This is a genomic window from Lysobacter sp. ISL-50, from assembly GCF_018612875.1.
GTDB lineage: Bacteria > Pseudomonadota > Gammaproteobacteria > Xanthomonadales > Xanthomonadaceae > Lysobacter.
Window position 1 is genome coordinate 57672 of sequence record NZ_JAGGRI010000035.1, and the last position, 57425, is coordinate 115096.

The following is a 57425-nucleotide window of genomic DNA, read 5'->3' on the forward strand; positions in this document are numbered from 1 at the left end:
GCTCGGCGGTTCGATCGCGACCTTCATGACCGCGACCATCGCCGGCGTACTCACTCACTTCGCCGGATAAGTTCGCATGAGCGACCTGCATTGCGGCCGCGTCGTCGTCGTCGGCTCGTTCAACGTCGACCACGTCTGGGCGCTGACCGCGTTGCCGCGCCCGGGCGAAACCCTGGCCGGCCGCTATCACACCGGGCCCGGCGGCAAGGGCTTCAATCAGGCCACCGCGGCGGCGCGCGCGGGCGCGGCGGTCAGTTTCGTCTGCGCGCTCGGCGAGGACGCCGGCGGACAGCTGGCGCACGCGCTCGCCGCCGGCGACGGCATCGACCTGCGCGATCTGCGCAGCGACGAACCCACCGGCACCGCCGGCATCTACGTCGATGCCGAGGGCCGCAACACCATCGTGATCGGCCCGGGCGCCAATGCCGAACTCTCGCCGGCCTTCGTCGGCGAACACGGGCAGGCGCTGGCGCGGGCGCGGGTCGTGCTGACCCAACTGGAAACCCCGGTCGAATCGGCCGAAGCCGCATTCGCGCTGGCGCGCGCCGCGGGCGCGTTGACCCTGCTCAATCCGGCGCCGGCCGACGCCGTCGCCAGCGCCGCGCTGTGGGCGCTGGCCGATGTGATCACGCCGAACGAAACCGAGTTCTGTGCGCAGTTGCAGCGCCATGCGGATACGCGGCTGGACCCGGATACGTTGGCGGGTTTGGCCGACGCCGAATTGCATGCGCATTGCCGGCGGTTGCTGCCGGACGGCAGCGTCGTCATCACCCTGGGCCAGTCCGGCTGCTTCGTTTCGCATGCCGACGGCGCACTGCGCGGCGATGCGCAGGCCTGCTATCGGGTCGCGGCGGCGGCGGTGCGCGCCGTCGATACCACCGGCGCGGGCGATGCCTTCAACGGCGCGCTGGCCGCGTCGCTGGCACGCGGCGGCGATGCCGCGTTCGCGGAGCATGTCGCCTATGCCAATCGCTATGCGGGCCTGTCCACCGAACGCGCGGGCGCGGCGGCGGCGATGCCGCGCGATGCCGAGTTGAAGGCGCGGTTCGGCTGAGTTTGGTGTCCGGTGGGCTGCTGGTTCGCGGGCTGCTTTCACCGCGTCTGAGACAAAAGCATCGGGCCTGAAGGCCCTCCCACAAAAGACCTCGCCAGCTTCGAAGCCTCTTGTGGGAGGGGCTTCAGCCCCCCGAAGTCTTTTGTGGGAGGGGCTTCAGCCCCGATGCCTTTCGCTCAGATCGCGCCGCCCACCCGCCCGCCCCTTTAAATTGAGAATGGTTCGCATTAGCATGCCAACCCTGTCGCAGTTTTCAGGCCCGCCTCCCCATGCCCCGCCCCCAGCTTCTCGCCAGCGCCCTGCTGGCCGCCCTCGCCGCGCCCATCGCCCATGCCGATGAGGCCAAGGACATCGATCGCGTCACCGTCTCGGCCAGCACCAGCCGCACGCCCAATTCGGAGGCGGCGCTGGCCAATACGATCACCGTGATCGACCAGGAGCAGCTCAAGCAGCAGCTGTCGGTCACGCAGGACATCTCGCAGGTGCTGGCCAACCTGATCCCGTCGTTCTCGCCCTCGCGGCAGAAGCTCACCAACGGCGGCGAAACCCTGCGCGGGCGCAAGCCGCTGTACCTAGTGGACGGCGTGCCGCAATCCACGCCGCTGCGCGAAGGCGGCCGCGACGGCCATACCGTCGATCCGGCGATGATCGAACGCATCGAAGTCATCCACGGCGCCAACGCGCTGCAAGGCCTGGGCGCGTCGGGCGGCATCATCAACATCATCACCAAGCGCGCGCCGCGCAAAGACGGCGAAACCTTCCAGGACGTCAGCATCGGCGCCAGCACCGCGCTGCCGAACCGCGGCGACAGCGTCGGCTATCGCGCGTCGTATCTGTTCGGCACCCGCAAGGGCGCGTTCGATTTCGTCGGCGGCGTCTCCTACGCCAGCGAAGGCCTGTACTACGACGGCCGCGGCCATGCCATCGCGGTCAACGATATCCAGGGCGACCTGATGGACGCGCGCAGCAACAACCTGTTCGCCAAGGCCGGTTGGGACATCGACGATCGCCGCCGCCTGCAGCTCACCGCCAACCGCTACGAGCTCAAGGGCAACAACGACTACATCACCGTCAACGGCGATATTCGCACCGGCTTGCTGGCGACGTCGGCGCGCGGCAGCCGCGAAGGCCAGGGCGCGCGCAACCGCTCGACCTCGCTGGTGCTGGACTACACCGACAAGGCGCTGGGCGGCGGTTTCTTCAACGCGCAGTTGTTCTGGGTCGATTTCAAGGGCCTGTACGGCGCCACCGATTGGGAAGATTTCTGGCGCGACGGCCGCGACCTGCACTGGTGGGACCAGTCGCAGAACGTCTCGGAAAAAACCGGCGGCAAGTTCAGCTGGTCGCGCGACAATCTGTTCGACCAGCGCCTGCGCGTGACCCTGGGCCTGGACTGGAACCGCGACAAGACCTATCAGGAACTGGTCGTCGCCAAGCTCAAGTGGGTGCCGCAGACGCAGTACGAATCCTGGTCGCCGTTCGTGCAGGCCGAATGGTGGATCAGCGACAAAGTCATGCTGACCGGCGGCGTGCGGCATGAGCGCGGCACGCTGGAAGTCGGCGATTTCACCACCATTCCGGCCAACGCCGGCGGCAGCCGCTTCGTCCGCGGCGGCTCGCCCAAGACCCGCGAAACCCTGCCCAATTACGGCATCGTGTTCGAAGCCACCGATGCGTTGAAGTTCTACGCCTCGTACTCGGAAGGCTATACGGTGGCCGACATCGGCCGCGTGCTGCGCGGCATCACCACGCCGAACCAGAGCGTGGACAAGCTGGTGGATCTGTCGCCGGTGGTGTCGGACAACCGCGAAATCGGCGTGGACTTCGACAACGGCCGCTGGCTCGCGCATCTGGCCGGGTACTGGTCGGATTCCGACCTGGGCTCGCGCCTGGCCTTCGACCGCAACACCCAGAGCTATTTCGTCGTACGCGAACGCACCGAAATCCGCGGCATCGAAGGCAACATCGCCTTCCAGTTCTCCGATGCCGGCCGTATCGGCGTGGGTTACGCGCAAGCCAACGGCCGCTACGACAGCGACGGCGACGACCGCGTCGACAGCGACCTGCCGGGCATCAACATCAGCCCCGACCGCATCACCGCGTTCTGGGACCAGACCTGGAGCGACACCGTCTCCACCCGCCTGCAAGGCAGCCGCGCGCTCGATCGCGATTTCGATCTCAAGGGCGTGCGCGTGGCCAGCACCGACGGCTACACCACCGTGGACCTGCAGGCGCGTTTCAAGCTGCCGCTGGGCCAGTTGAGCGTCGGCGTGGAGAATCTGTTCGACGAGCAGTACGTGACCTATTACTCGCAGAGCACGCCGCGCAACGACACCTTTGTTGCCGGCCGCGGCCGGGTGTTGAGCGCGAGCTGGTCGCATCGCTTCTAAACCGCCCACACGAATCCATCGCCCAGCATGAGCACGAGCCAGGCATCGCAACGACCCAAGCCGCGCCTGCGCTCGGCCTTGAAATGGCTGCATCTGTGGCTGGGGCTCAGTGCCGGCACGGTGTTCGCGATCGTCGCGCTGGCCGGCACCGTGCTCGCGTTCCAGCGCGAGCTGGCGCTGTGGGCGTACCCGCAATTGCAGCGCGACGCCGCGACCACGCCGGAGCAACGCAGCCGCGCGCTGGCCCGCATCGTCGGCCAGTGGCAAACGCAGGGCATGAGTTCGCTGGATCTGCCCTCGCCGCAGTTTCCGGTTTGGCAAGGTTATTTTCCGGATAACGAACGCCGCTATTTCGATCCGGCCAGCGGCGAGTTGCTGCTGACGCGCAACACCGACAACGATCTGGTCCTGTGGCTGCGCGATCTGCACATCCATCTGCTGTCGGGCAAGACCGGCGAACAGGTGCTCGGCGTGGTCGGCATCCTCGCTTTGTTCATGCTGCTCAGCGGCCTGTATCTGTGGTGGCCGCGCTGGTCGGCGCTGGCGGCGAGCCTGAAGTGGTATCGCGGGCCGCCGACGCGGCGCTGGTTCAGCTGGCATCGCGGCATCGGCCTGTGGCTGCTGCCGTTGACCTTGCTCGCGGTGTTGACCGGCGTGTCGATGGTCTACGACGATGTCGCCCGCGGCGCGCTCAGCACTGCGTTCGGCGACCGCGAACCGCCGCCCAAGCCGCCGAAACTCGCCGCGCGCGACGCGCCGATCGATTGGGGCGGGGTGCTGCGCGCGGCTGAAGCTGCGACCGCGCCGCACGCCGGCCTGCCCGGCGCGCAGCTGCGCCGCATCAGCCTGCCCAAACCCGGCAGCGGCCTGATCGCGCTGCGTGCGCGCGCGGTCGGCGAATGGCACCCGGTCGGACGCAGCATGGTCTGGATCGACCCGTATCGCGGCGATGTGATCGGCACGCTGGACGCCACCGCGCAGGAGCGCGGCGTGCGCACCTTCGATGCGATCTATCCGTTGCATGGCGGTTTCGTCGGCGGCCGCGCGTGGCAGACGCTGATCGCGCTGACCGGGCTGCTGCCTGGGTTCTTGCTGATTACCGGGTTCTTGTTCTGGCGGCGCCGCCGGAACCGTTGACACCTGAGCGCAACGCACCGCAACCTGCCCCTCGACCGGTTCGGCTTCACAACCGCGTTTTAAGAACGTGTAACTCGGAAGTCATACCCGTCCGCCCCAAGGCGGCCACAGCGAGGGATCGAACATGGCAGGCAAGTACGTCATCAGTAAGCAGAGCAACGGTGAATTCCACTTCGTTCTCAAGGCCGGCAACGGTCAAGTCATCCTCAGCAGCGAGAGCTACAAGGCCAAGGCCTCCTGCATCGAAGGTATTGATTCGGTACGCAAGAACAGCCAGATCGACGGGCGCTATCAAAGCAAGACCGCGTCTGACGGCCGTGAATATTTCGTCCTGATCGCAAGCAATGGCCAGGTGATCGGCACCAGTCAGCTGTACAAGGCTGGTGACAGCCGCGAAAACGGTATCGCCTCGGTCAAGGAAAACGGTCCGTCACAGACTCTGGAAGACAATACGGTCTGAATTGCTCCGTTTCCGCGCGCAACGCGGAAACGCAGACCAGGAGGCGGCAGGCTATGCTTGCCGCCTTAACCGGCCCTACGATCATTAGCGTGGCTGCTCCGTCGGCTCCGATTGCACCGGCCCGGCGCCATGCCACCGGGACCCACCGAGCCTTCAACTGGTCTGGCTTACAATGCCGCCATGCGCATCGGCCCCTATTCCCTCGCCCCGCGCGTGATCCTCGCGCCCATGGCCGGGGTCACCGACAAGCCGTTCCGGGTGCTGTGCAAGCGCCTGGGCGCCGGGCTGTGCGTGTCGGAGATGACCACCAGCGATCCGCGCTTCTGGAGCACGGCCAAGTCGCGCCACCGCATGGACCACGACGGCGAGCCGGACCCGGTCAGCGTGCAGATCGCCGGCACGGTGCCGCGGATCATGGCCGACGCGGCGCGCTACAACGTCGATCACGGCGCGCAGATCATCGACATCAACATGGGCTGCCCGGCCAAGAAGGTCTGCAACGCCTGGGCCGGTTCGGCGCTGATGCGCGACGAAGGCCTGGTCGCGCGCATCCTGGAAGCGGTGGTCAAGGCGGTCGAGGTTCCGGTCACGCTGAAGATCCGCACTGGCTGGGATCACGACCAGCGCAACGCGCCCCTCATTGCCCGCATCGCCCAGGACGCCGGCATCCAGGCGCTGGCGGTGCATGGCCGCACCCGCGATCAGCAATACACCGGCACCGCCGAATACGACACCATCGCCGCGATCAAGGCGCGGCTGTCGATTCCGGTGATCGCCAACGGCGACGTGGACGGCCCGCGCAAGGCCGCCTTCGTGCTCGCCCAGACCGGTTGCGATGCGGTCATGGTCGGGCGCGCGGCGCAGGGCCGGCCATGGATTTTCCGCGAGATCGCGCATTTCCTGGCGCATGGCGAAGAACTGCCGCCGCCGTCGCTGAGCGAGGTGCGCGACATCCTGCTAGGCCATCTGCAGCATCTGCACGCGTTCTACGGCGAGCTGTCGGGCGTGCGCATCGCGCGCAAGCACCTGGGCTGGTACGCGAAGGACCGCCCCGAAAACGCGGCGTTCCGCGCGGTGGTCAATCGCGCCGATTCGGCGGAATTGCAGTTGCGGTTGACGCGCGATTACTTCGACGCGCTGGTCGCCGGGGTGACGCCGGAGCTGTCGGCCGCGGCCTGAATCGCGAGCGGCGGCCTCGGCGCGCCTTCGCTTATTTCTTGTGCTTGTTCTTTTGTTTGGCGTACTCGTCCGGCGTCTGCCCGTGCTGGGGCACGGCCGGGAACTGCGGCACCCTGCAGCCGGGCGCTTCTTCGAGCAACAGCACGGCGACCACGTTGGGATTCAGATCCTTGGTCGCGCCGGTGGCCGCGTCCACGCCGGCGCCGACCAATCCGCCGATCAGCAGATTGCCGGCCAGCCCGGCCGCGCCGCCGCTGCCCACTTCGCTGCGCACCTGCGCCGTCGCCTGACGGTAACCGGACTTGCACAGCTCCACCGCCACCGGATGCTTGCGCTTGAGTTTGAGCGTGCACGGCGTGGTGCAGCGCTCGCCGTTGGACAGCGACACGGTCGCCCCGCCCGGCAGGCTGTCGATGGTCAGGGCCTGGGTGGAGCCGCGCGCGAAGGTCGCGCAGCCGCTGCCGGCCAGCGCCGGCAAGATCGCGATCGCCGGCGCGAGCCGGCGCAGAAGGGGGTGCATGGGGGACAGACCTCGGAGGAATCGGCGCGCTTTCGCGACGGCTCGCCGTCGCGCAGGCATCAGGCCATAGCCGCCGCACCGGCGCAATGCCGCCGCGGCCGGACCAGGCGATTTCGCCGTGCATCATTCCGCCCCCGCCGCGCCTTCGGCCAGCAGCCAATCGACGAAGGCGCGCAGGTGCGCGGGCTTGTCGCCATCGCGCGGCCGCAGCAGGTAATAGCGGCTTCCCGGCGCGCGGATGTCCGCGAACGGCGTGGCGATGCGTCCGGCCGCGCGGTCCACCTCCAGGGTCGGAAACGTGCCGATGGCGAATCCCAGCCCGTCCACCACCGCTTGCAGGGTGACGAAGAAATGATCGAAACGCTGCATCCGCAGCGGCCGCAGCGAATCGTGGCCGGCCTGGCGCAACCACGCTTCCCAGGTTCCCGGGCGCGTCTCGGTGTACAGCAGCACGCCGTCGAGCAGGTCTTGCGGATCGCGCAGCGGCGCGCGCGCCAGCAACGATGGGCTGGCGATGACGGTCTGGGTCTCGCTGAAGATCGGTTCGACCTCGAACTGCCCGTCGCGCTCGACGGTGCGGCGGATCGCCAGATCGAAATTGCCGTGCAATGCCGCCTCGTTGCTGAAGGCGGTCGATACGCGCACATCGACCTCGGGCTGCCGCCGCTGGAAGCCGTCGAGCCGCGGAATCAGCCAACGCATGGCGAAGGTCGCCGGCGCGTTCACCCGGATGACCTTGCGCGTGGCGATCCGGCCATACAGTTCGGAGGCGGCGCCGATGTGGTCGAAGGCCTCGCTGATCTCGCGCCCGAACGCCTGCGCGTGCACGGTCGGCACCATGCGCCGGCCCTCGCGCCGGAACAGCGGCTGGCCCAGCCACGACTCCAGGATTTCGATCTGCCGGCTCACCGCGCCGTGGGTCAGGTTCAGCTCGCGCGCGGCCAGCGAGTAGCTCCCGGCGCGCACGGCGACCTCGAAGATGCGCAAGGCGTTGAGCGGGGGCAGCTTATGCGGCATATGTGAGCTTTTCTGACGAAATCTGCGAATTAAACTCGTTTGTGGCAGTTTAATTCATAAATTAGGATCGTGGCCACCTCACCCTCCGCCCCGTTCCAGCCACTTACAAGGGTTCCCATGCGTTCCGAGATTCAGGTCAACGGCCACCGTTATCGCCTGCCCGCCCAGCCGACGGTCATCGTCTGCGTCGACGGCTGCGAGCAGGAGTACATCAATCTGGCCGTGCAGGCGGGCGTGGCGCCGTTCTTCGCCAGTCTGGCCCAGCGCGGCAGCGTCCTCGCGGGCGATTGCGTGGTGCCCTCGTTCACCAATCCCAACAATCTGTCGATCGTCACCGGCGCGCCGCCCTCGGTGCACGGCATCTGCGGCAATTTCTTCTACGACGCCGACGCCGGCGCCGAGGTGCTGATGAACGACCCGCGCTATCTGCGCGCGCCGACGGTGCTGGCCGCCGCGGCGAACGCCGGCGCCTCGGTGGCCGTGGTCACCGCCAAGGACAAGCTGCGTTCGCTGCTCGGCCATGAGCTCAAGGGCATTTGCTTCTCGGCCGAGAAAGCCGATCAGGCCACCGTGCAGGACAACGGCATCGACGATGTGCTGGCCAAGGTCGGCCAGCCGCTGCCGTCGGTGTACAGCGCGGACCTGTCCGAGTTCGTGTTCGCCGCCGGGGTGATGCTGATGGAAACCGTGCGCCCGGACCTGATGTACCTGTCCACCACCGACTACATCCAGCACAAGCACGCGCCCGGCACGCCCGGCGCCAACGAGTTCTACGCGATGATGGACCGTTACCTGCAGCGCCTGGACGAACTCGGCGCGGTGATCGGCGTCACCGCCGACCACGGCATGAACGCCAAGACCGACGCCGCGGGCAAGGCCAATATCGTGTTCCTGCAGCAAGTGCTCGACCAGCGTTTCGGCACCGGCGCGGTGCGCGTGCTGCTGCCGATCACCGATCCGTATGTGGTCCATCACGGCGCGCTGGGTTCCTACGCCACGGTGTACGTGCCGGGCGGCATGGACCGGCGCGCGGTGCACGAGGCGATCGCCGGCTTGCCCGGCATCGAGGTGGTGCTGGACAAGCAAACCGCGGCCGACCGCTTCGAACTGCCGCCCGATCGCATCGGCGACCTGGTCGTGGTCAGCGAGCGCTTGACGGTGATCGGCACCACGCCGGACCGCCACGATCTGAGCGGCCTGGACGTGCCGCTGCGCTCGCACGGCGGCCTGTCCGAGCAGGCGGTGCCGCTGTTGTTCAACCGCAAGCTGCAGGCGCTGCCGGAACGGCGCCTGCGCAATTTCGACATCCTGCGCTTGGCGTTGAACCACGCGGCGTAAGGACCACGAGGAGCCTGCCGCGCAGGCTCCTAGCCGCCGCGGTCCAGCGCCGCATCGAACAGCGCCTTGATCAGCGGACGCTCGCGCCGGACTTGAAGGCAACACAGCGCATAGTCGATCGACAGCAGCGGCTCATCGATGGCCACCATCGCCAGGCCCGGCAGCGGAATGCACTCGATCTGGGCGACGAAACTCACGCCCATGCCGCTGGCGACCGCGTGCAGGATCGCCTCGCGGCTGTTGATCTCCATCGTGCAGTTCAGCGGAACCGCGTTGTGCCGGCAGGCCAGCTCCAGCCGGTCGCGGGTTTTCGAGCCGATCTCGCGCAGGATGATGTTCTGGCCTTCCAGGTCGCGGATCGAAACCGACTTCCTGCCGACCCAGGGATGTCCCTCGGGCACCACCGCGATGATCCGTTCGCGGCAATACGGCGCGATATGCATGCCGTCGATCGATCCGGTTTCCGCCAGCAGGCCGACATCGATATCGAAATCCAGCAGCCGCTCCAACACCAGGGCCTCGGTGCCGACGGTCACCGCGATGTCCAGCGATGGATGCGCGCGCTTGAACCTGCGCGCGAGTTCGAGCGAGATCGGCGGCGAGACCGCGCCCACCCGGACCTGTCCGGCCTTGAGCTTGTGCGCGTCCTGCAAAAACGCGATCGCCTCTTCCTCCAACCCGAACAGGCCGCGGGTGATCGCATACAAGCGTTCGCCGGCATCGGTGAGTTGCACGCTGCGGCTGCCGCGCAAGAACAGCTCCACGCCGAAACGCTGCTCCAGCGCCTTGACCTGGTCGGTCACGGTCGGCTGGCCGATGTGCAGATAGTGTGCCGCGGCGGTGAATCCGCCGGTTTTCGCGACGGCCTGGAAACAACGAATCCACTTGTAATACTGATGGAACATCGCGCGTTCGCTGTGTGGCGCTGCATGCCAGCGATGAATGCCTGAGTCTCCCACACTTGCCGAATACCGCGCCATGCGCGCCGGAATCCACGCCCCGCGCCGATATTCGTTCTGCAATGCAGCACCGGCGGCGAACACTTCGCCGTGACATCCGCAACCTCGCATCCATCGGTTTTGCCGCATACGCGCGTCGAAATTGCGATTGGACGCAGCGTTCTTCCATCCACCAATCTCGGCGCCGGCATGCAACCGCACGCGGCCCGCCCGATACGACCGGGGATGGCGAGCAACGAGGCAATCGATGCGTGTCAGCGAACTCGCCAGACAGCCGCGCCGCTCGACGCGGACGCGCGCCATCCACCGGAGTACCCAGATGATCCATGCCTATCGCAATCCCGTCGCCATCGAGTGCGGCCGTGGCAGCCTCGAGCGCCTGCCCGCCGTGTTGGCGCAGCGGCGCGCGGTGGTGGTGACCTTTCCCGAAGCGCGCGCGCTCGGCCTGGTCTCGCGTCTGCAGGAGTTGCTGGGCGATCGCCTGGCGGCGGTGATCGAGGACGTGCAGCCCAATCCCGACGTGGCCCGGTTGAAAGACACCTACAACCGCTTCTGGTCCGCGCCCGACCATTGCGACGCGATCGTCGCGGTCGGCGGCGGCAGCGCGATCGACACCGCCAAGGCGCTGATGGTCGGCACCGACAGCGGCCAGTTCGACGAACTCATCGCATTGCTCGCACAAGGGCGAAGCTTCACCCCGGCCAAGGTCAAATCGCTGATCGCGGTGCCGACCACCGCCGGCACCGGCAGCGAAGTCACTCCGTGGGCGACGATCTGGGACGCCGCCCAGCAGAAGAAGTATTCGCTGCACCTGGAAGCGACCTGGCCGCAGACCGCGATCGTCGATCCGGAAGTGATGCTCTCGGTTCCGGCCGGCGTCACTGTGTCGACCGGCCTGGACGCGCTGTCGCACGCGCTGGAATCGATCTGGAACGTCAACGGCAATCCGGTGTCCGACGCGCTGGCGGTGTCCGCGGTCGAGGACATCCTCGATTGCCTGCCCAAGCTGATGCTCGAGCTGGGCGATCTCGACCTGCGCGAGCGCATGGCGCTGGCCGCGCTCAAGGCCGGGCTCGCGTTCTCCAACACCAAGACCGCGCTGGCCCATTCGATCTCCTACGAGATGACTCTGCGCCACGGCCTGCCGCACGGCATTGCCTGCTCGTTCACCCTGCCGCTGGTGCTGGAAAAGGCCTGGTCCAAGCGCGCCGACCGCGATCGCACGCTGCAGCGCCTGTTCGGCCCTTCGCTGGATTCGGCCACGCGGCGCCTGCGCGATTTTCTGCGCTCGCTCGGCGTCAAGACCGAGTTCGCCGATTACGGCGTGGACGCGGCGGAAGCCGACGCGATGATCGCGCGCGCGATGGAAGGCGCGCGCGGCAGGAACTTCATCGGCGCGGTCGCACCGGCCTGACGCCGCCGCGCTTTCCGGCGCGGCGATCCCGCCGCGCTCGTCAGTCCAACCCCTTGGCCGGCCGCCCGCCGAGCAGGAGATCACGATGGAATCCGCCGAACGCTTGTCGGGGGCTCATGCAGCGCCCGTCGCACAGTCTTTCCGCCGCGCGCAATGGCGGATGTTGTTCGCCGCCATGTTCTGCTACCTGTTCTTCTACACCGGACGGCAGACCTTCGGCTTCGCCATTCCCGGCCTGCAACGCGAATTCGGCCTGAGCAAGGAAACCCTGGGCTGGGCATCGACCGCATTGCTGTGGTCGTACGCGGTCGGCCAGGCGATCAACGGCAACCTGGCCGACAAGTTCGGCGGACGCCGGGTGATGACCGCCGGCGCGATCTTGTCGTGCATCGCCAACTGGGTGGTGAGCTTCGCGGTGGGCTTCAAGAGCCTGGTGGTTCCGTGGGGCGTGAACGGTTATTTCCAGGCGCTCGGCTGGGCGCCCGGCAGCCGCCTGCTGTCGAACTGGTGGGGCCTGAGCGAGCGCGGCAAGGTCTACGGTTTCTACACCTTCGCCGCAGGCTGCGCGTCGGTGCTGTCCTTCGTCACCTCGATGATCGTCGTCGATACCCTGCAACTCGATTGGCGCTGGATCTTCCGCATGCCGGTGCTGCTGATGCTGCTGGGCGGCATCACGTTCTATCTGGTGGTGCGCGAGCGTCCGCAGGACCTGGGCTTCGCCTCGCCCGACACCGGCATCGCCCATGCCTCCGACGCGGCCCAGGCCGGGGATGCGGCGAAGGCCGACGATGCGGTCGAGCGCTCGTGGGATCGCTACAAGGCCGTGCTGCGCAATCCGCGATTGCTGATCGCCGGCTTGTCCATCGGCTTCCAGAACGCCGCGCGCTACGGCCTGTTGGTATGGGTGCCGGTGCACTACCTGGGCCCGGCCGCCAAGCACACCCCGCTGGGCACCTGGATCGCCGTCGCGCTGCCGGTGGGCATGGCCCTGGGCGCGTTGACCAACGGCTGGATCTCCGACCGGCTGTTCGGCTCCAGCCGCAGCAAGGCGGTGATGCTCTACATGCTGCTGGGCGCGATCGCCGCCGGCACCATGTATCTGCTGCCGGCCGGCGGGGCGTCGCTGATGGTGTTGTTCCTGGCCGGTTTCTTCGTCTACGGGCCGGCCTCCTCGTTCTGGGCGCTGTGCCCCGACCTGGTCGGCGCCAAGCGCGCCGGCACCGCCACCGGCGTGCTGAATTTCTTCTCCTACCTGCTCGCCGGCCTGGCCGAGCCGCTGATCGGCCATCTGCTGGACCAATCGGGCAATACCGCGCTGGTGTTCCCGATCGTGGCGACGAGCTGCGTGATCAGCGCCGCGATCGCGGTGTTCATCCGCCGCTGATCGCATCGACGAACCCCTCTCCACGCAAGGACACTGCATTGAATACGTTGCTCAACGCTACCCAGATCCGCCGCGAGTCGCTGCGCATCGCCGGCGAGAAGGTCGAGCGCGACGAAGTCATCGAAGTCGCCTATCCCTACACCGGCGAGGTCGTCGCCACGGTACCGAAGGCGACGCGGGAGGACGTGCGCCGCGCCTATCGGATCGCGCGCGAATACCAGCCGACGCTGACCCGGTTCGAGCGCTACAAGATCCTCATGCGCGCCGGCGAGATCATCGCGTCGCGGCTGGACGAAATCTCCCGCATCATCACCCTGGAATCGGGGCTGTGCCGCAAGGATTCGCTGTACGAAGTCGGGCGCGCGTCGGACGTGCTGCTGTTCGCCGCCAACCAGGCGCTGGTGGACGACGGCCAGGTGTTTTCCTGCGACCTGACCCACCACGGCAAGAGCCGCAAGGTCTACACCTTGCGCGAACCGCTGTTGGGCGTGATCACCGCCATCACCCCGTTCAACCATCCGCTCAACCAGGTCATCCACAAGGTGGCGCCGTCGGTGGCCAGCAACAACCGCATGGTGCTCAAGCCCAGCGAGAAGACGCCGCTGGCGGCCTATGTGCTGGCCGACATCCTGTACGAAGCCGGGCTGCCGCCGCCGATGCTGTCGGTGATCACCGGCGATCCGCGCGAGATCGCCGACACCATGCTCACCCACGAGGACGTCGATCTGGTCACCTTCACCGGCGGCGTGGCCATCGGCAAGTACATCGCCGGCAAGGCCGCGTACAAGCGCCAGGTGCTGGAACTGGGCGGCAACGATCCGATCATCGTGATGGAAGACGCCGACCTGGAAGAAGCCGCCACCCTGGCGGCGAGCGGCTCGTACAAGAATTCCGGGCAACGCTGCACCGCGATCAAGCGGATGCTGGTGCACGCATCAGTGGCCGACGAGTTCGTGGAGCGGCTGCTGGCCAAGACGCAGGCGCTGAAGTACGGCGACCCGATGGACCCGGCCACCGACATGGGCACGGTCATCGACGAAGAAGCCGCGATCCAGTTCGAACGCGTGGTCGGCGAGGCGGTCGAAGCCGGCGCGCGCCTGCGCTACGGCAATATCCGCCGCGGCGCGCTGTACTCGCCCACCGTGCTCGATCACGTCGATCCGCAAATGGCCGTGGTCAAGCACGAGACCTTCGGCCCGGTCTCGCCGGTGATCCGTTTCAAGGACATCGACGAGGCGATCCGCATCTCCAACGGCACCGCCTACGGCCTATCGTCCTCGGTGTGCAGCAACCGGCTCGACTACATCACCCGCTGCATCCGCGAGCTGAAAGTCGGCAGCGTCAACATCCGCGAAGTGCCCGGCTACCGGCTGGAGCTGACCCCGTTCGGCGGCATCAAGGATTCCGGCCTCGGCTACAAGGAAGGCGTGCTGGAAGCGATGAAAAGCTTCACCAACACCAAGACCTACTCGCTGCCCTGGTAAGGGCGGGGCGGGGCGCGAGCGCCGGTGCATCGGCTCGCTTTCGGTCTAGCGCAGGCTCGCGGGTCGGTTCGTTTCGGCCGCGCCGTGGCCGTGGCCGCGCATCGCGGTCGCGTTGCCCAGTTCGCGCACGTCCGCGGCGGTGCCGGCGACGATCCGCGGCTCGTTCCAGATCCGCGGCCACATCGCCGGCAGCTTGCCAGCGGCTCGCCACGGCCATTCGAGTTGCTCCGGAGCGATCTCGCGCCAGGACTCGCCCTCACGCTCGGCCACCGCGAAGCGGAAGCTGTAGTCCGGCTCGGCGCCCATTCGCAGGTCGCTCAACACCAGGCGGCCATCGCGTTCCTCGGCCTTCATGAAACCGTGGTTGAACCACTGCAGGCGATGCACCGCGGGATACCCGCTGACCTGGCTGTACGCCGCTGCGTCGGAGGCGTAGGCGCGGAACTGCATCGGCCCGCGATCGGCCACCAGCGAGCGCTCGCCTTCGACGAAGCCGTCCGGCGTCATCGCCACCACCCGCCACAACAAGGTGTTGAACGGCATCGGCGTGGAGAAATGCGGCGCGTCCTCCAGGCCCAGCTTGGCCAGCGCCTGTTCGGCGTCGTGTTCGACCCGGTGCTTGGCCCACAGCGAGCCGCCCATGTACAGCGAACTCAAGGCCAGCCCGAGCACCAGCGCCGGCTGCGCCGAGCGGCGCTCGCGCGCGAACCAGGCCCAGATGCAGGCGATCAGCAACCACACCGTGTACAGCGGATCGATGACGAAGATGCTCGACCACATCACCGGCTTGAGCGGCAACGGCCACAGCAACTGGGTGCCGTAGACGGTGAACGCGTCGAGCACCGGATGCGTCAGCAGCGCCGCCTGCATCGCCCAGAACCAGCGCGTCGGCGATTGCGCGACACGACCGCCGCGCGCGCGGCACCAGCCCCAGATCGCCCAGGCCACGAACGGCAGCACCAGCAGCGAATGGCTGAGGCTGCGATGCCAGGTCATGCGCGCGACCGGATCGTCGGTCAGCAGGTTGACGGGGATGATGTCGAGATCGGGCAAGGTGCCCAGCGCCGCCCCCGCGAGCAGGGCCGCGCGGCGATGTCCGGCAGGGGCGATGGCGGCGCTCAGCGCGGCGCCGAGCACGATCTGGGTCAGTGAATCCATCCGCGAATGCTACCGGGGCGGCTCGAAACGGGCGTTTGTTTTTCGTTTTCCGCGGTGATTCCTTTGGTTTTCCTCGTGTCGCAGCGGCGTAAGTCGCGACCGCGGCATCTCCACGGCGACGTAAACGAAACCCCGCGGCCGCGTCTTGCGCCGCGTCCCGCGAGGGATTTCGGCAAAATGGCCGTGCACGCGAATCCACGTTCCCTCTTTCAGGAGTCCCCATGTCCGACCCCGCTTCCATCGGCATCGTCGCCTGTTCGGCCGAAGGCGCCGCCTTGTGCTATCGGACCATTTGCAGCGAAGGCGCGCGCCTGCTCGGGCCGCATGGGCATCCGCAGATCGCGCTGCATACGCATTCGCTGGCCGACTACGTGGTGTGCCTGGATCGCGGCGATATCGACGGCGTGGGCGAGTTGATGCTGTCTTCGGCGCGCAAGCTCGCCGCGGCCGGCGCGCAGTTTCTGATCTGTCCGGACAACACCATTCATCAGGCCATGGATTACGTGCTGCCGCGCTCGCCGCTGCCGTGGCTGCATATCGCCGAAGTGGTGGCGCAGGCGGCGGTGGAGCGCGGGTTTCGCCGCATCGGCCTCACCGGCACGCAGTGGCTGGTCGAGAGCGAGGTGTATCCGGACAAGCTCGGTGCGCGCGGCCTGGAATTCGTGCGACCGCCGGCGGAGCAGCGCGAGCGGATCGGCCGGCTGATCATGGACGAGTTGGTGTACGGCGAGTTCAAGCCGGAGACGGTGGCGTATTTCCAGCAAGTGATCGACGGCCTGAAGGCGCAGGGCTGCGATGCGGTGGTGCTGGGCTGCACGGAGATTCCGTTGATCATCGACGATGCGAATTCGTCGCTGCCTACGTTGGATTCCACGCGGTTGTTGGCCAGGGCGGCGTTGCGGCGGGCCGTCGGGAATGGTTGAGTTGGACGCGGGGTGGTTGTCCTGCCGGCAACTGATCGATGTGATGTGGTGTGATGTGGTGTGATGTGATGCGGTGCGACTCGACCCGACTCGACCCGATCCGGCGTGGTGTGGCGCCTTACCTGTCACATCGTCCAGAAAACCGCGATTCTCTCCAGGTCGTCATTCCCGCGAACGCGGGAATCCAGTGCCTTTCGTGCGAGAACGTTTGAAGTCACTGGATTCCCGCGTTCGCGGGAATGACGGTCTGGAAAGATGGCGCTGAAGTCTCTGGATTCCCGCCTACGCGGGAATGACGGCCTGGAAGATGGCGCTGAAGTCTCTGGATTCCCGCGTTCGCGGGAATGACGGCCTGGAGAGATGGCGCTGAAGGTCTTTGGATGTTCGGCTTCGCCGAAGTAAAGCAGAGCCCGCCCTCGCGGGAATGACGATCTGGAGGAATGACGCCGCAGACCCGAAGACCTCCAGATCCCGCTCAGCTGAGCCGCAACAACTCCCACCCACCCCACTCAAGCCGCATGCGGCAACTCCGTCGCCGCCACCATCCGCAACGGCCGCGCCGGCAGCATCGCCAAGGTCTCGCCCGTATGCGCCAGCAGGCGCAAGGTGCCATCCGGGTCTTCCGCCAGCGCGGTCAGGCTTTCGACCCAGTCGCCATCGTTGGCATACACGCACCCGTCGCGTTCGAACAGCGCGGCGCGGTGAATATGGCCGCAGACGATGCCGTCCAGGCCGCGTTGCTTCGCATCGCTCAAGCCGGCCTGGACGAAACGCGAGATGTAGCGCTCGGCCGCGCCGCTCTGGCGTTTCAGGAAATCGGCCAGCGACCAGTAGCGCAGGCCGAAACGGCGGCGCACCCGGTTGGTCAGCTGGTTGCTGGTGAGGATGCGGTCGTACAGCCAGTCGCCGAACTTCTCCTGCATGCCGCCGAACTGGGTCACGGTGTCGTAGTCGTCGCCGTGGGTGACCAGCAGGCGGCGGCCGTCGGCGGTGAGGTGGATCGCGCGCCGGCGCACCTGCATGCGCGGCAGCACCAGGCCGCAGAAGCGGCGCACCGATCGATCGTGGTTGCCCGGGACGTAGATCAGCTCGGTGCCGGCGCGGGCCAGCGCGTGCAGCGCCTCGACCACCCGGTACTGCGCCGCGCCCCAGGCCGCGCGCCGCTGCGCCATCCACCACAGATCGACGATGTCGCCGACCAAGTACAAGCGATCACAGCGCAGATTCTGCAAAAAATCAGCAAATTCCGCGGCGTGGCAATGCTTGGACCCCAAATGCACATCAGAAACGAATACTGCTCGACGACGTACCGGTAACTGAGTGATCGAGGCAGGACTCATGACACGTTCTCGTTGGCGGCGGGGTCAGGTGTCTACGGCGGCGTCCGATTGCGCGTTGGCTTCGGCGCGCTGCGAGGCGGCGCTGAGGTAGCGCTCGCGCTTCTTCGGGCGCAGCAACTGCAGGTCCACTTCGATCAGGCCATCGACCGCGTCGCTGAACGCCGGATCGACGCCGAAGGCGAGGAAGCGCGCACCGCCGGGTTCGCACAGGTCGGTGTACTGCTTGTAGAGCATCGGCACGCTGGTGCCGAGCGCATCGAGATTGTTCTTGAGCACGCGGAACGCGGTGGCGGCGTCGAGCTCGTCGAACTTCGGCGGCGCGGCGCGATACACGAACGGCTGCTTGGAGAACGCTTCCGAACCCAGGTTGCCGTAGTAGCGCGCGTAGTAGGCGACGATCTGCTCGCGCGCGTCCGGCGGCAGCGCGGCGCTGATCGACACCGGCCCGAACAGGTAGCGCACGCCCTGGTTGCGCAGCAGATAGGCGCCGATGCCCTGCCACAGATAATCGATGCTGCGGCTGTTCCAGTATTCCGGCGCGACGAAGCTGCGGCCCAGTTCCATGCCCTGGGCCAGGCGCGGCACCGCGTCGTCGGCGTAGCGGAACAAGGATGCGGTGTAGAGCCCGGCCAGGCCGCGCTCGGCCAGCACGCGGTCGCCGCGGGCGATGCGGTAGGCGCCGGCGACCTTCTGCTCGGCCTCGTCCCACAGCACGATGTGCTCGTACCAGCTGTCGTAGATGTCCACGTCCAGGCGCTGGCCGGTGCCCTCGCCGACCGCGCGGAAGGTCAGCTCGCGCAGGCGGCCGATCTCGCGCAGCAGCGGCGCGCCCGGGCGCAGGGTGCCGACCCGGATCTGCTTGCCGTCGGTGGTCTGGCCCAGCGATTCCATGGCCTCCACGCCGGCGCGGACCTGGACCGGATCGACCGGATCGATCAGCGGCTCGGGCCCGACCGGCGCGGCGCGTTCGCGCGGCGTGCCGATCGCATGCAGCTCCGAACGCACCTCGCGCAGCAACTGGTTGGGGTTGCCGTCGGCCGGCAGATGCAGCGGACGGCCGATGCGCAGGGCGATGCGGCGGGCGCGGCGGGCGAACATCTCGCGCGCCAGCAAGGCCGTGCCGACCGGCTTGAACAGGGCCGAGGCGCCATAGAACAGCGCCGAATTACGCGCCTCGATCCGCACCGGCAGGACCGGCGCGTCGGTGCGGCGGGCGAAGCGCAGGAAGCCGCGCTGCCAGCGCCCGTCGGTGACCCCGCGCAGGCCCAGGCGGGCGACTTCGCCGGCCGGGAACACGATCACGCATTGTTCTTCGTTGAGCGCCGCCTCGATGGCATGCAGGCTCTCGGCGCTGGGCCGGCCGCCGAGGATGCGCACCGGCAGCAGCAGGCCCTGCAGCCCGTCCAGCGCCAGCAGCAGGTCGTTGGCGACGATCTTGACGTCGCGGCGCACCTGCCCGACCGCGTCGAGCAGGGCCAGCGCATCGACCGCGCCGGAGGGATGGTTGGCCACGATCAGCAGCCGGCCGCTGCGCGGGATGCGCTGCAGTTCGGCCGGTTCCACCAGGTAACGCGCCTGGACGAAGTCCAGCGACGCGGTAACGAAGGCGAAATCCTTGAGGTGGGTGGTCTCGGCCAGGAATTGGTCGATGTGGTCGAATTTCGACCAACGCCCGATGGTCCGGATCAAGGGTCGGGTAAGCACGGCCCGGCGACCACGGAACCATTGGGGGAAGCGTTCTTCCAGTCGGCGTTCGAAGTGCAGCATCGGTGTCGTCGCATCAAGGGCGGCGGTATGCCGCGCAGCCTGAGCGGGCGCGGCGACAGCCACATGGCGGTTTCGGGTCAGTCCCATGACAGCCCTGACCCGGCCTGAACAAAGCCGCCTGGAAGGACAAAAAACGCCGATCGACGCGCCTTCCTGGCATGCCCGGACAGCTTCCCATGCGCCACCGCATCCAGCCTCCCCCCAAAGGCCGAATCCGGTCAGGCGTTCAGGGACCGCTTAACGCCCGGACAACCCAAAGGCACGGCACAATGCGCGCTCCCGGCCGAGCCTGTATCATTGGCGGCCATCTTTTTATCCGAATCGAAGGATATTCGACCGATGTCCAGCTACCTGTTCACTTCCGAGTCCGTATCCGAAGGCCATCCGGACAAGATCGCCGACCAGATTTCCGACGCCGTCCTCGACGCCATCCTGGCCCAGGACAAGCGCGCGCGCGTGGCCTGCGAAACCTTGGTCAAGACCGGCGCGGCCATCGTCGCCGGCGAAGTGACCACCAGCGCCTGGGTCGATATCGAAGGCCTGGCCCGCAAGGTCATCAACGAGATCGGCTACAACAATTCCAACGTCGGCTTCGACGGCCACACCTGCGCGATCATCAACATGCTCGGCAAGCAGTCGCCGGACATCGCCGCCGGCGTCGATCGCAAGAAGCCGGAAGAACAAGGCGCGGGCGACCAGGGCCTGATGTTCGGCTACGCCTGCAACGAAGCTCCGGAATACATGCCGGCGCCGATCTACTACTCGCACCGCCTGGTCGAGCAGCAGGCCAAGATCCGCAAGCAGAAGAACTCCAAGCTGCCGTGGCTGCGTCCGGACGCGAAGTCGCAGGTCACCCTGCGCTACGACGCCGAGCACAAGGTCGCCGGCCTCGACGCGGTGGTCCTGTCCACCCAGCACGATCCGGGCATCAAGCAGAAGGATCTGGTCGAGGGCGTGTACGAGCACATCCTCAAGCCGGTGCTGCCCAAGGCGTGGCTGGACAAGCTGCCCAAGAGCAAGGTGCACATCAACCCGACCGGCATCTTCGTGATCGGCGGCCCGGTCGGCGACTGCGGCCTGACCGGCCGCAAGATCATCGTCGACAGCTACGGCGGCATGGCCCGTCACGGCGGCGGCGCGTTCTCGGGCAAGGACCCGTCCAAGGTCGATCGCTCGGCCGCTTACGCCGCGCGCTACGTGGCCAAGAACATCGTCGCCGCGGGCCTGGCCGACAAGTGCGAAGTGCAGGTCTCCTACGCCATCGGCGTGGCCGAGCCTACCTCGATCTCGGTCACCACCTTCGGCACCGGCAAGATCAGCGACGACAAGATCGAGAAACTGATCCGCAAGCACTTCGACCTGCGTCCGTACGGCATCGTGAAGATGCTCGACCTGATCCACCCGGTGTACCAGCTGACCGCCGCCTACGGCCACTTCGGCCGCAAGCCGAAGGAAGTCAGCTACGTCGACGCCGCCGGCAAGAAGCACACCGCGACCGCGTTCTCGTGGGAAAAGACCGACAAGGCCGACGATCTGCGCAAGGATGCCGGGCTGAAGAAGTAAGCCGCCCGGCCCTGCCCGATCGACGAAAACGGAGCGCTTCGGCGCTCCGTTTTTTTTTCGTCGCGCGGGATGCGATGTCGCGCCTGCCCGACAGCGTGGGCTGCGCCTACATCGTCTTGCTCGAGGTCGCCACTTCCACCGTCGGCGTAAGCGTCGGCGTCGGCGCGACCTGCTGCACCCGTTCGTTATGCAGCCGGGACGCTTCGCCGCTCAGCGCGGCCATCGATTTTTCCATGGTGGCATTCAGATCGACGCTGACCTGACGCATCAGCTCGGGCCTCTCGGCGCTGCCGTTGACGGCAAAAGCCCGGGTGTAGTTGCCTTCGCCCGAAAACGCCAGGCTATCCACCGAGCCGATCCCGTTGCGCACGCATTCCACTGTCAGCGCCGCGGCCAGATTGCGGCCGTGCTCGGAAAACTTCAGGTCTTCCGCGCTTTCTTCGTTGACCCGCTCGGGCGGAATCTTGCTGAGTATCTGCTCGTACAACGCATGCTGCGGATGCGCGATCCGCTCGGCGGTGGGCGCGGCGTCCAGATGGGTGCCGCGGTACGCGAGGTCCACCGGCAGCGGTTTTTTTTCGCCGGCGGGTATGGGACTGATCAAACGACCGTCGAGCGACAACTCCACGCCCGGCGTCATCGAGTTCTGATAGCCGTAGCTATAGTCGTCGCCGTTCGCGTACTTCTTCAAGCCGCAGCCGGCCGCGGCGATGGAGCAACCGGCGTCCTGGCGAACCTCCACATTCATGCCCTTGCTCTCAAGCCAGGTCTTGAGCTTGCCGGGCAAGAACGCTTCCTTACCGGTCGCATCGCCGCCCTGCTTGCAGACCAGCACCGCCGACTGTCCGCTCAAGGTGCCCAGGCCCGAGGCCTCCAGCGCGCTGTCGAGCTTGGGCTTGTACTTCGCCCATTGCGCCTCGCTGTCGCAGTCCGAAGACACGTGCGACAGCGCGACCTTGCCGTTGCCCGCCAGCGCCACCGCCACGCAACCGTTCAAACCATCGGTCATCAGGCTGACCCGACCCGCATCGCCCGCCAACCATTCGTCTATGCCGACCTTGACCTTGTTGGTCATCCTGCCCTCGCGTATTCAAGTGGAGTTCGCAACGCGATCGCGCCGGTAATCCGGCGAGGATTCGCGAGCCTCAACACCAACACGGAAAAAGGCCGCATCGGCGGCCTTTTTCCTTCACCGCGCGAGCGGCGGTGAGCTTGGGTGAGCGAACCGTGTCGCTCAGGACGTCTTCACGTCCATATCGATGCGCTCGTAATTGCGCTGCGCGATGTTGCCGTCGGCGCCGTCGGAAATCTCGAACAGGCCCTTGGCGAAGCCGTAGTCGTTCTGGTTGAGGTTGCGCGCCATCGACACCGAGAACTGATAGTTGCTGATCGAGTTGCCGTCGTAGTCGTGCGCCATCAGCGATGGCTGGCTCATGCCGCCGAGCGTGTCGCCGGCCTTGTCGGCCTGGCGGTTCAGGGCGGACATCTGCGCTTCGGTGAAAGTCAGCTTGACGGTCTGATTGGCATGGATGGCGCCGTCCTGACTGGCGCCGCCGCTGGCGGCCCAGTTGAGCATCTTGGCCACGTTGGCGCCGTTGGCGCCGCCGGTGTTGACGGTGAACTGGTAGGTGCGCTCGGACAGGATCTCGGTGCCCTGCGCATCGAAACGCTGGGTGAGGTTGAGCGGGACGTTGTCGCCGTATTTGACCTGACTGGTCAGCGCCACCGAGCCGTCCGGGTAAGTGGTCTGGGTGAAGGTGCCGGTGTTGGGCGAATTCAGCGCGATGTCCGCCTTCAACTCGGCGCTGCCGAACGGCTTGATCTTGGCCTGCAGGCGGCCCTGCGAGGAGAAGTCGAAGCGTTCGATCGAGGCCACCTCGCTCACGCCCGGCGTCTGGTGCGCGACTTCGCCGGTGGCGTTGAAATGCGCGTAGGCGGCCTGGCCGTCGGGATTGGCCAGATCGAACGTCGCGGTGCGCACGTTCGACTCGCCCAGGTTGTCCTGGCGGCCGAGCATCACCGAACCCTTGTCGAAGCGAAATCCCGCGCCGTTGAAGGCCTCGAAGGCTTTGTTCGGCCCGCTCATCACCTGCACGTGGGTGTCGTCGACCTTGGTCACCGAGTAACTCACGCCCTCGCCGTCCTTGATCTTGGTCTCGAAGCCGATATGGCGGAACGAGCCGGCCAGTTCGGTCTGCTGATAATCCTGCCCGTCCATGATCACCGTCGCGCCCTTCGGGATCGTGGTCGGATCGAACGGGTTGATCGTCGCCGCCGTGGCCGGGTTCTGGTTTTCGCCGGGCAGGATCACCTTGTAGCGGGCGCGGAAGCCTTCGCCGCTGCTGGCTTCGCCTTCGATCGCGTTCTTGCCGCCGACGCCGCCCTTGGCGCTGAGCAGAGTGACCTCGGCGCCGGTGACCTGGATCTCGGTGTTGCCGTTCTTGTTCGCGATCGACATGGCGAGTTCGCCCTCGGCCTTCACCTTGAACTGGACCTTGTTGCCGTCCTGCCCGGCGGGCGTGTGATCGAGCTTGCCGGTGAGCTTGACGCTGCCCGCGCCCGGATTCCAGGTGATGCTGCCGTTGGCGTTGCCGGCGCTGTATTCGCTGGTCGGCGCGCCGTGGGTCGCCTTGTACGGGCTCGACATCGGATCTTGCGTGACGCTCTGCGGCGCGGCCGGAATAGTGAGGTCGTCGCCGTGGAAGATCGGATCGGCCTGGCCGGTCATCCGGGCTTCGTCGCGCCGCGCCTTGTCGCTGAACAACTGCGGATTGGCCTCGCGCAGCGCCTGCGGGGTGATGCCGAACTTGTCCGCGATCTCGGCGACGGTTTCGTTGTAACCGACTTTGTACGTGCTCGGCTGCGTCTGCGGCTGATAAACCGGACCGCCGCCGCCATCGATTGCGGGCATGTTCATGGGGAAAGCCTCGGGGGGATGAGTTGCGCGCAGTGTAGGAAGCGCGGCCCATCGTCAAACCTGGGAGAGGCCCTAGGTCGTGGCTGTCATAATTCGGATCTCATGCGCGGCGTCACAGTTGCGAAGGTTCGATTCGCTTTGCGAAGGCTGTATCGCTGTAAAAAAAACGTCACGAAAGCTGCTTTTTTTTGCGGCTCGGGCGATAAGCCGTCATCGCCGCTCGATGACGGCTTTGCTCCACCGCGATGTCGGCGCCGCGAGCCCGTAGCCTCCGCCGTTACGAGTCGATTGCATGGCCACGACGCACATGAACCGTCGCCGCGCCGCCTCACCCTGGCTTCATCCCCAGCCCACAAGCGCCACCCAACCTGCGAGGCATCGCGATACCGATGTCGTCGCATTGAGCCCCGACATCGCCGCGATCCGACGTCCCCACTCGCAGGAACCCGCAATGACTCGTTTATTTTCGCTGTCCACGCTGTCGCTCGCGCTGCTCGCCTTGGGCGGCGGCTGTTTGCTCGCGTTCGCTTCGATCGGTTCGACCATCGACGAACAAGGCTTCCTGCACGAGCCCTTCGGCCTGCTGCCGATCGGTTGGCTGCTGATCTTCGCCGGCGCGCTGCTCGCGATCGTCGCCGGCCTGCGCAAGTTGCTGCGCGCGCCGGCGCGACGGACGCGCTGAGGCAGCGCGCCGGCGCGAAAAGTCGCGCAGGCGATCGGCTGACGCGGCCGCGGAGCGCGAATGCACTCCGCGGCCGATGCGCTTATTTCGCCGCCGACGATGCGCTCTTGGTCGAGGCCGGCGCTTCCGGCTTGGCATTTTTCACATACAGATCCAGCCAACGGTTGGTCTCGGCCAGCAGTTGCATGATCGATTCGCGCGCGCGGTAGGCGTGGGCTTCGTTGGGCAACATCACCAGCCGCGCCTTGCCGCCCAGGCCCTTGATCGCGGCGAACAGGCGCTCGCTCTGGATCGGGAAGGTGCCGGAGTTGTTGTCCTGCTCGCCGTGGATCAACAGCAGCGGGTCTTTGATCTGGTTGGCGAAGTTGAACGGCGACATCGCCTCGTAGGTGGTCTGCGCCTGCCAGTAGTTGCGTTCCTCGGACTGGAAGCCGAACGGCGTCAGCGTGCGGTTGTAGGCGCCGCTGCGGGCGATGCCGGCCTTGAACAGGCGCGTGTGCGCGAGCAGGTTGGCGGTCATGAACGCGCCGTAGGAATGGCCGCCGATGGCGATGCGGTTACGGTCGGCGACGCCGCGCCGCACCACTTCGTCGATCGCCGCCTGGGCGTCGGCGGTGAGCTGCTGGATGTAGGTGTCGTTGGGCTCGCGATCGCCTTCGCCGACGATCGGCATCGACGGGTTGTCGAGCACGGCATAGCCCATCGCCAGATACGGCAACGGGCCCCAGTAACTCACCGCGTTGAAGCGATAAGGCGAACCGGTGACCTGGCTGGCCGCGTCGGCGGATTTGAATTCGGCCGGATACGCGTACATCAGCATCGGCAGCGGGCCGTTGCGCTTGGCGTCGTAGTTGGGCGGCAGATACAGGTTGGCGGTCAGTTCGACGCCGTCGCTGCGCTTGTAGCGGATCTGCTCTTTCTTGATATCGCGCAGCTGCGGGGTGGGATGCGGAAACTGAGTCAGCGCGCGCGGCTTGGCGTCGGCCTGGCTCAGATCGCGCAGGTTGAGGTTGCCCGGTTCGGTCGGCGACTCGCGCATCGTCAGCAGGCGCGTGCCGGCGTCGTCGATCAGCATCAGCGGTTTTTCGTAGTACGGCGCCTGCGAGTGGAACAGGCGGGTTTTCTGCTTGCCGGCCAGATTCAGGCGATCGACGAACGGACGATCGCCCTCGCTCGATGCGCCGTCGCCAGCGTAGTACAGGCTGGCGCCGTCGGCCGATCGCAGCAGGCGCTCGAAGCCGTTCGCATCGCGCTGCATCAGCGGGTCGCCGGGCGCGTTGTAGCGGTCTTCGCTGGAGCCTTCGAACACCAGCTCGGGCTCGCGGTCGCCGTGATCCGGGGCGATCCGCCACTGCCGGATCTTGCGCGTCTTCCACCAGAATTCGTCGATCAGCGCCAGGTCGCCGTCGCTCCAGCGCGCGCGTTCGAAGCGCGAGCCCAGGCGCGCGATGGTCTGCGGCGGATTTTCGAACGGCGCGGCCTGCATCAACACCGCGTCGCGGACTTCGGCCGCGCGCGCGGGATCGCCGCCGTCCTGGGCTTCGGCCCAGACCAGGGTCGCCGGCGCGTCGCTGCGCCAGTCGATATCGCGCACGCCGACCGGCACCGCGTCGTTGCCGGTGGGCAGGCCGTCGATCAAGGGCACGCGCGCGACTTCGTGTTCGAACTTGCCGTCGGGAGTCAGCACTTCGATACGGTGGGCGAACATCGATGCCGGCACTTGGTACGAGAACGGTCGCTCCAGTTTTATCGCCAGCACGTGGCGGCCGTCCGGCGACGGCGCGGCTTCGGTGTACAGCGCGGGCAATCCGGCCTTGGCGATCTGGCCGGTCAGATCGACCGTGGCCAGTTGCGAACGCAGGTAGTACTCGAACACGCGCGCGTCGTTTTCGTTGCGCAGCAGATCCTGGTAGGTGCGGATCTGGCGCACGGTCTGGCTGGCCTGGGTTTCCTGCGCGGCCGGGCCGCTCGGAGCGGCATCGCCGGCGGGCGGCTCGCCCAGCGCTTGCGGCTGCAACTGGATCAGCAGGCGGCGGCTGTCGGGCATCCACGCATAGCCGTTGCCGCCGACGGTGTTGAGCCCGGACGCCAGCTTGCGGGCGTGGCGGGTTTCGCGTTCGACCAGCCACAGCTCGTTGGCGCCGCTGGCGGCATCGACGCGGTTGAAAGCGATCCAGCGTTGGTCGGGCGACCACTGCAGGGTCGCCAGCGACAGCGGCGACGGCAGGCCTTCGATCTCCAGGCGCTTGCCGCTTTCGACATCGAGCAGGCTCAATCCGGCGCCGAAGCTGAAGCGGCTTTGCGCGTGCACGCGCGGGTGGATGCGCAGACCGGCGAGCTTGAGCTCGGGCTGCGCGACCACGGCGATGCCCGGCAGCGACGGCGTTTGCACCATCGCCACGGTGTCGCGGCGCGGGCTGAGGAACATCGTCGGCGGACGCGGCGCATCGACGATGGCCTGCAGCGGCTTGGGCGGCAGTTGGTAGCCGTCGGCCATCGCCTGCGGTGCGGGCGCGGCGGCGGGCTTGGCGGTGCGCGCGGACGCATCCGGCGTCAGCAGCGCCAGCGCCAGGGCCGGCGCCAGCAGGCTCAGCAGCAGGCCGCGGCGGCGCGGAGCGGGCGGAAGCAGGCCGTCGCGGCCGGAACGTCGCGCGTTGGATTTCATATCGTTGCGATCCTCAAGGAATGAACGTCGGCTGCGCCCCGCGCGACGGCCGGCGCGACCGCCGGGCGTGCGCAGCGCCCGCCCGAGCTTAGCCCGCGGCCGCGACCGCCGGCGTATGCCATTGGGGCCGCCCGCAGGTCCGGCGGCGGCGGATGCGCCGATGCCGGCAGACCATGCAAAGCCGTTGCCGGCGCGGGCTTTGGCGTGGGCGATGGACGGCCCGGCGCGGGGTTCCGGGGCGGATTCAGCGTGCCCGCGCGGCCGGTGTCGTGCGGCCGCCATGGGCGCCGCGATATACTGTCCGCTCAACCCGCCGAGGGGCGCTGCGACCGTGAACGCCACGGCCAGGCTCGGCGAGGTGTAGGCCCCAACGGCGCCCGGTTTGAGTCCATCGGCGTTCCCTGCCGAGGCTCGCCGGACCCGGCATCCCGCCGGCTCCCCAAAGAACTGGAGCTCCTCCCAATGAACGCACTACCCAAGACCTTCTCGACCGAAGGCGATTACAAGGTCGCCGACATTTCCCTGGCCGATTGGGGCCGCAAGGAAATCGACATCGCCGAGCACGAAATGCCGGGCCTGATGTCGATCCGCAAGAAGTACGCCGTCGCCCAGTCGCTCAAGGGCGTGCGCGTGACCGGCTCGCTGCACATGACCATCCAGACCGCGGTCCTGATCGAGACCCTGCGCGACCTCGGCGCCGACGTGCGCTGGGCCTCGTGCAACATCTTCTCGACCCAGGACCACGCCGCCGCGGCGATCGCCGCCAGCGGCACCCCGGTGTTCGCCTGGAAGGGCGAGTCGCTGGAGGAATACTGGGACTGCACCCTCGCCGCGCTGACCTTCCCGGGCAGCGGCAACGACAAGCACCTCGGCCCGCAGCTGGTCGTGGACGACGGCGGCGACGTCACCTTGCTGATCCACAAGGGCTATGAGCTCGAAAACGGCGACGGCTGGGTCAACACCCCGTCGGGCAATCACGAAGAACAGGTGATCAAGAACCTGCTCAAGCGCGTGCATGCCGAGCGTCCGGGCTTCTGGCACACCGTCGTGCGCGACTGGAAGGGCGTGTCGGAAGAAACCACCACCGGCGTGCACCGTCTGTATCAGCTGGCCGAAGCCGGCGGCCTGTTGGTCCCGGCGATCAACGTCAACGACTCGGTCACCAAGTCGAAGTTCGACAACCTGTACGGCTGCCGCGAATCGCTGGCCGACGGCCTCAAGCGCGCGATGGACGTGATGCTGGCCGGCAAGGTCGCGGTGGTGTGCGGTTACGGCGACGTCGGCAAGGGCTCGGCCCACTCGCTGCGCGCTTACGGCGCCCGCGTCGTGGTCACCGAGATCGACCCGATCAACGCCCTGCAGGCGGCGATGGAAGGCTTCGAAGTCAACACGGTCGAGAGCACCCTCGGCCGCGGCGACATCTACGTCACCACCACCGGCAACAAGGACGTGCTGACCCTGGCCCACATGCAGGGCATGAAGGACCAGGCCATCGTCTGCAACATCGGCCACTTCGACAACGAGATCCAGGTCGATGCGCTGGTGGCGTCCGGCGCCAAGCACCTCAACATCAAGCCGCAGGTCGACAAGTACACCTTCGCCAACGGCAACTCGATCTTCCTGCTGGCCGAAGGCCGCCTGGTGAACCTGGGCTGCGCCACCGGCCACCCGAGCTTCGTGATGTCGAACTCGTTCTCCAATCAGACGCTCGCGCAGATCGACCTGTGGGCGAACAAGGACAGCTACGAGGCCAAGGTCTACATCCTGCCGAAGAAGCTCGACGAAGAAGTCGCGCGCCTGCACCTGGAAAAGATCGGCGTGAAGCTGACCACCCTGACCGACGACCAGGCCAAGTACCTGGGCGTGTCGGTGGACGGTCCGTACAAGCCGGATCATTACCGCTACTGATCGGCTCCGCCGTCGGGCGGGTTAGTGCGATGACAGACGGGCGCCTTCGGGCGCCCGTTTTTTTGGGGCGACATGGCAAAGCAAATCCCCCGGCGCAGTCGGATTCGTCCGAGACGCAGCACGCAGGCGCCAGCCCCCTTTTTCAAAGGGGGCGACTTCTCACAGAGGCGACGGTTCGCGCCCCCAATCGCCGTTGCCGTTGCTGTTCCCCCCTTTGAAAAAGGGGGGCAGGGGGGATTTGCTTCACCCGCCCGTTGTCCATCCACCGCGCCCTATGCACTGCGCCGCAACGACCAAAACGGAATATCCCGCCGCAACCGATACCCATTGCGCTCATACAACTCGATCGCCCGTGGGTTCTCGTGGCTCACATGCAAAAACGGAATCCGTCGGCGTGCGTGGTTGTCGTTCGACAAAAAGATCAGCAACCGGCGCGCGTACCCGCGGCCGAGGAAATCCGGGTGGGTGCAGATGGCGCTGAGTTCGGTGCAGTCGTGCGTGCCCATGCGCTCGCCGGCCATCGCGGCGAGGCGATCGCCTTGGTAGATGCCGAAGTAACGGCCCAGGTCCATGGTGCGCGAGCGGAAGTAGTGCGGGTAGACCAGCGCGGTCAGGGCCAGTACGTCGTCGCGCTGGCCGGGGCCGAGTTCGACGATGTTCGTGGCGTCGGCCGCGGCGATGGGGTCGGGGCAGATCATCTGCGCCAGGTCGGTCATGTGGCGCAGTTCCCAGCCGGGTCCGACGCTCGGCGCGCGGCCCAGTAGCAGCGCGGTGTCGCCGGGCGGGACCAGGGCGGCGAGCGATGCGTCCATCGCTTCTCCGTGGCGGGCGACGCCGAGAAACGGCGCGATCGATGCGGGGTAGCGCGCGGCGTCGCCTTGGCCGAGGGCCAGGTCGCGATGACGGGTGCTCAGCGATTGCCAGATGGGGTTATCGAGGACGTGGTCGGGCATGGCGCGCGGTTCGAACCGGAGATGCGGAATCTATAGCGCAGTGGCGCGGCGAACGCAGCCGGCACGGCCGAATGGGCAGGCATGTCCGCCCAGGCGGCGGTTCGATCTCATCAGGCCGCTTCGGGCCCGCAAGGCCGCGCTTGCATGCCCCTGTACTCGCCACGCGATGCCACGGAGTGACCCCGCCGCCCCTTCCCAGCTCAGCCCCGCCCCGTTTCCGCGGCAACCAACCCCGCCAAAACAAATTTGATTCATCGCGATAAAGAGATATTATCCCCATACTTCTCGCCCACGCCGCCGCGGCCCCGCCCATGCTGCCCATCAGCTTCGAGTTCTACCCGCCCAAGACCGACGATCAGCGCAGCCAGCTCGACAAGACCGCGGCCAAGCTCAAGCCGTACACGCCGCACTATGTCTCGTGCACGTTCGGCGCCGGCGGTTCGACCCTGAGCTATACGCCCGAAACCATCCGCCGGCTGCGCCAGAAGCACAAGCTCGACGCCGCGCCGCATCTGTCCTGCGTCGGCGGCACTCGCGTGGAGATCCGCGAACTGCTGGCGCTGTATCGCGACATCGGCTGCAAGCGCCTGGTCACGCTGCGCGGCGACCTGCCCTCGGGCATGGCCAGCGCCGGCGATCTGCGCTACGCCAACGAACTGGTCGAATTCATTCGCGCCGAAACCGGCGACCATTTCCACATCGAAGTCGCCGCGTATCCGGAAACCCATCCGCAAGCGCGCGACGCGCATTCGGATCTGGAGAACTTCAAGCGCAAGGTCCGCGCCGGCGCCAACGGCGCGATCACGCAGTACTTCTACAACCCCGATGCCTACTTCCGTTTCGTCGACGACGTGCGCGCGTCCGGCATCGATATTCCGATCGTGCCGGGCATCATGCCGATCGCCAACTTCAGCCAGTTGCGGCGTTTCTCCGACATGTGCGGCGCGGAGATTCCGCGCTGGATCGCCCAGCGCATGCAGGCCTACGGCGACGACGCCGACAGCATCCGCGAATTCGGCGCCGACGTAGTCGCGCAACTGTGCAGCCGTTTGATCGAAGGCGGCGCGCCGGGCCTGCATTTCTACACGCTCAATCTGGCCAAGCCGACCTTGACGGTGTTGTCGCGCATCGCCTGAGGCGGCCCGCGGCGGCCGCGAAACAGCCGTTCATGTACATTTAAACGGATGCGGTTCGTCACAAAAAATAATATCCAGGTCTAATACCTGCGACGAACTGCTAAGGCAGTTCTCACCTTGATCTTGTCCTAGGACAAGTTCGGTCTTGAGCGCCGAGACGGCGCGGTAGCTCACTGCTTGCAGGATGCATCGCCGCGACGAGCGATGCCCTCGCGACCGCCGTCGCGGACCCAGGCCACGGGTTCGCGGCGCGCAGCGGTCCTCTATGGAGAGTGAGCATCATGATGTCCGCACGCAATAAACTGCTGCCGTTGAATCTCGCCATCGCTCTGTCGCTGGGCTTCGCCGGCGCCGCTTCGGCCGCCTCGCCCGCACCGCTGTTCTCCTCGCCCGCCAACGCCGTGCTGCGCAGCGCCAACACCGATACCGCCTACAAGGCGGTCAAGGCCGAGCGCGCCGCGGTCAAGGTCGATCTGGTCCGCGCCGACACCGCGCAGATCAGCGTGAACCAGGAAGAACTGCTGCTCAACCTCGCTCCCGGCGTCAATCTCAAAGCGCATAAGCTGCAGGCGCAAAGCAAGCCCGACGGCATCGTGATCTGGCAAGGCCTGGTCGGCGATCCCAAGGCCCAGCTCAAGCGCATCAATCAGTTCACCGGCGCGGAGTTGATCGACAATCCGGAAGAGTCCGCCATCATCGTGCGCCAGGGCGACCAGATGTCCGGCACCGTGCGCAGCGGCGGCAAGCTGTATCGCATCGATCCGCTCAAGAACGGCGGCCACACCGTCAGCCTGATTAACGAAGCGCTGATGCCGCCGGATCACCCGGCCGCGGCTTACACCGCCAAGCCGATCGTGCCGTTCCTCAACGATCCCAAGTTCGACGAAGCCGCGGCCGGCGAAAAGGCGATCTCGACCGTGCGGGTGATGGTGGTCTACACCCAGGCCGCCGCCAACGCGGTCGGCAACACCTTGACCAAGGCCAACCTGGCGATCACCGAGAGCAACCAGAGCTTCGCCAACAGCGCGGTCAACGTGCGCTTCGTACTGGCCGGGCAATACACCAACAGCTACGTCACCGCCGGTTTCGACACCGACCTGAGCCGCTTCCGCGGCACCAGCGACGGCTACCTCGACAGCTATCACGCCACCCGCAACAGCATCACCGCCGACGTCAGCGTCCTGGTCATCACCGATCCGGCGTACTGCGGCCTGGGCTATCTGAACTCGAACGCGGCCAGCGCCTTCAGCGTGGTCGGCGCCAGCTGCATGACCGGTTACTACAGCTTCGCGCATGAGATCGGGCATAACTTCGGCGCGCACCACGATCCCAGCAACGGCACCAACACGGTTTATCCCTACGGCCACGGCTATTGGGGCCCGAGCAACGCCTGGCGCACGATCATGGCCTACAACTGCCCGGTCAATTGTCCGCGTCTGAACTATTGGTCGAATCCGAACATCACCTACAACGGCGCGCCGATGGGCACCGCGGCCAAGAGCAACAACGCCCGGGTGTTGAACGAACGCGCGACCACGGTGGCGGCGTTCCGCTGATGATGGTTGCGATCGCGCGGGGCGTGGGGTTGTAGCTGCGTCCGCTCGATGTTCTGTGTGAAGCTCGCCGCCGCGGTGTTTGCGGCGGCGAGTTTGTTTTGGGGGTTCGTAATATCTGATAGGAAAGCATCGGGGCTGAAGCTCCCTCCCACAAAAGCCTTCCCGCTCGCGAAGTTTCTTGTGGGAGGGAGGCTTTTGTGGGAGGGAGCTTCAGCCCCGATGCTTTTCATTCAAATCACCAGAAACTTTCGCTTCAAGCCTTACCTCGAAGCCATCGAGCGCCTTCCCGCACCTCCCCACCCCATCCGCAAATCCACGCCTGCGCACTGTCCACGACCGCTCCCCGGCGCTAGTCTTCGCCGATGCCTTCGTTCGCCCGACTCTGCCTGTCCCTGCTGCCTCCGCTCGCCTTGACCGCGGCCGCGCTGCATCCCGGCGCCGCCCAGGCGCAGATCCGCCGCTGCACGGACACGCGCGGCAATTCGGTCTACACCGATCGCGATTGCGCCACGGTCGGCGGCGTCGATCGCCTGCCGCGCGGCGCCGCGCAAGCGCAACCACCGGCCTACACCGGCGGCTGCGCGCGCAATCTGCGCGATCTGGTCGGCCAGATCACTACCGCCATCGACGCGCACGACGGCAACAAGCTCGCCTCGGTGTATCACTGGGCCGGCATGTCCGACGCGAAAGCCTATTCGGTGATCGAGCGCCTGGATGCGATCGCGCAACGGCCGCTGCTCGACATCGCGCCGGTGATGCCGGCCGTGCCCGTGGCCGCGCCCGCGGCCGGCGAATGGACCACCCTGCCGCCGGCGGCGCCCAATGCCGCGCTCGCGCCGTTGCCGCCGGTCCCCTCCGCGCCGCCGCCGGCCACCGGCCTGGGCCGTCCGGCCGGGATGGACGCCGAGGCCGCACCGCCCGCCGCCACCGCCGACCAGAGCGAAGCCGCGGCGCCGGTCGCGCAACGTCGCGCACCGGTAGCGCTGCGTCTGGAGCAAACCCTGGGCAACGGCGTCACGCCGTCGCGCACGGTGTTCGGACTGACCCGCCATTTCGGCTGCTGGTGGATCAAAGGCTGAACGGGCGCGCCGCCCTCGTGCGGCAAAGCACATACCTCGGCGTCGGTTGGGCCGGAGTACCGGCGCAGGGCACAATAGCGGTTTCCCCACCCGACCACGGAAGCCGACGATGCAATACCCCGAATGGATCTGGCATAACGGCGCGATCAAGCGCTGGGCCGAAGCGACCACCCACGTCATGTCGCACGCGCTGCATTACGGCTCTTCCGTATTCGAAGGCATTCGCACCTACGACACGCCGAACGGTCCGATCATCTTCCGCTTGAACGACCACAACACCCGTCTGTTCGCGTCGGCCAAGATCTACGACATGGGCATTCCGTATTCGCTGGCGCAGCTCAACGACGCCTGTCACGAAGTCATCAAGGCCAACGGCAATACCACCGATTATCTGCGTCCGGTCGCCTATCGCGGCCTGGGTGGCTTCGGCCTGTCGGCCGACACGCCGACCGACGTCGCGGTCGCGACCTGGAAGATGGGCCAGTACCTGGGCGCCAGCGTGCTCGAAGAAGGCATCGACGCCTGCGTGTCGAGCTGGCAGCGGTTCGCGCCCAACACCATTCCGGCCGGCGCCAAGGCCGGCGGCAATTACCTTTCGGGCCAGCTGGTCGCGCGCGAAGCGCGGCGCCTGGGCTTCGGCGAAGGCATCGCGCTGGCCTCCACCGGCCTGCTGTCGGAAGGCGCGGGCGAGAACCTGTTCCTGGTCTTCAACGGCGCGCTGCACACCACGCCGGTGAGTGCGGCGCTGCTCAACGGCCTGACCCGCAACACCATCATCACCCTGGCGCGCGACGTCGGCATCGAAGTGATCGAGCGCGATCTGCCGCGCGAATACCTGTACCTGTGCGATGAGCTGTTCATGTGCGGCACCGCCGCGGAGATCACCCCGATCCGTTCGGTCGATGGCCGCCAGGTCGGCACCGGCCGTCGCGGTCCGGTGACCGAGCGCATCCAGGAGCTGTTCTTCGGCCTGTTCAACGGCAAGACCGCGGACAAGTACGGCTGGCTGGAAGCGGTGAAGTAATCGCGTCAGCGCGCGATCGCGGCGATCGCATCGCCGCGGCCGATGCCGCAACCGCGCGCGCCCCCACGACCCGCAGGCCTGTCCTGCGGGTCGTTCGTTTTTGGCGCCTCGATGGACGCCGCCGAGCGAGCGCGGCGCCCATCGCAACCTCGCCGCATGCATTTGACAGCGCCGTCGCCGCGCGCGTATAGCTCGTTGAGCGCATTCGCCCGAGAGGCCGGCATGTCCGTCCGCCACGCAGTTCCCTGTCTCGCCGCAGTCGCCGCGCTCGCCGTCAGCGCTTGCGCGCATACCGGGGCCGACACGCGGCCGCGCGCACAACCGGCCCAGGAGCGCTCCACGATGACGACCACGCCCCCGGCGGACGCAAGCTCCGCCGCCGCGCCCCAGCTCAGCGCGCAACCGATGCTCGCGCGCCTGCTAGAGCTGATCCGCACCACCACGCGGGTGGAGGAGTTCACGCCCGAGCGCCTGACCCAGGCGATGGGCGTAGAGGTGCGGCGCGCACGCGATCAATCGCAGCGTTACGGCTACGGCGAGGCGCTCAACGCGCACTGGAACCAGAATTTCGAAGTCGATCTGCAACGCACGATCGGCGCGCGCTTCAATTTCAGCTTCGACCCTGCTGCGCCCGACGCTGATCCGCCGATCGCGGAATTGTGCGAACTCGATTACCCGGCCTTCACCGCCCGGCTGGAAGCCATGGGCTTCAAGCGCACGCCCTACCACGGCGAACACGGCCGCTTCATCAGCGACGGGTTCGACCGCCCCGGCATGCGCGTGGCGGTGTATCCGCAAGGCGATGCGTCCGCGTCCGGCCAAAGCACCGGCCGGCGGTGCGTGAAGCGGGTACAGGTGCTTTGAGCGAGCACCGTCGCCGTGACATGCGGCGGTGCGTGGCGAGGTAAGCCTACGTAGTCGTCGCGCGGTCGCCCGGCTCGGTAATCCGTTCGGCGACGCAAGCGGCGGCGTTGGTCGCGCCGAATCCCACCGTCGAAAACACGCAGGCGCCGACGCGCTGACAGCACGGCCGCGAGTGCTCCGCGGCCGCTACCAGGCTAGCCCGCGGCCGCGCGCGAGAACGTCAGCGTCGCCACCACACCGCGGGTCTCGCCCGGCTTCACTCGCACATCCCAGCCGTATAGTTCGCACAAGCGCCGCACGATCGACAGACCGATGCCGCCGCCCTGCGAGTGGCCGGCGTGGGTGCCGCGGTAGCCGCGCTCGAACAGCTTGGCCGCGTCCTCGGCGCTCAGGCCCGGGCCGGAGTCGATCACCTCCACCGAGTGATCGTGCAAGCGCACCACCACCTCGCCCTCGGTCGTGTACTTGACCGCGTTGCCGATCAGATTGCCCAGCGCCACCGCGACCGCGGCTTCCGGCGCGTCCACCACCAGGCCGCGCGCGCCTTCCACGCTCAGCGCCAGCGCCTTGCCGCCGAGTTGGGCGCGATGCGCTTCCAGCAGTTGTTCCGACAGCTTGGCGATGTCGGTCGCGCCGTGCCCGCGCTCGCTGCGCGAGAGCAGCAACAGCGCGCTGATCAGGTCGGTGCACTGTTGCTCGGCGCGCTCGATACGCAACAACCGGTTGCGAGTCTTGTCCTCCAGGTTCGGCCGCGACAGCAGCAGTTCGACCGCGCCCTTGATCACCGCCAGCGGCGTGCGCAGCTCGTGGCTGACGTCGGCGTTGAACTCGCGGTCGCGCTGGACCACGTTGGTCAGGCGCTCGGCGTAATCGTCCAGCGCCTCGGCGAGCTGGCCGACTTCGTCGTCGGGGAAATGCGCGGCCAAGGCCTCGGCCTGCGCGCTGCGGCCCGAGCGCTTGATCCGCAGCGCCAGCTCCGACACCGGGCTCATGACCCGCGACGCCGCCCACCAGCCGACCAGCAGCGAGAACAGGGTGAACACCAGCACCGACAGATACAGCGCGCGATTGAACTTGGCCTCGCTGCGCGCCGACTGGGTCATGTCGTAGGCGAGGAAGAACCAGGCGTTGGGCGTCTTGCGCACGGCCAGCATGTAGTAGTCGAACGGAATGCTGGTGTCGCCCTCGTTGGTGACGAAGACGATGCCATCCTTGAGTTCGTACCACTCCGGCCGCTTGATCCGCACCGACTCGAACTTGTCCGGCGTATAGACGAACGCGCGGACTTGATCGAGCCCGAACTGCGGATTGGCCGGGTCCAGCTCGAACTGCTGCGCGGCCTTCTCGATGTTGCGGTTCATGACGTCTTCGACCAACTGGCTTTCCACCCGCGTGCGGGTCCAGTTGGTGGCGAAGGCGAACATCGCGGTCAGGCCGAAGCCCAGCAGCACGAACGACAAGATGATGCGGCTGCGCAACCGCCGCCGGAAGCGCTTCTTCTTTTTCAGCCGCGTCGCGGCCGGGTCCCCTGATGCCACGCGATCAACCGTTGCCTTCGGGCGCTGCGATGCGATAGCCGATGCCGTGACGGGTCTGGATCAGCGGCGTATCGAAGGGCTTGTCCACCACCGCGCGCAGGCCGTGGATGTGCACGCGCAGGCTGTCGGAGTCGGGCAGTTCCTCGCCCCACACGCGGGTTTCCAGTTCCTGGCGCGTGACCACCGCCGGCGAGGCTTCCATCAGCGCCTGCAGGATCTTCAGCGCGGTCGGGTTGAGCTGCAGCAGCTTGCCCTGGCGGCGTACTTCCAGCGTGTCCAGGTTGTATTCCAGATCGGCGGCGTTGAGCACGCGCGTCTGCACGCCGCGGCCGCGACGCGACAACGCGTTGAGCCGCACTTCGACTTCCTGCAACGCGAACGGCTTGATCAGGTAGTCGTCGGCGCCGGAATCGAAACCGGCGAGCTTGTTGTCCAGGCTGTCGCGCGCGGTCAGCATCAGCACCGGCGTTTGCTTGCGCGCTTCGTTGCGCAGCTTGCGGCAGACTTCCAGGCCGTCCAGACCGGGCAGGTTCAGATCCAGCACGATGGCGTCGAAGTCGTGCACGACCGCCAGATGCAGGCCGGTGATGCCGTCGGCGGCGAAATCCACCGTGTGGCCCCGGTCCTCGAGAAAATCGCCGAGGTTGGCGGCGATGTCCTGGTTGTCTTCGATCACGAGTATGCGCATGTGGCTCGTCCCAGTAGGTTGGCGTTCGACCGCGATCGAGCGCCCGGGTTCCATTGGTGCCGTTGCGCGAATGCGCAGCGGCGGCAAGCAGAGGATTCTGCCAGAGCGTTTGTAAAATGAACGGGAAGTGGAAGCGTGAGACAGGGATCGGCCAAAGCGCGCCGCGGCGAATGGGCCGGAAGTCACGGCCCGCTCGCGCCGGTGGGGCGCGCCTCAGCCAGGTCCGGCGCCGGCGGCCTCGCCGGAGCCTGAAAAGCGGGCAAAACAAAGGCCCAGACGCGGGGCCACCGCGCCTGGGCCAAAAGGGTATTGCCCCGATTACCGTAACCTGCGTACGACCAGATCCCTATCCGTAACGTTCTGACGAGGAGCGTGACTTGGAAGATCGGCAGAGCTTCGGTACGGGTAACGCTACGCGGATTTCGATTAAACCGTCGTTAAAAATGATGTTAAATAAAAGTTAATAGCAACTTGAAATTGCGATCGGGCCGGCCCAGCCCTTCCGCGCCGGGAACCTGCCGTTCGGCGGGTCGCCGGCAGATGACCTGCCCGGCTTGCCATTTGCCGGAAATCGGGCAAGTCCGGCCCCGGGCCGGGGCCCCGTTCAGCGTCTCGCGGCCGTGCGACGCGCCGGTTTGGCCTTCAAACGGCCGGCCACGTACTGGATGATTTCCCCGGCCACGTCCACCCCGCTGGCCTCCTCGATGCCCTCCAGGCCGGGCGAGGCGTTCACTTCCAGGACCAGGGGGCCGCGGGCCGAGCGGATCAGGTCCACGCCGGCCACGCCCAGGCCCAGGACCTGGGCGGCGCGGATCGCGACCTCCTGCTCGGCGGCGCTGGCGCGCACGCCCTTGGCGGTGCCGCCGCGGTGCAGGTTGGAGCGGAAGTCGCCCTTGGGCGCCTGCCGCTTCATCGCCGCGACCACATTGCCGCCGACCACGAAGCAGCGCAGGTCCGCGCCCTTGGCCTCGGCGACGAACTCCTGCACGAGGAAATTCGCGTACAGCCCGCGCAGGGCTTCGATCACGCCCTTGGACGCGGACAGCTTCTCGGTGAGCATCACCCCGGCGCCCTGGGTGCCTTCGTTGAGCTTGATCACGTGCGGCGGCGGGCCGAGCATCGACAGCAGGTCGGCGGTGTCGTCGGGGTTGTCGCCGAACACCGTCGCCGGCAGGCCGATGCGTTCGGCCGCCAGCAGCTGATGGCTGCGCAGCTTGTCGCGCGCGCGCAGGATCGCGTCGGAGGTGTTCGGCGTGTAGGTCTCCATCAGCTCGAACTGACGCAGCACGGCCGAGCCGTAACGCGTCACCGAGGCGCCGATGCGCGGAATCACCGCGTGATAACCGGCGATCTCGCGGCCCTTGTAGTGCATCTGGAAACCGTCGGAGGCGATGCGCATGTAGCAGCGCAGCGGATCGAGCACGCGCACGCTGTGGCCGTGTTCGCGGGCGGCCTCCACCAGCCGGCGCGTCGAGTAGAGCTTGGTGTTGCGCGACAGGATCGCGAGCTTCATAGGAAAGGTCGGCTGGAAGTGAGGAAGATGGCGTCGCGCGATCGCGGTCGCGCGCCGGCTCAGCTGCGGGGTGCCCGGCGCCGCGCGCGTCCATGCAGGAACGAGCGTGCCGGATCGATCGTGAACACCTGCGCCACCGCGGTGCGGCCCAGCAACATCGGGAAACGCATGCCGCGACGATCCGACAGGTTTATTTCAATTTCGCGTTCGGCGCCGGCCAGACTCAGCACGGTACGGATGAACACGCGGCGGGTGCGATGGCCGCCGGAGTCGGTGACCTCGCGTTCGTCGAACACCGCGGCGGCGGCTTCGACCTCGCCCGCGCCGACCGCGCCGGGACTGAGGCGGAATCCGACCCAGGGCTCGCCGGCTTCGACATAACGCCAATGCGCGTCCACATGCAACGCCGAGCTGCGCGCGCCGGTGTCGATCTTGGCGCGGATGCCGGCGATGCCCAGCGACGGCAACACCGCCAGCTCGCGCCAACCCAGGACGATCTTGGATGACATCGCACCTCCGATGTGGCGATTGCGGTGGGCGTGGCTTCGACGCGGCTTGGACCGCGCCGCGCGGGCGCGGTTCATTCCAGGCCGTCGCCGTGGCGACAAAAAACGGCGACCTCGCGGCCGCCGTACGTATCGGATCGCAGCGGGCGCGGATCGACCCGGCCGGAGGCTGCGAAGCGATGCGCGACGGTCCGCTGCGGAACCGGGCGCGCAGTCTAACTCGCGGGCGGCGCGAGCGTCGATGCGTCCGCCGGCGCTGTGCGTATCCGGCGCGGAACAATGATTTTTTTACACCGCGAAACCGCGGGCATGCCGCGCGTTAAGGGTTCAGAATCGAGCCACGGTCTGCATGCGCGGCGGCGGCAACAGCACCAGCAGCGTGTCTTCACCGGCAGCGGCCATGCGCGGCAGCGGCGCAAGCAGGTTTTCGCCGAACCAGAACAGGCCTGCGTGCAACGCCAGCACGAAGACCGCGGCGGCGCCGCGTTCGGCGCGATCGCGCGCAAGGAGGTTGGATCGTCATACGGCGCTCGGTTCCGGGCGCGAGGTCGCGCTCCGGGAACGGATTCCTTGCCTCATCCCGCCTGTCCTTACTGAATGTTGGCGCGGCGAGTGTGCGCACAAATCCCGCCCTCTCGCGGCATCGGCCAGGTTAGCGCTTGGCTCGTGTTCAAGCGCGATTGCGCGCGATGGCCGATGACTAACGAAGGCATAACGGAAAGACCCGATCCATCCTCGTTGCAGTGGCATCTGGCAACGAGTCGCGAGCCAACCCGAGCCGCCGAAAAACCGAAGTAACGATCACCGTCGCGCATCGGCTCGAACCCACCGCGACCGCCGAAGCGTTACCGCGCGGCAAGCGCGCCCGTATCACTGCATGAGACGCCCATGGTAAAAATACGAGGTCGGCCCGGGCAGCATCTTCGCTGCCGGGCCATCGCACGGGAATGGCCATGACAGGTCTGAAAAAGAAACCTGCCGATGTCCGCCGTGCCCCAGCCGCGCGCAGGGGGCATCCGCAGGAGCCTCGGCTGATCCAGAACGAACGCGAACTCATCGCCCTGTGCCTGGCGCTGGCTGGGCGCGGCGCGTCGTTGTCGGCCGCCGAGCGCGCCGCCGCCAAGGGCATCGCGCCGATGGCGGACCGCAGCATGGTCGAGCGCGCGCGCAGCCTGATCGGGCAAGGCTCCGATCCGCTGGGCGGGGTCTTCCTGCGCCTGCGCTCGTCCGAAGTCCGCCGTCGCCTGGGCGCGGTCTACACCCCGGCGCCCATCGTCGAGTCGATGCTGAGCTGGTGCGCCGAGCAAGGCGCGCCCGAGCGCGTGATCGATCCGGGCGCGGGCTCGGGCCGCTACCTGAAGGCCGCCGCGCTGCGGTTTCCGCGAGCCCGGCTGATCGGCGTCGAACTCGACCCGGTCGCCGCGCTGATGCTGCGGGCCAACCTCACCGTGCACGGATGCATCGAGCGCGCGACCATCGTGGTGGACGACTTCCGCCAGGCCGCGCTGGAGCGGATCGACGGGCGCACGCTGTTCATCGGCAATCCTCCCTACGTTCGCCATCATGAAATCGGCGAGGCGTGGAAACACTGGTTTGCCGAATCGGCGCATTCCTACGGGCTGCGCGCGAGCAAACTGGCGGGGCTGCACATCCATTTCTTCCTGCGCGTGTTGCAGCTCGCGCAGCCGGACGACGTCGGTGCTTTCATCACCTCGGCCGAATGGCTGGACGTGAACTACGGCGCCACGCTGCGCCGGTTGCTGGCGGATCAACTCGGCGGCGTCGCCGTCCACGTACTGGACGCGCGCGCCATGCCGTTCGAGAACACCGCGACCACCGGCGCCATCACCTGTTTCAAGATCGGCCACCCCTCGCAAGGCTTGCGCGTGCGCGCGGTCGAGTCGATGGAGACGCTCAACGGCCTGAGCAAGGGCGAGGTCGTGCCGTGGGACAGCGTGCGCAAGGCGGCGCGCTGGTCGCCGTTGTTCAAGCCGGCGCGGGTCGTTCCGGAAGGCTATGTCGAACTGGGCGAGCTGTGCCGCGTGCATCGCGGCCAGGTGACCGGCAGCAACGATGTCTGGATCGCGGGCGAGCATGCCCGCCGTCTGCCCGGCAGCGTGCTGATCCCGACCATCACCCGCGCCCGCGATCTGCTGTCCGCCGGCGCGCGACTGGATAACGCGCAGCCGCTGCGTTGCGTGGTGGATCTTCCGGCCGACCTGGACGTGCTCGACGCCGAGGCCAGAAAAGCCGTCAAGCGCTTCCTGACCTGGGCGCGGCAGCAAGGCGCGGACCAGTCCTACATCGCCCGCCATCGCAAGGCCTGGTGGTCGGTCGGCCTGAAACAGCCCGCCCCGATCCTGTCCACCTACATGGCGCGGCGCGCGCCGGCCTTCGTGCGAAACCTGTGCGATGCGCGCCATATCAATATCGCCCACGGGCTTTACCCGCGCCAGGACATGCCGGCGGCGAAACTCGACGCGCTCGCGAGCTGGCTGCGCCACAACGTCATCACCGAAGACGGCCGCACCTATGCCGGCGGCCTGACGAAATTCGAGCCGAAAGAATTGGAGCGAGTGCTGGTTCCGAACCTGGACGCCCTGGGCGCATGACGGCAACGCCGCGGAAGTGGACGGCGTCCGAAATGGCGCAAGACGTCGAGGCCGCGGTCGCGGCCTTCCGATGGGCGCGGCTGGGCGAACCGCTGGCGCTGTGGAAAGCGACGTTTCGCGCAAGCCGGCGCGAAGTGCGCGCGGTCTTCCGCGAACTCGACCTGCGCGCGCCCAGGCGCATCCACTCCCGGCAAATCGCCCGGCTTTACCGCATGCAGCTCGGCGACGCCCTGCGCTACCTCGCCGCGCCGCCGATTTCCGCCGACGACTTGAAGGTGCTCGCCGACTCCACGCTGAGCGGCGCCGCGCTGCGCAGACCCTCGCAGGCGCGCAGCGTTCTGCGGACGATCCAGCAGACGCTCGACCCGTTCCGGTTTCAATGGGTGATTACCGCCCGACGCCCCAGCCCGGCCGAATGGAAAGCCGCGATCGTCGCCACCGCGTCGCTGCTGACTTACCAGCGCGTCGCCACCATCCGCCGCAACGCCGACAAAGACGACCAAGAGCGCGCGGTGAAGGCCTACCTTCGCGACGTACTCGGACTGCGCGAAGAACCGCCGCGAAAGATCGATACCATGCGCGACACGCCTGCGCCCGGATCGTTCTGCGGCGAATCGGAAGTGGACGGCCGCAAGGCCGACATCGTGGTGTCCCTGCACGACGGCCGCCTGCTTCTGATCGAGTGCAAGGTTTCCAACAGCGCCTTGAACAGCGTCAAGCGCCTGAACAACGATGCCGCCGCCAAGGCCGCGCACTGGATCAAAGCCTTCGGCGTATCGCAGGTCGTACCCGCGGCCATGCTGTCGGGCGTGTTCAAGACCCGGCACCTCGCCCATGCGCAGAACCAGCAGAGCCTTGCGCTGTTCTGGGCGCATCGGCTTGATGATCTGGGTGGGTTCGTTAACGCGACCAAGTAGCGCTTGGGATCATTGGCTATTCCGCGGCTGCGCTTGCGAGAGAGCGGCGGCGAAGCTGGCGGCCCATGCCCGCCGGCACCGAACGTCCCGCGCGATGAACAGGTGCGATCCGCATTGGGATCGACGCGCCCCAGGGCGCACCCGCGGCCCGGAAAAGCAAAAGGGACAAGGTGTTCAGCCTTGTCCCTGTCGAAAATTGGAGCGGGTGATGGGAATCGAACCCACGCTAGCAGCTTGGGAAGCTGCAGTTCTACCATTGAACTACACCCGCGTCGCCGAAAGTCTATGCGCCCGGGTACCGGCTTGGCAACGCGGCGTGCGCCGGCGCGTCATGGCGGCAACGCCGGCCGGTCGGTCGGCGACCACGGCGCCGCCATCGATCCGCACGCTGCCCGGCCCGCTGAAGGCTTGCCCGCGCGCACAAGCACGCCTGCGATCGACCGCGCGGCGTCAGCGCCGGCACGAAGGTGCATCGCTAGCCGGGGCGGATTGGATCCGGAGCAGGTTGCGTAGGCTCGACACTTTTGTGGGAGGGCCTTCAGGCCCGATGCTCTTCTTTCAGGTCGCAGTGATCGGAACGAAAAGCATCGGGCCTGAAGGCCCTCCCACAAAAACCTGCAGCACCGGGCCTGAAGGCCTTCCACAAGGCCGTCACATCGGGCCCGAAGTGAAGGTGCCCCACAAAAAAGACGCGGCGATCGCTCGCCGCGTCTTTCGTTTCATCCCAGCGCTAAACCTCGCGGCCGCGGCGAAACGCCATGGCCGCGACGGCTCAGAAGCCGCTGCCGATCTGCGCGAACACCGTGGTGTTGTTGCCCGCGCCCTGGCCGACGGTGACGCTGGCGCCCAGGTTGGCGTCGAGGCCGAACAGCTTGGTGCGCGCGCCCAGCAGCAAGGTGCCGTAGTCCTGGTCGAACTCGCGACCCTTGACCGCGTAGTAGCCCAGGCCCGGCACGGTCTGCAGGCGCGCGTAGGCGTTCTTCGGCGCGTCTTCGAACTCGCGGTCGATGGTCAGGCGCGCATACGGACGGAAGCCTTCGCTGTAGGCGTAGTTGACCTGCCAGCCGATGCTGCCGATCAGCGAATCGAAGCTCTGGTCCGGATAGGCCAGCGAGGTCGACAGCGTCGGTTCGCTTTCGGCGAAGCCGTCCACGTCGATGCGCTGCGACAAAATGCCGATCACCGGGCCGTGACGCAGGGTTTCGCCGAATTCCCAACCGGCGTTCAACGCGGCGGTGACGTTCTTGCCGTCGGCCGAGCCGTGATGCACGCGGGTCACCGCGCCCAGGTTGGCGTTGCGGTCGATGTCGAAGTCCAGCTTGGTGTAGCTCAGCTGGCCGTTGACCCAGGCGTGCTGGCCGTACCAGCCGATGAAGCCGCCGATGCTGGTGTCCTTCTGTTCGAACTCGCCGTTGCGCAGACCGAAGTCCTGCTTCTGCTGGCCGTAGCCGAGGAAGGCGCCGAACACCAGATTGCCGCGGGTCCAGTCCACGCCGCCGGTCAGCGCCGGGCCGGCGCCGTCGTACAGGTCGCCGTGGCCGTAACGCTGGAAGTCGCCGCGCACGTTGCCCCACCAGCGCATGCCCTCGCCGTCGGAACGCTCGCCGACGTGGTTGGCGACCTGGTCGGCGCGCGCGCGGCCAACGGTCGAAGCCGAGTTCGGCAGCACGGCGATGAAGCGCGGGCCTTCCAGCACCGACAAGGCGTAGTCGGCGAGGATGCGGTGCGACTTGCTCGAAGGATGCACGCCGTCGGCGAAGGCATAGGTGTCGGCGCCGCCCGGCACGGTGTTGGTCGGGCTGCAGGTCAGCGACGAACCGGTGATCTGCGGGTTGCAGGCCGTGCCGGTGACGTTGCCGATGCCGTAGGGATTCGGGTTGCTGGTGATTTCGCGCAGCAGGTTGAACGTGTCCAGCGGGATCACGCGCAGGCCGGCCGACGCGATGCCGCCGTACAGCGCGGTGTTGTACGTCGACGCCAGCTGCGTGCCGGCCGCCTGCTGGGCCGGGCCGCCGGCGCGGAACTGCGGGGTCACGCCCAGATCGGGAACCGTCGGCACCAGGATGTATTCGGCGCCGGCGTTGCGCAGCGCGCCGATCACGCCGATCTGCGCGGTGACCGCGTTGGTGATGGTGGACTGCGCCGGCGCGCCGGCGGCGACCGCGAACAGGTCGTTGGCGCCGCCCCACACGGTGTACAGCGCGTTGGGATCGGCACGGCCGCCGTTGGCGGCGAGGTAGTTGGCGGTCTGCGTGGCCAGCGACGGAATCGTGCCGAGCGCGCCGCTGGTGTTGGTGCCGGTGCGGGCGCCGCCGACGGCGTAGTTGGTGCCGCCCTGGTTGTCGCTGGTGGCGTTGGTGCCGTAGTAGTCGGCCAGCCATTCCGACCAGACCAGGCCCGGGTTAGTGGTGAAGCGGCCGATCAGCGCGCCGTTCGGGCCGACCGCCTGGATCAGCGCCGGGCGGAAGTGGCCCGAGTCGGTGAGGCTGTCGCCGATGAAGACGGTCTGCGAATAGGGATCGCCGGCGGCGAAGGCCGGAGCGGCGGCCAGCACGAGAGCGGCGGCCAGCGCGGTACGAACGGGTTTCATCATGAACTTCCCTGATTGAACTAACGGTGGCGGCGGGCCGACGGCTCCGGAACCGGAGCCAGCGACCGCCGAAAAGAGCGCCTTCCATCGACATACGCCGGCGGATGGCCGAATCGAAACACGCGCCCGGCGAGCAAGGCAAGGCGCAGCGCGGCAAAGCGGTGGCGTCGCGCGGGCCTCGCACCGGCTTTCGCGCCGGTTCCGGGGGCGGCCGCGGCGGACCGCGACCACGCGATTATCGCTGTCCCGGGACGGGGCCGCCGGGGCCAGACGTCACAGGTCTCGGGGTGTGGGCGCGGGATGGGCGGCTGTGTCCGGGTCGGCTCGCGAGCGCTGGCCGCATGGCGGCCCGCGAGCGACAATGGCCGCATGAATATCCTGCTCAATGGCGAACCGCGCTCGCTCGCGGCGCCGACCACTGTGATCGACCTGCTGCACGCCGAAGGCCTGCGCGAACGCCGCGTCGCGGTCGAGATCAACGGCGAGATCGTGCCGCGAGGCCGCCACGCGGACACGGCGCTGGCCGAAGGCGACAAGGTGGAGATCGTTCACGCGCTGGGCGGCGGCTAAGGCTTTCGCCGCCGAATGCCCGAAGTCTTTTGTAGGAGGGGCTTCAGCCCCGATGCTTTTGTGTGGGAGAAAGTTTCTGCCCCGAAGTCTTTCTCTCAGAGAGACTTCAGCCCCGAAATCTTTTGTAGGAGGGGCTTCAGCCCCGATGCTTTTGTGTGGGAGAAAGTTTCTGCCCCGAAGTCTTACTCTGAGAGACTTCAGCCCCGAAGTCTTTTGTGGGAGGGAGCTTTAGCCCCGATGCTTTTGTGTGGGAGAAAGCTTCTGCCTCGAAGTCTTTCTCTCAGAGAGACTTCAGCCCCGAAATCTTTTGTAGGAGGGAGCTTTAGCCCCGATGCTTTTCGCTCAGGTCGCGGCGATTTGTACCAAAAGCATCGGGGCTAAAGCTCCCTCCCACAAAAGCTGAAGCTGCGGCTCTGACAAGCAACGCCTCAGCGCCAGTTGAAATAAACCGGATTGCCGACCAACGCCAGACGCCCCTGCGCATCGCGCACATCCACCCGCAACCAATGCCGCGCGCCGTCGCTGCGCCAGCGGAAATCGAAGCTCTGCTCGGCCGATCCGATCGCCGGCTGAGCGATCAGCGCCGCCGCCACGCCATCGACGATCACCTCGACCTTGCCGCCGGCCACGCCACTCACCCGCAACCGCAGCCGCGCCTCCTCGCCGGACTTCAGCGCCAGATCGCCGCCCATCGCCACCTCGCGCGCGCCATGCGCGGCGCTCAGGCTCAAGGCGCGATCCTTGGTCCCGCGCGCATCGACGAACACCTCGCCCGCGCGCAACCCGTCGAGGATCGCCGCCATCGACAACTCGCGCGCCCGCACCACCGTGGTCGGGCGGCCGATGCGGCTGGCGCCGAAGGGTTCTTCGGCCTGGGTCGGCGCATCGTGATTGTCGCTGCCGCCGACACCGGTCAGGCGATGGCCGGCGTTGAGTTCGCGCTGCCAGAACGCGATGCCCGAGCCCGGCGTGTCGGCGTCGCCGCCGTTGACCGCTTCGACCATCTGCACGCGCGACAGGTCGGCGGCCGGCGTCGGCGTCCAACCGCAGCCCATGCAGCGCTCGTCGGAAGGACGGATCGGATGGTTGATCGATACCGGCGCGCCGCGCTGTTGCAGCGTGCTCAGCAGCGAATTCCAGTCCGGCACCGCGGCGCTGCCGACGCGGAAATCCACCGGCGCGTAGGTGCCGAACACGTTGGCGTGGCCCTGAAAAGTGGTGATCTCGATTCCCGGAATCAGCAGCAGACGATCGAAATACGGCTGCAGCTGACGCAAGTCGGCCAGATGCGAGACGGTGTTGTGCTCGGTGACGGCGATGAAGTCGAGGCCGGCGGCGCTGGCCGCCTGCGCGGTCAGGAACAGTGGACACGGCACTTTCACTCCGGCTTGCGAGACGCAGCTGCCGTCGCTGTGGCCGCTGTGCATGTGCAGATCGCCGCGATACCAGCCCGGGCCGGCGCGCAACGGCGGCGGCGCGAGCACGGCGGGAATCGCATCGGGCCGGTCGGCGCGGGTGAAGCGGATGCGCGCGCGATAGCTCGCCTGGGTGTCGGCGCGGATGTTCGGAATGCCCAGCAACACCTTCCACTCGCCCGCCGGCACCGCGCCGGCCGAGTACGAAGGCGTGACATCGGCGGCGCTGACGGTGAACACGCGCTTGTTGCCGCCGCTCCAGCCGCGAAACCCGTCGCGGCCGAGGAACGGCCCGGGGCCGATCAGGCCGAGGTCGATGGTGGTTTTGTCGGCGCGGTCGTAGTCGAACTCCACGGTGATGCGGGCGATGCCTTCGGGCACCTGGAACGGAAGTTCGCGGTAGGTTTTGTTGTCGCGGCCGGTGATGTGGCCTTCAAGCGTCAGGTCGGGCGCGGTGGTGCTTGCCGCGTTGATCGGCGTTGCAGTGGATGTGCGGGTGGTGTTGCCGTTTGCATGCGTCGCGAAGGGCGATGCGAGCGCCGCCAGCGTGGCGCAGGTGCAAATCAGGCGAAGGGCGAGGACTTTGGCGCGCGCGGCGATCCGCTCTTGTTCTCGCTTCGGCTTCGGCTCCCGCCACTGCCTTTGCTTGTCCCGCTTTTGCTCGTCATTCCCGCGAATGCGGGAATCCAGTGCCTTTCGTGCGAGAACGCTTGAAGTCGCTGGACTACCGCATTCGCGGGAATGACGGGCAAAGGCAAAGGCGTCGGACTTCATGTAGTTACCTCGCTAAAGCCCTGGCTCCCCGCCTTCGCGGGGATGACGGTCTGGGGGTGTCGGTAATGCCTTCGACAGCAAGCACCGCTCAATCGTGCTTCTCCGCCGCCTCGATCGCCCGCTGCCCGCACCGGTCCATCGCCCGCAGCGGATTGCACCGCACCACTTCGCTGCGCGGGAACGTCACCCGATAGCGGCTGAAGCGCAGGTCCGGCTTGAGGTAATCGGTGGAGATGTACTGCGCGCCGCTGGCGAACGCCGCTTCGCGCCGGCGCGAATCGTTGTGCCGCGCTTCGACCGTGTCGGCGTCGGCGCGCGTGCGCACCAGGAACCCGGCCTCGACCGCGCGGGCGATGCGCTCGCCCTGCGCGATCGGGTCGTTGAGGGTCAGGTACGCCGCATCGGCCGCGTTCTCGTCGCCGTTGACGAACATCGCCCGGCCTTCCAGCGAACGCCGCGCGCCGCGGTACAGGCCGACCTTGCGCGCGTCTTCGTCGAGCGCGAACACCATCTTGCCGCGGGCCTCACCTAGGCTCGGCCAACCGCCGGCGATCACCGCCTCGCGCAAGGTCTTCGCCTGCCCGCGCACCGTGTCCGGCACGATCAACTCGCCGGCCGCGAACACCGAACGGATCTCGGCGTCGAGCGCGTCGAAGGCCTTGCCGTCGAACGCCAGCGGCGCGGCCGCGCCCGGGCCGCTCTTGCCGTCCTTGGCGTTGATCAGGATCAGGATCGGCGCATGCTCGCGATGGTTCTGCGACCACGCGCGGATCTGCTGCAGGCACTGGACGAAGACCATGCACTGGCTGCGGAAGTCGATGTCGGCCAGATGCATGACCTTGAACCCGGGCTGCGCCATCTGCGCCGCCACCGGCGCCGGCCACGGTCCCGCCTCGCCGTAGCCGCGGCGCGAGGCGCCGGGCGGATGCGCGTAACGGCCGCCCTTCGGGTCGTAGTACACGTCCAGTTCCAGCACCCGCGCGCCGAGTTCGAGTTGCTGATGCAGCGGCTCGTGCGCGTAGTCGAGCGAATCCGCGCCGGCGGCGTCGCGGGCGCGGTGCGCGGCCAGTTCCTCGGCCGGGATCGCCATCTTGTAACTGTTGTGCGTGCCGATCGCCTGCACATCGTTGAGATGCAGATTGCGATCCATCCACGCCGCCGCGCAGTCCGGGCCGGACTGCGCGGCGTCGGGCGCATCGAGCTTGCACGCCGTATCGGCGGTCTGCGCAGCGGCCGCGCCGGCGGCGATCAGGCCGCAGGCCAACACGGTCGTGGACAACACCCTCGGCAAACCCGCACGTTTCATACCCGGACTCCGCAGCAAAGCAGGCAACGATACGCGCTCAGAACCGGTACATCAGCGCGGCGCGGAAGGCGCGGCCGAGCAAGGGCCGGGCGATGAAGGTGTTGCTGCCGGCGTCGGCGCTCTGCAGCTCGCCGGCGCGCGGATTGCCTTCGGTCAGGCCGCGCGAGTTGGTCAGGTTGTCGGCGTACAGGAACAGGGTCAGCCCCGGCACGAACTCGTAGCGCGCGCTGGCGTTGATGACGTGATACGACGGCAGCTTCACCGAGTTGGCGGTGTCCACGAAGCGCTCGCCCTGGTACTCGTAGGCGACCTGCAGGCGCAGGCGGTCGTCGAGCAGATTCAGGCCCGGCACCACGCGGAAACTGTTCTTCGGCACCCGGATCAACTGGTTATCGACGAAATCGCGCAGCACCGGCGCGCCGTTGACCAGCTCGGTGTAGCGCAGGCCCTTGTATTTGGGGTCCTGCACCGTCGCGGTGAGTTGCAGGTCGAACCAGCGCGTCGGCGTCCAATAGCCTTCCAGCTCCAGGCCGGTGGTCTTGGTGTCGGCGAAGCCCTGCTGCACGGTCGACGCGCCGTTGCCCAGGTTGAACACGTAGTTGCTGAAGCCGACGTTGTCGTACTTGGTGTAGAACAGCGTCGCGAACAGGTCGAAGCTTTCGTTGCTGAACTTGTAGCCGACTTCGCCCAGGTCCATGGTCTGGGTGATCGGGCGCGCGTTCGGATCGTTCAGGCAGGCCTGCAGCTTGGCCACGTCGCAATTCGAGAACTTGGTGATGTAGCTCGACAGGCTCGGCAGGCGGAACGCCGGGGTCCAGCGCGCGAACACGCCCTGATGCGGATCGAACTGCCAGTTGGCGCCGACGGTCCAGCCGATCTTGTCGAACTTCTCGTCGTAATCGACGAACACGCCCGAGCCGGTCAGGATCGCCGAGGTCGCCGGCGTGCCCAGATTCACCTGCTTGCGGATCTCGGTCCAACCTTGCGTGTGCACCTGCTCCCAGCGCGCGCCGGCGTCGATGCGCAGCTTGTCGGTCACCTGCCATTCGTCGGAGACGTACACCGCCTGCGTGGTGGAACGGCCGCTGGCGTTTTCCCACTCATAACCGTAGCGATACACACCGTTGTCGGCCAGCGTTTTCAACGGCTGTCCGGCGGCGTTCACCGCGACCAGATTCAACAGGCGCGCGTTGTCGCGCACATCGGTCAGCACGTTGGACGAATAGCGGTCGAAGTCCTGATCGAAACGGGCGAAGTAATAGCCGACGGTGATGTCGTGGCTCTGCCCGCCGAAATCGAAACGGCGCATCAGGCGCGTGTCGCTGATCAGCTCGCTGACCGGCATGGTCACCCCGCGCAGGCCGCCGATGGTCATCAGGCCGTTGCCGTTCTGGTTCGGCCCGAACACCTGATCGGGCGCATCGACGTAACGCAATTGCCCGCCGACCGCGCCGGGCACGGAGGCGATCAACTTCTTCACAGCGGCATCGGCGAAGAACTTGTCGCCGCTTTGCAAGGTCAGCGGGAACACGCCGTTGCGCTGGGTTTTCGTCTTGCTGTAACGCAGCGCCTGGGCGAGTTTGAAGCCGCCGCCGAATTCGTAATCGAACTTGACGCTGTACTGGTCGCGCTTCACTTGCGTACCGAGCGCGTTGTCGAAGTCGTACAGGCCGCCGTCGCCCTGAATCATCGGCACGCGCCGGGTTTCCGGGCCGGCCAGGGTGCCGTGGTTGTCGTCGAAGCCGGGCACGCCGCGGATCTTGCCGTCGGCGTAGGTGCGCATCGGTACGCCCAGGTACAGGGCGACGCGATCGTCCACGCGCTTGTAGTCGAAGCTCAGGTTGCCGTGCTCGAACGCGCGCGACAGATTGATCCGGTACTGGCCGCCGTCGTTGGCTGGATAGCCCGGATTGCGGATGCCGTCGTCGCTGCGATAGAAGCCGCCCAGGCCCAGCTTCCAGCCGCCGCCGATCGGCGTGCCGAAGAACAGGTCGTAGCGGGCCAGGCCGTAATCGCCCCAGGTGATCTTGGCCGCGCCCTCGGCGCTGTCGCCGACCACGCGCGGGATGAAGTTGATCGCGCCGGCCGGCGCGTTGGAATAGAACACCGAGGCCGGGCCGCCGCGCACCACTTCGATGCGTTCGATGGTTTCGTCCAGGCGGAAGGCCTGGTCGCCGTTGAGAAAACCCAGCGCCGGATCGTGCTGCACCGGGATGCCGTCTTCGAGCAGGGTCACCGAACCGAACCCGTCCACCGGGATGCCGCGCGCGCGGATGTTGCCGCTGGCCTCGCCGCCGGTGGCCTCGACCCAGAAGCCGGGCACCGACTTCAGGGCCTCGGTGACCGAGGTCGGCGCCTGCATGCGCAGACGGTCTTCGTCGATGGCGGTGATCGAGTAGCTGGTCTCGGCCTTGCTGCGCTGGCGGGTACCGGAGCGACCGGTTACGACGACTTTGTCGAGATCAACCGCACGGCCTGCTGTCGCGGCTTCAGACGCCATCGCGGACGCTGCGGAGGGGTCGCCAGCGGCGACGGGAGCGGCAGAAGCGTTCTGCCCGGTCTGGGCGGCGGCGGCGGCGGGCGTGGCGTCCTGGGCGTGGGCCTGGGCGGCGGCGAGCAGGCTGGCGGCCAGGGCGATACGGATCGCCTGGCTGAGCGGGCGGTAGGAAGAGGGCATGGCGTCGGCATTCGGAAGGAAAGGGGCGCTGCCGTCGGTTCCGTCCGAAGCCGTGCATGGCGCCCGGCAGCCGATTCGAATCCTGAACGTTGCCGCTTAAAGATTCGTGACAGCGGCCGAAGAATCGCGATCTGGATGCAACGGGCCCTGCTTGCTTCCACGCCCGGGTCGCGGTTCGAACGGCTGCGGCGTCGTGAATCCGCCGGCCGGCGGCCGCCCGCCCGCCCGATCGCCGCCCGCGCCCCGAATCGCCGCGAACGGCACCCGCGCGGCCCGACATGTTCAGTACCGATCGGCCATAATTGCGCGATGACTGATACCGCCTTTTCCGACCCGCTGGTCATCGCCGGCACGACCTATCGCTCCCGCCTGTTGACCGGCACCGGCAAGTTCAAGGACTTGGCCGAAACCCGCCTGGCCACCGAGGCCGCCGGGGCGCAAATCGTCACCGTGGCGATCCGCCGCACCAACATCGGCCAGAACCCGGGCGAGCCCAACCTGCTCGACGTGCTGCCGCCGGACCGCTACACCCTCCTGCCCAACACCGCCGGCTGCTACACCGCCGACGACGCGGTGCGCACCTGCCGCCTGGCGCGCGAGCTGCTCGACGGCCACAAGCTGGTCAAGCTGGAAGTGCTGGGCGACCAGCGCACCCTGTTCCCCGACGTGGTCCAGACCCTGGCCGCGGCCGAAATCCTGGTCAAGGACGGCTTCGACGTGATGGTCTACACCTCCGACGACCCGATCCTGGCCAAGCGCCTGGAAGAAATCGGCTGCGTCGCGGTGATGCCGCTGGCCGCGCCGATCGGCTCGGGCCTGGGCGTGCAGAACAAGTACAACCTGCTGGAAATCATCGAAAACGCCAAGGTGCCGATCCTGGTCGATGCCGGCGTCGGCACCGCCTCGGACGCGGCGATCGCGATGGAGCTGGGCTGCGACGGCGTGCTGATGAACACCGCCATCGCCGGCGCGCACGATCCGATCCTGATGGCGCACGCGATGAAGCTGGCGATCGAAGCCGGCCGCGCCGCGTTCAAGGCCGGGCGCATTCCGCGCAAGCGCTACGCCAGCGCGTCCTCGCCCGTGGACGGGTTGATCGGCTGACATGACCGATCCGTTCGCCAGCGACGGCGCCAAGGCCCCGCCCAAGCCGTTCACCGTCGAGGAAGGCCGCCGCCAGGTGCGCAGCTTCGTGCTGCGCCAGGGCCGCTTCACCCCGGCCCAGCAACGCGCGTTCGACGAACTGTGGCCGCGCTTCGGCATCGACTACCAAGGCAGCGCGCGCGATTACGACGCGGTCTTCGGCCGCGACGCCAAGCGCGTGCTCGAAATCGGCTTCGGCAACGGCGAGGCCTTGCGCTTCGCCGCCCAGCACGACAAAGACCGCGACCTGATCGGCATCGAAGTCCACGCCCCCGGCGTCGGCCGCCTGCTCAACGCGCTGGCCGAGGACGGCAGCGACCACGTGCGGCTGTACCACCACGACGCGGTGGAGGTGCTCAACAACGAAGTCGCCGACGGTTCGCTGGACGAGGTCCGGATCTACTTCCCCGACCCGTGGCACAAGAAGCGCCATAACAAGCGCCGCCTGGTCCAGCCCGCGTTCGCCGATCTGCTGGTGCGCAAGCTCGCGCGAAACGGTCGCTTGCACCTGGCCACCGATTGGCAGGACTATGCCGAACAGATGTGGGACGTCCTGGACGCAACCGGGGGGCTCGCCAACCGCGCCGGTCCGCGCGGCAGCGTGCCGCGTCCAGATTGGCGCCCACAGACCCATTTCGAGACCCGCGGCCAGAAGCTCGGCCACGGCGTGTGGGATTTGCTGTACGACAAGAACCGGGAATAGGGAATCGGGAGTCGGGAATCGGATGCTAGCTACCGAACATTCGCGACAACTTGTCGGCGCCGAACCCGGTAGCGACGCGGCGCCCTGCTCTTGCCGTTCCGATTCCCGATTCCCCATTCCCGATTACCGACCGTAAATGGACACCGCCCTCGCGCTGACCACCGACATGAAGCTCGTTCTCGGGCTGGTGGTGTTCACGATGGCGATGTTCCTGTTCGAGCGCATCCGCGCCGACGTCGTCGCCCTGGTGGTGCTGGTGCTGCTCGGCCTGTCGGGCCTGGTCGAACCCGACGAACTGTTCAACGGCTTCTCCGGCAACGCGGTCATCAGCATCATCGCGACGATGATCCTCGGCGCCGGCCTGGACCGCACCGGCGCGCTCAACCGCCTGGCCGCCTGGCTGCTGCGGCGCGCGCACGGCATCGAGCAACGATTGCTGCTGCTGACCACCGCGGTGGCCGGGCTCAATTCCTCCTTCATGCAGAACCCGTCGGTGATGGCGCTGTACATGCCGGTCGCCGCGCGCCTGTCCTCGCGCACCGGCCTGTCGCTGCCGCGCCTGCTGCTGCCGATCGCCGCGGCCATCGTCATGGGCGGCGCGCTGACCATGGTCGGCAACTCGCCGCTGATCCTGCTCAACGACTTGCTGCTCAACGCCAACAGCAATCTGCCCTCGGGCGCGGCGACCATCGAGCCGTTGAAGATGTTCGCGCCGCTGCCGATCGGCGTGGCCCTGCTCGCCGCGTCGCTGGCGTATTTCCATTTCTTCGGCGACAAGCTGCTCAAGGACGACTCCGACAAGGGCGCCACGCCGGCGCGCACGCAGAGCTATTTCGCCAAGGCCTACGGCATCGACGGCGACGTGTACGAGTTGACCGTGACCGCCGACAGCCCGCTGGTCGGCATGTCGCTGGGCGAGGCCGAAACGCTGCGCGGCGCACCGCTGCTGTTGGCGCTCAAGAGCGACAACGACTCGCGCCTGGCGCCGCCGGCCGACACCCGCATCTGGGTCGGCAGCGTGCTCGGCGCGATGGGGCCGAAGCAGCAGGTGTCGGACTTCGCCCAGAACCATTTCCTGCGCCTGTCCTCGCGGCTGCGCAATTTCGCCGACCTGTTCAATCCCAGCCGCGCCGGCATTTCCGAAGCGGTGGTGCCGGCGACCTCGGGCTACATCGGCAAGACCGCCGGCGACCTGCACCTGCGCAAGCAATCGGGCCTGAGCCTGCTGGCGATCAACCGCGACAAGAGCGTGCTGCGCGAGAACGTGCGCAGCGTTCCGATGCGCGCCGGCGACATGCTGGTGTTCCACAGCATCTGGACCGATCTGGCCAGCGCCGCGGCGAGCAAGGACCTGGTCGTGGTCACCGACTATCCCAAGGGCGAGCAGCGCCCGCACAAGCTCAAGATCGCGCTGACCATCTTCGCCGTGGCGATGCTGCTGGCGCTGTCCTCGCGCCTGCCGGTGTCGATCGCGCTGATGACCGGCGTCGCCGGCATGCTGATCGCCGGGGTGATCAACATCGACGAAGCCTATTCGGCGATCAACTGGAAGACCGTGTTCCTGATGGCCTGCCTGATTCCGCTGGGCTGGGCGATGGATTCCAGCGGCGCGGCGGCGTGGATCGCCGGCCACACCATCGAGCGGCTGCCGCGCGGGACGCCGGTGTGGCTGCTGGAAATATTCGTGGGGCTGCTGACCACGGCGTTTTCCCTGGTGATCAGCCACGTCGGCGCGACCATCGTGGTGGTGCCGCTGGCGGTCAATCTGGCGCTGGCGGCCGGCGGCAATCCGACCGCGTTCGCGCTGATCGTGGCCTTGTCGGCGTCGAACAATTTCATGACCGCGTCGAACCCGGTGATCTCGATGATCACCGGGCCCGCCGGCTACAGCGGCAAGGAGCTGTGGAGGATCGGCGGGCCGTTGTCGTTGATCTATACGGTGGTGACGGTGTTGATGGTCAACATTCTGTTTTGGGGCAAGTAATGTCGCAGAAGAAACACCCGCGACGCCTCCCGCAGAAATAGCAATTCCGTCCGCGCTTTGCTCACCCCATCAAGTAAGTCAGATGCGCAAAGCCAGCACGCACCCGCCCCACCCCGCCCGATCGCGTCACCCCAGCCAAACCGCCCCATCGCGCACACTCACCGCGATCGCGCGCAGCGATTCGCCGCGGCACGGCCCGGCGACGCATTCGCCGCCGCTCAGCTCGAAACTGGCGCCGTGCGCCGCGCACACCAGCAGCCCGTCCTTGCTCTTGAGAAACTGGCCCGGGGCCCAATCTAATCGGCGTCCGGCGTGCGGGCAGATGTTGAGCCAGGCGCGCACGGCGTCGCCGTCGCGGTAAAGCAACAGCGATTCGGCGTCGCCGTCGATGGTCGCTTCGACCTCGGCGAAGGCGCCGTCGGCCAGGCGTTGCAGCTCGATCAAGGCATGACCGCCCGCTTCGCCGCCGCCCGGATGATTTAACGAAGTTCTCACACCCTCGCTCATGCCTGGAACGATACTCATGTGTCCGGCTCAGGCCCTATTGTCTCACGACACCTGAAATGTTTGCTCAGACCTTCCGATTTGCCGATCACCGACCGCAATGGAATGCGTTCC

General features: G+C 67.2%; 46 protein-coding genes, 1 tRNA gene and 1 riboswitch (2 of these 48 cut by a window edge). Of the genes, 26 read left to right on the forward strand and 21 right to left on the reverse strand.

Annotation, left to right across the window (positions count from 1 at the left end; all coding sequences use genetic code 11):
* The 6 genes from J7J50_RS18940 to dusB all read left to right on the forward strand — a co-directional run.
* Positions 1-70: the final stretch of a nucleoside transporter C-terminal domain-containing protein gene (locus tag J7J50_RS18940; protein WP_215056630.1), read on the forward strand. Its footprint begins 1229 nt before the window's first position; only the last 70 of its 1299 coding nucleotides appear in the window; its start codon lies beyond the left edge, outside the window; the stop codon is at positions 68-70.
* A 6-nt stretch (positions 71-76) separates the two neighbouring features.
* The gene (locus J7J50_RS18945) at positions 77-1054 is read left to right on the forward strand and encodes a ribokinase (protein WP_215056629.1); all 978 of its coding nucleotides are present in this window, start codon (positions 77-79) and stop codon (positions 1052-1054) included.
* Between the two features lie 269 nt (positions 1055-1323).
* Positions 1324-3444 carry a TonB-dependent receptor gene (locus J7J50_RS18950; protein WP_215056628.1) on the forward strand — a complete coding sequence of 707 codons (2121 nt, stop codon included), beginning with the start codon at positions 1324-1326 and terminating at the stop codon, positions 3442-3444.
* A gap of 27 nt (positions 3445-3471) precedes the next feature.
* The gene (locus tag J7J50_RS18955; protein WP_215056627.1) at positions 3472-4581 is read left to right on the forward strand and encodes a PepSY-associated TM helix domain-containing protein; all 1110 of its coding nucleotides are present in this window, start codon (positions 3472-3474) and stop codon (positions 4579-4581) included.
* 124 nt (positions 4582-4705) lie between these two features.
* Positions 4706-5041 (forward strand): YegP family protein, encoded by a 336-nt coding sequence (locus J7J50_RS18960; RefSeq protein WP_215056626.1) that lies wholly within the window; start codon positions 4706-4708, stop codon positions 5039-5041.
* Between the two features lie 180 nt (positions 5042-5221).
* Positions 5222-6220, forward strand: coding sequence for a tRNA dihydrouridine synthase DusB (gene dusB, locus J7J50_RS18965; protein WP_215056625.1), 999 nt, complete (start codon positions 5222-5224; stop codon positions 6218-6220).
* A 31-nt stretch (positions 6221-6251) separates the two neighbouring features.
* On the opposite strand, the gene J7J50_RS18970 is transcribed toward dusB, so the two are convergent.
* Both J7J50_RS18970 and J7J50_RS18975 read right to left on the reverse strand, forming a co-directional pair.
* Entirely contained in the window at positions 6252-6740 is a 489-nt protein-coding gene (locus tag J7J50_RS18970; protein WP_215056624.1) for a PEGA domain-containing protein, read from the reverse strand.
* A gap of 123 nt (positions 6741-6863) precedes the next feature.
* On the reverse strand, positions 6864-7757 hold the full coding sequence (locus J7J50_RS18975) for a LysR substrate-binding domain-containing protein (protein ID WP_215056623.1): 894 nt from the start codon (positions 7755-7757) through the stop codon (positions 6864-6866).
* Positions 7758-7874: 117 nt separating this feature from the next.
* Between J7J50_RS18975 and phnA the strand changes: the two genes are divergently transcribed.
* Positions 7875-9095 (forward strand): phosphonoacetate hydrolase, encoded by a 1221-nt coding sequence (gene phnA, locus J7J50_RS18980; protein WP_215056622.1) that lies wholly within the window; start codon positions 7875-7877, stop codon positions 9093-9095.
* Between the two features lie 29 nt (positions 9096-9124).
* Here phnA and J7J50_RS18985 read toward each other — a convergent pair whose 3' ends face one another.
* Positions 9125-10000, reverse strand: a complete 876-nt coding sequence (locus J7J50_RS18985) for a LysR family transcriptional regulator (RefSeq protein ID WP_215056621.1) — start codon at positions 9998-10000, stop codon at positions 9125-9127.
* A 373-nt stretch (positions 10001-10373) separates the two neighbouring features.
* On the opposite strand from J7J50_RS18985, the gene psrA reads away from it, so the two are divergent.
* From psrA to phnY, 3 genes are all read left to right on the forward strand, one after another.
* Positions 10374-11468, forward strand: coding sequence for an iron-containing alcohol dehydrogenase PsrA (gene psrA / locus J7J50_RS18990; RefSeq protein ID WP_215056620.1), 1095 nt, complete (start codon positions 10374-10376; stop codon positions 11466-11468).
* 85 nt (positions 11469-11553) lie between these two features.
* On the forward strand, positions 11554-12852 hold the full coding sequence (locus tag J7J50_RS18995) for an MFS transporter (protein WP_215056619.1): 1299 nt from the start codon (positions 11554-11556) through the stop codon (positions 12850-12852).
* A 38-nt stretch (positions 12853-12890) separates the two neighbouring features.
* Positions 12891-14336 (forward strand): phosphonoacetaldehyde dehydrogenase, encoded by a 1446-nt coding sequence (gene phnY / locus J7J50_RS19000; RefSeq protein WP_251044534.1) that lies wholly within the window; start codon positions 12891-12893, stop codon positions 14334-14336.
* 45 nt (positions 14337-14381) lie between these two features.
* Here the strand turns inward: phnY and J7J50_RS19005 are convergent, their stop codons facing one another.
* On the reverse strand, positions 14382-15494 hold the full coding sequence (locus tag J7J50_RS19005; protein ID WP_215056618.1) for a metal-dependent hydrolase: 1113 nt from the start codon (positions 15492-15494) through the stop codon (positions 14382-14384).
* Positions 15495-15715: 221 nt separating this feature from the next.
* Here J7J50_RS19005 and J7J50_RS19010 point away from each other — a divergent pair, with 221 nt between their 5' ends.
* Positions 15716-16417 carry an amino acid racemase gene (locus J7J50_RS19010; RefSeq protein WP_215056617.1) on the forward strand — a complete coding sequence of 234 codons (702 nt, stop codon included), beginning with the start codon at positions 15716-15718 and terminating at the stop codon, positions 16415-16417.
* A 509-nt stretch (positions 16418-16926) separates the two neighbouring features.
* Here J7J50_RS19010 and J7J50_RS19015 read toward each other — a convergent pair.
* Positions 16927-17757, reverse strand: coding sequence for a UDP-2,3-diacylglucosamine diphosphatase (locus J7J50_RS19015; RefSeq protein ID WP_215056616.1), 831 nt, complete (start codon positions 17755-17757; stop codon positions 16927-16929).
* 24 nt (positions 17758-17781) lie between these two features.
* Positions 17782-19524: a GNAT family N-acyltransferase gene (locus tag J7J50_RS19020; RefSeq protein ID WP_215056615.1), complete on the reverse strand. Its 1743-nt coding sequence runs from the start codon at positions 19522-19524 to the stop codon at positions 17782-17784.
* A 339-nt stretch (positions 19525-19863) separates the two neighbouring features.
* Between J7J50_RS19020 and metK the strand changes: the two genes are divergently transcribed.
* A complete protein-coding gene (gene metK, locus J7J50_RS19025; protein WP_215056614.1) occupies positions 19864-21087 on the forward strand; it encodes a methionine adenosyltransferase in 1224 nt (407 codons plus the stop codon).
* A gap of 106 nt (positions 21088-21193) precedes the next feature.
* On the opposite strand, the gene J7J50_RS19030 is transcribed toward metK, so the two are convergent.
* Complete coding sequence (locus J7J50_RS19030) at positions 21194-22162, reverse strand: XVIPCD domain-containing protein (RefSeq protein ID WP_215056613.1); 969 nt, start codon at positions 22160-22162, stop codon at positions 21194-21196.
* 159 nt (positions 22163-22321) lie between these two features.
* Positions 22322-24004: a LysM domain-containing protein gene (locus tag J7J50_RS19035; protein WP_215056612.1), complete on the reverse strand. Its 1683-nt coding sequence runs from the start codon at positions 24002-24004 to the stop codon at positions 22322-22324.
* Between the two features lie 292 nt (positions 24005-24296).
* Between J7J50_RS19035 and J7J50_RS19040 the strand changes: the two genes are divergently transcribed.
* Positions 24297-24686, forward strand: a complete 390-nt coding sequence (locus J7J50_RS19040; protein ID WP_215056611.1) for a DUF3955 domain-containing protein — start codon at positions 24297-24299, stop codon at positions 24684-24686.
* Between the two features lie 82 nt (positions 24687-24768).
* Here the strand turns inward: J7J50_RS19040 and J7J50_RS19045 are convergent, their stop codons facing one another.
* Positions 24769-27183 carry a prolyl oligopeptidase family serine peptidase gene (locus J7J50_RS19045; RefSeq protein ID WP_215056672.1) on the reverse strand — a complete coding sequence of 805 codons (2415 nt, stop codon included), beginning with the start codon at positions 27181-27183 and terminating at the stop codon, positions 24769-24771.
* Positions 27184-27660: 477 nt separating this feature from the next.
* Positions 27661-27737: riboswitch (S-adenosyl-L-homocysteine riboswitch) on the forward strand.
* Positions 27738-27813: 76 nt separating this feature from the next.
* Here J7J50_RS19045 and ahcY point away from each other — a divergent pair.
* On the forward strand, positions 27814-29259 hold the full coding sequence (gene ahcY / locus J7J50_RS19050) for an adenosylhomocysteinase (RefSeq protein ID WP_215056610.1): 1446 nt from the start codon (positions 27814-27816) through the stop codon (positions 29257-29259).
* 272 nt (positions 29260-29531) lie between these two features.
* Here ahcY and J7J50_RS19055 read toward each other — a convergent pair whose 3' ends face one another.
* Complete coding sequence (locus tag J7J50_RS19055; RefSeq protein ID WP_215056609.1) at positions 29532-30212, reverse strand: GNAT family N-acetyltransferase; 681 nt, start codon at positions 30210-30212, stop codon at positions 29532-29534.
* 311 nt (positions 30213-30523) lie between these two features.
* Between J7J50_RS19055 and metF the strand changes: the two genes are divergently transcribed.
* The 5 genes from metF (at position 30524) to J7J50_RS19080 (ending at position 35871) form a co-directional block, all read left to right on the forward strand.
* The gene (gene metF / locus J7J50_RS19060; protein WP_215056608.1) at positions 30524-31348 is read left to right on the forward strand and encodes a methylenetetrahydrofolate reductase [NAD(P)H]; all 825 of its coding nucleotides are present in this window, start codon (positions 30524-30526) and stop codon (positions 31346-31348) included.
* Positions 31349-31632: 284 nt separating this feature from the next.
* Positions 31633-32904 carry a M12 family metallo-peptidase gene (locus tag J7J50_RS19065; RefSeq protein WP_215056607.1) on the forward strand — a complete coding sequence of 424 codons (1272 nt, stop codon included), beginning with the start codon at positions 31633-31635 and terminating at the stop codon, positions 32902-32904.
* A 362-nt stretch (positions 32905-33266) separates the two neighbouring features.
* Positions 33267-33983 carry a hypothetical protein gene (locus J7J50_RS19070; protein ID WP_215056606.1) on the forward strand — a complete coding sequence of 239 codons (717 nt, stop codon included), beginning with the start codon at positions 33267-33269 and terminating at the stop codon, positions 33981-33983.
* A 109-nt stretch (positions 33984-34092) separates the two neighbouring features.
* Positions 34093-35007 carry a branched-chain amino acid transaminase gene (locus J7J50_RS19075; RefSeq protein WP_215056605.1) on the forward strand — a complete coding sequence of 305 codons (915 nt, stop codon included), beginning with the start codon at positions 34093-34095 and terminating at the stop codon, positions 35005-35007.
* A gap of 342 nt (positions 35008-35349) precedes the next feature.
* Positions 35350-35871: a hypothetical protein gene (locus tag J7J50_RS19080; RefSeq protein ID WP_215056604.1), complete on the forward strand. Its 522-nt coding sequence runs from the start codon at positions 35350-35352 to the stop codon at positions 35869-35871.
* A gap of 194 nt (positions 35872-36065) precedes the next feature.
* Here the strand turns inward: J7J50_RS19080 and J7J50_RS19085 are convergent, their stop codons facing one another.
* From J7J50_RS19085 to J7J50_RS19105, 5 genes are all read right to left on the reverse strand, one after another.
* Entirely contained in the window at positions 36066-37409 is a 1344-nt protein-coding gene (locus tag J7J50_RS19085; protein ID WP_343222547.1) for a HAMP domain-containing sensor histidine kinase, read from the reverse strand.
* Between the two features lie 4 nt (positions 37410-37413).
* The gene (locus tag J7J50_RS19090; protein WP_215056603.1) at positions 37414-38097 is read right to left on the reverse strand and encodes a response regulator transcription factor; all 684 of its coding nucleotides are present in this window, start codon (positions 38095-38097) and stop codon (positions 37414-37416) included.
* 604 nt (positions 38098-38701) lie between these two features.
* Positions 38702-39610 carry a 30S ribosomal protein S6--L-glutamate ligase gene (gene rimK / locus J7J50_RS19095; protein ID WP_215056602.1) on the reverse strand — a complete coding sequence of 303 codons (909 nt, stop codon included), beginning with the start codon at positions 39608-39610 and terminating at the stop codon, positions 38702-38704.
* 59 nt (positions 39611-39669) lie between these two features.
* The gene (locus tag J7J50_RS19100) at positions 39670-40119 is read right to left on the reverse strand and encodes a RimK/LysX family protein (protein WP_215056601.1); all 450 of its coding nucleotides are present in this window, start codon (positions 40117-40119) and stop codon (positions 39670-39672) included.
* Between the two features lie 324 nt (positions 40120-40443).
* Positions 40444-40581, reverse strand: a complete 138-nt coding sequence (locus J7J50_RS19105; RefSeq protein ID WP_215056600.1) for a hypothetical protein — start codon at positions 40579-40581, stop codon at positions 40444-40446.
* Between the two features lie 488 nt (positions 40582-41069).
* On the opposite strand from J7J50_RS19105, the gene J7J50_RS19110 reads away from it, so the two are divergent.
* Positions 41070-42728 carry an N-6 DNA methylase gene (locus J7J50_RS19110; protein WP_215056599.1) on the forward strand — a complete coding sequence of 553 codons (1659 nt, stop codon included), beginning with the start codon at positions 41070-41072 and terminating at the stop codon, positions 42726-42728.
* A 32-nt stretch (positions 42729-42760) separates the two neighbouring features.
* Positions 42761-43645, forward strand: coding sequence for a XamI family restriction endonuclease (locus J7J50_RS19115; protein ID WP_215056598.1), 885 nt, complete (start codon positions 42761-42763; stop codon positions 43643-43645).
* 197 nt (positions 43646-43842) lie between these two features.
* Here J7J50_RS19115 and J7J50_RS19120 read toward each other — a convergent pair.
* Positions 43843-43916 (reverse strand) — tRNA-Gly (locus tag J7J50_RS19120).
* 501 nt (positions 43917-44417) lie between these two features.
* Positions 44418-46238: an autotransporter domain-containing protein gene (locus tag J7J50_RS19125; protein WP_215056597.1), complete on the reverse strand. Its 1821-nt coding sequence runs from the start codon at positions 46236-46238 to the stop codon at positions 44418-44420.
* A 366-nt stretch (positions 46239-46604) separates the two neighbouring features.
* Here J7J50_RS19125 and thiS point away from each other — a divergent pair, with 366 nt between their 5' ends.
* A complete protein-coding gene (thiS, locus tag J7J50_RS19130) occupies positions 46605-46805 on the forward strand; it encodes a sulfur carrier protein ThiS (protein ID WP_215056596.1) in 201 nt (66 codons plus the stop codon).
* Between the two features lie 428 nt (positions 46806-47233).
* Here the strand turns inward: thiS and J7J50_RS19135 are convergent, their stop codons facing one another.
* From J7J50_RS19135 to J7J50_RS19145, 3 genes are all read right to left on the reverse strand, one after another.
* On the reverse strand, positions 47234-48601 hold the full coding sequence (locus J7J50_RS19135) for a CehA/McbA family metallohydrolase (protein WP_343222548.1): 1368 nt from the start codon (positions 48599-48601) through the stop codon (positions 47234-47236).
* A 481-nt stretch (positions 48602-49082) separates the two neighbouring features.
* Complete coding sequence (locus J7J50_RS19140; RefSeq protein ID WP_215056594.1) at positions 49083-50300, reverse strand: phosphatidylinositol-specific phospholipase C1-like protein; 1218 nt, start codon at positions 50298-50300, stop codon at positions 49083-49085.
* 37 nt (positions 50301-50337) lie between these two features.
* Complete coding sequence (locus J7J50_RS19145; protein ID WP_215056593.1) at positions 50338-52977, reverse strand: TonB-dependent receptor; 2640 nt, start codon at positions 52975-52977, stop codon at positions 50338-50340.
* A gap of 309 nt (positions 52978-53286) precedes the next feature.
* On the opposite strand from J7J50_RS19145, the gene J7J50_RS19150 reads away from it, so the two are divergent.
* From J7J50_RS19150 to J7J50_RS19160, 3 genes are all read left to right on the forward strand, one after another.
* Entirely contained in the window at positions 53287-54081 is a 795-nt protein-coding gene (locus J7J50_RS19150; protein WP_215056592.1) for a thiazole synthase, read from the forward strand.
* 1 nt (position 54082) lies between these two features.
* A complete protein-coding gene (gene trmB / locus J7J50_RS19155) occupies positions 54083-54823 on the forward strand; it encodes a tRNA (guanosine(46)-N7)-methyltransferase TrmB (protein WP_215056591.1) in 741 nt (246 codons plus the stop codon).
* Positions 54824-54959: 136 nt separating this feature from the next.
* Positions 54960-56807 carry an SLC13 family permease gene (locus J7J50_RS19160; protein ID WP_215056590.1) on the forward strand — a complete coding sequence of 616 codons (1848 nt, stop codon included), beginning with the start codon at positions 54960-54962 and terminating at the stop codon, positions 56805-56807.
* 126 nt (positions 56808-56933) lie between these two features.
* Here J7J50_RS19160 and J7J50_RS19165 read toward each other — a convergent pair whose 3' ends face one another.
* Positions 56934-57314, reverse strand: a complete 381-nt coding sequence (locus J7J50_RS19165) for a Rieske 2Fe-2S domain-containing protein (protein WP_083512312.1) — start codon at positions 57312-57314, stop codon at positions 56934-56936.
* Positions 57315-57370: 56 nt separating this feature from the next.
* Here J7J50_RS19165 and J7J50_RS19170 point away from each other — a divergent pair, with 56 nt between their 5' ends.
* Positions 57371-57425: the beginning of a hypothetical protein gene (locus J7J50_RS19170; protein ID WP_215056589.1), read on the forward strand. The gene runs 278 nt beyond the window's last position; only the first 55 of its 333 coding nucleotides appear in the window; its start codon is at positions 57371-57373; the stop codon falls past the right edge of the window.

Excerpts from the sequence above, each read along its gene's own strand:
- J7J50_RS18945 (WP_215056629.1), top strand. The coding sequence starts at position 77 with ATGAGCGACCTGCATTGCGGCCGCGTCGTCGTCGTCGGCTCGTTCAAC.
- J7J50_RS18950 (WP_215056628.1), top strand. The coding sequence starts at position 1,324 with ATGCCCCGCCCCCAGCTTCTCGCCAGCGCCCTGCTGGCCGCCCTCGCC.
- J7J50_RS18955 (WP_215056627.1), top strand. The coding sequence starts at position 3,472 with ATGAGCACGAGCCAGGCATCGCAACGACCCAAGCCGCGCCTGCGCTCG.
- J7J50_RS18960 (WP_215056626.1), top strand. The coding sequence starts at position 4,706 with ATGGCAGGCAAGTACGTCATCAGTAAGCAGAGCAACGGTGAATTCCAC.
- dusB (WP_215056625.1), top strand. The coding sequence starts at position 5,222 with ATGCGCATCGGCCCCTATTCCCTCGCCCCGCGCGTGATCCTCGCGCCC.
- J7J50_RS18970 (WP_215056624.1), bottom strand. The coding sequence starts at position 6,740 with ATGCACCCCCTTCTGCGCCGGCTCGCGCCGGCGATCGCGATCTTGCCG.
- J7J50_RS18975 (WP_215056623.1), bottom strand. The coding sequence starts at position 7,757 with ATGCCGCATAAGCTGCCCCCGCTCAACGCCTTGCGCATCTTCGAGGTC.
- phnA (WP_215056622.1), top strand. The coding sequence starts at position 7,875 with ATGCGTTCCGAGATTCAGGTCAACGGCCACCGTTATCGCCTGCCCGCC.
- J7J50_RS18985 (WP_215056621.1), bottom strand. The coding sequence starts at position 10,000 with ATGTTCCATCAGTATTACAAGTGGATTCGTTGTTTCCAGGCCGTCGCG.
- psrA (WP_215056620.1), top strand. The coding sequence starts at position 10,374 with ATGATCCATGCCTATCGCAATCCCGTCGCCATCGAGTGCGGCCGTGGC.
- J7J50_RS18995 (WP_215056619.1), top strand. The coding sequence starts at position 11,554 with ATGGAATCCGCCGAACGCTTGTCGGGGGCTCATGCAGCGCCCGTCGCA.
- J7J50_RS19005 (WP_215056618.1), bottom strand. The coding sequence starts at position 15,494 with ATGGATTCACTGACCCAGATCGTGCTCGGCGCCGCGCTGAGCGCCGCC.
- J7J50_RS19010 (WP_215056617.1), top strand. The coding sequence starts at position 15,716 with ATGTCCGACCCCGCTTCCATCGGCATCGTCGCCTGTTCGGCCGAAGGC.
- J7J50_RS19015 (WP_215056616.1), bottom strand. The coding sequence starts at position 17,757 with ATGAGTCCTGCCTCGATCACTCAGTTACCGGTACGTCGTCGAGCAGTA.
- J7J50_RS19020 (WP_215056615.1), bottom strand. The coding sequence starts at position 19,524 with ATGCTGCACTTCGAACGCCGACTGGAAGAACGCTTCCCCCAATGGTTC.
- metK (WP_215056614.1), top strand. The coding sequence starts at position 19,864 with ATGTCCAGCTACCTGTTCACTTCCGAGTCCGTATCCGAAGGCCATCCG.
- J7J50_RS19030 (WP_215056613.1), bottom strand. The coding sequence starts at position 22,162 with ATGACCAACAAGGTCAAGGTCGGCATAGACGAATGGTTGGCGGGCGAT.
- J7J50_RS19035 (WP_215056612.1), bottom strand. The coding sequence starts at position 24,004 with ATGAACATGCCCGCAATCGATGGCGGCGGCGGTCCGGTTTATCAGCCG.
- J7J50_RS19040 (WP_215056611.1), top strand. The coding sequence starts at position 24,297 with ATGGCCACGACGCACATGAACCGTCGCCGCGCCGCCTCACCCTGGCTT.
- J7J50_RS19045 (WP_215056672.1), bottom strand. The coding sequence starts at position 27,183 with ATGGCCGACGGCTACCAACTGCCGCCCAAGCCGCTGCAGGCCATCGTC.
- ahcY (WP_215056610.1), top strand. The coding sequence starts at position 27,814 with ATGAACGCACTACCCAAGACCTTCTCGACCGAAGGCGATTACAAGGTC.
- J7J50_RS19055 (WP_215056609.1), bottom strand. The coding sequence starts at position 30,212 with ATGCCCGACCACGTCCTCGATAACCCCATCTGGCAATCGCTGAGCACC.
- metF (WP_215056608.1), top strand. The coding sequence starts at position 30,524 with ATGCTGCCCATCAGCTTCGAGTTCTACCCGCCCAAGACCGACGATCAG.
- J7J50_RS19065 (WP_215056607.1), top strand. The coding sequence starts at position 31,633 with ATGTCCGCACGCAATAAACTGCTGCCGTTGAATCTCGCCATCGCTCTG.
- J7J50_RS19070 (WP_215056606.1), top strand. The coding sequence starts at position 33,267 with ATGCCTTCGTTCGCCCGACTCTGCCTGTCCCTGCTGCCTCCGCTCGCC.
- J7J50_RS19075 (WP_215056605.1), top strand. The coding sequence starts at position 34,093 with ATGCAATACCCCGAATGGATCTGGCATAACGGCGCGATCAAGCGCTGG.
- J7J50_RS19080 (WP_215056604.1), top strand. The coding sequence starts at position 35,350 with ATGACGACCACGCCCCCGGCGGACGCAAGCTCCGCCGCCGCGCCCCAG.
- J7J50_RS19090 (WP_215056603.1), bottom strand. The coding sequence starts at position 38,097 with ATGCGCATACTCGTGATCGAAGACAACCAGGACATCGCCGCCAACCTC.
- rimK (WP_215056602.1), bottom strand. The coding sequence starts at position 39,610 with ATGAAGCTCGCGATCCTGTCGCGCAACACCAAGCTCTACTCGACGCGC.
- J7J50_RS19100 (WP_215056601.1), bottom strand. The coding sequence starts at position 40,119 with ATGTCATCCAAGATCGTCCTGGGTTGGCGCGAGCTGGCGGTGTTGCCG.
- J7J50_RS19110 (WP_215056599.1), top strand. The coding sequence starts at position 41,070 with ATGACAGGTCTGAAAAAGAAACCTGCCGATGTCCGCCGTGCCCCAGCC.
- J7J50_RS19115 (WP_215056598.1), top strand. The coding sequence starts at position 42,761 with ATGGCGCAAGACGTCGAGGCCGCGGTCGCGGCCTTCCGATGGGCGCGG.
- J7J50_RS19125 (WP_215056597.1), bottom strand. The coding sequence starts at position 46,238 with ATGATGAAACCCGTTCGTACCGCGCTGGCCGCCGCTCTCGTGCTGGCC.
- thiS (WP_215056596.1), top strand. The coding sequence starts at position 46,605 with ATGAATATCCTGCTCAATGGCGAACCGCGCTCGCTCGCGGCGCCGACC.
- J7J50_RS19140 (WP_215056594.1), bottom strand. The coding sequence starts at position 50,300 with ATGAAACGTGCGGGTTTGCCGAGGGTGTTGTCCACGACCGTGTTGGCC.
- J7J50_RS19145 (WP_215056593.1), bottom strand. The coding sequence starts at position 52,977 with ATGCCCTCTTCCTACCGCCCGCTCAGCCAGGCGATCCGTATCGCCCTG.
- J7J50_RS19150 (WP_215056592.1), top strand. The coding sequence starts at position 53,287 with ATGACTGATACCGCCTTTTCCGACCCGCTGGTCATCGCCGGCACGACC.
- trmB (WP_215056591.1), top strand. The coding sequence starts at position 54,083 with ATGACCGATCCGTTCGCCAGCGACGGCGCCAAGGCCCCGCCCAAGCCG.
- J7J50_RS19160 (WP_215056590.1), top strand. The coding sequence starts at position 54,960 with ATGGACACCGCCCTCGCGCTGACCACCGACATGAAGCTCGTTCTCGGG.
- J7J50_RS19165 (WP_083512312.1), bottom strand. The coding sequence starts at position 57,314 with ATGAGCGAGGGTGTGAGAACTTCGTTAAATCATCCGGGCGGCGGCGAA.